This window comes from Micromonospora sp. WMMD558 (genome assembly GCF_049315255.1).
GTDB lineage: Bacteria > Actinomycetota > Actinomycetes > Mycobacteriales > Micromonosporaceae > Micromonospora.
This window is the reverse complement of the sequence record NZ_CP186061.1, coordinates 5,108,332-5,164,175: the sequence shown is the minus strand read 5'-3', so window position 1 is coordinate 5,164,175 and position 55,844 is coordinate 5,108,332. Positions and strand designations below refer to the sequence as shown.

Annotated in this window: 55 protein-coding genes; 34 read left to right on the top strand and 21 right to left on the bottom strand. The window is 73.6% G+C overall.

Going from position 1 to position 55,844, the window contains the following annotated elements; all coding sequences use genetic code 11:
* Positions 1-107: 107 nt before the first annotated feature.
* From ACN26Y_RS24595 to ACN26Y_RS24575, 5 genes are all read left to right on the top strand, one after another.
* Positions 108-908 (top strand): lytic polysaccharide monooxygenase, encoded by an 801-nt coding sequence (locus ACN26Y_RS24595; protein WP_155332558.1) that lies wholly within the window; start codon positions 108-110, stop codon positions 906-908.
* Entirely contained in the window at positions 905-1,504 is a 600-nt protein-coding gene (locus ACN26Y_RS24590) for a DUF305 domain-containing protein (protein ID WP_422733590.1), read from the top strand. The genes ACN26Y_RS24595 and ACN26Y_RS24590 overlap by 4 nt, the downstream gene beginning before the upstream one ends.
* Positions 1,505-1,861: 357 nt before the next feature.
* Positions 1,862-2,341, top strand: coding sequence for a hypothetical protein (locus ACN26Y_RS24585; RefSeq protein ID WP_422733589.1), 480 nt, complete (start codon positions 1,862-1,864; stop codon positions 2,339-2,341).
* A 204-nt stretch (positions 2,342-2,545) separates the two neighbouring features.
* On the top strand, positions 2,546-2,734 hold the full coding sequence (locus ACN26Y_RS24580) for a ribonuclease (protein WP_155332555.1): 189 nt from the start codon (positions 2,546-2,548) through the stop codon (positions 2,732-2,734).
* Positions 2,735-2,918: 184 nt separating this feature from the next.
* Complete coding sequence (locus tag ACN26Y_RS24575; RefSeq protein ID WP_255456049.1) at positions 2,919-3,047, top strand: hypothetical protein; 129 nt, start codon at positions 2,919-2,921, stop codon at positions 3,045-3,047.
* Positions 3,048-3,059: 12 nt separating this feature from the next.
* Here ACN26Y_RS24575 and ACN26Y_RS24570 read toward each other — a convergent pair whose 3' ends face one another.
* A complete protein-coding gene (locus tag ACN26Y_RS24570) occupies positions 3,060-4,148 on the bottom strand; it encodes a hypothetical protein (protein ID WP_422733588.1) in 1,089 nt (362 codons plus the stop codon).
* A 249-nt stretch (positions 4,149-4,397) separates the two neighbouring features.
* On the opposite strand from ACN26Y_RS24570, the gene ACN26Y_RS24565 reads away from it, so the two are divergent.
* A complete protein-coding gene (locus ACN26Y_RS24565; protein ID WP_422733587.1) occupies positions 4,398-6,326 on the top strand; it encodes an alpha/beta fold hydrolase in 1,929 nt (642 codons plus the stop codon).
* 194 nt (positions 6,327-6,520) lie between these two features.
* Positions 6,521-7,591 carry a MerR family transcriptional regulator gene (locus ACN26Y_RS24560; RefSeq protein WP_422733586.1) on the top strand — a complete coding sequence of 357 codons (1,071 nt, stop codon included), beginning with the start codon at positions 6,521-6,523 and terminating at the stop codon, positions 7,589-7,591.
* 162 nt (positions 7,592-7,753) lie between these two features.
* Here ACN26Y_RS24560 and ACN26Y_RS24555 read toward each other — a convergent pair whose 3' ends face one another.
* The gene (locus tag ACN26Y_RS24555; RefSeq protein ID WP_155332551.1) at positions 7,754-8,860 is read right to left on the bottom strand and encodes a LacI family DNA-binding transcriptional regulator; all 1,107 of its coding nucleotides are present in this window, start codon (positions 8,858-8,860) and stop codon (positions 7,754-7,756) included.
* A 116-nt stretch (positions 8,861-8,976) separates the two neighbouring features.
* On the opposite strand from ACN26Y_RS24555, the gene ACN26Y_RS24550 reads away from it, so the two are divergent.
* The 10 genes from ACN26Y_RS24550 to ACN26Y_RS24505 all read left to right on the top strand — a co-directional run bounded on the left by ACN26Y_RS24550 (position 8,977) and on the right by ACN26Y_RS24505 (position 20,145).
* Positions 8,977-10,203 (top strand): amino acid ABC transporter substrate-binding protein, encoded by a 1,227-nt coding sequence (locus ACN26Y_RS24550; RefSeq protein ID WP_422733585.1) that lies wholly within the window; start codon positions 8,977-8,979, stop codon positions 10,201-10,203.
* Positions 10,204-10,209: 6 nt separating this feature from the next.
* Positions 10,210-11,097, top strand: coding sequence for a branched-chain amino acid ABC transporter permease (locus ACN26Y_RS24545; protein ID WP_422733584.1), 888 nt, complete (start codon positions 10,210-10,212; stop codon positions 11,095-11,097).
* Positions 11,081-12,262, top strand: coding sequence for a branched-chain amino acid ABC transporter permease (locus ACN26Y_RS24540; protein ID WP_230688748.1), 1,182 nt, complete (start codon positions 11,081-11,083; stop codon positions 12,260-12,262). The genes ACN26Y_RS24545 and ACN26Y_RS24540 overlap by 17 nt, the downstream gene beginning before the upstream one ends.
* On the top strand, positions 12,259-12,999 hold the full coding sequence (locus ACN26Y_RS24535; RefSeq protein ID WP_155332549.1) for an ABC transporter ATP-binding protein: 741 nt from the start codon (positions 12,259-12,261) through the stop codon (positions 12,997-12,999). The genes ACN26Y_RS24540 and ACN26Y_RS24535 overlap by 4 nt, the downstream gene beginning before the upstream one ends.
* Positions 12,989-13,738: an ABC transporter ATP-binding protein gene (locus ACN26Y_RS24530; protein ID WP_155332548.1), complete on the top strand. Its 750-nt coding sequence runs from the start codon at positions 12,989-12,991 to the stop codon at positions 13,736-13,738. The genes ACN26Y_RS24535 and ACN26Y_RS24530 overlap by 11 nt, the downstream gene beginning before the upstream one ends.
* A 106-nt stretch (positions 13,739-13,844) precedes the next feature.
* On the top strand, positions 13,845-14,801 hold the full coding sequence (locus ACN26Y_RS24525) for a LamG-like jellyroll fold domain-containing protein (protein WP_155332547.1): 957 nt from the start codon (positions 13,845-13,847) through the stop codon (positions 14,799-14,801).
* Between the two features lie 38 nt (positions 14,802-14,839).
* Positions 14,840-16,927, top strand: a complete 2,088-nt coding sequence (locus ACN26Y_RS24520; protein ID WP_155332546.1) for a PQQ-dependent sugar dehydrogenase — start codon at positions 14,840-14,842, stop codon at positions 16,925-16,927.
* A 115-nt stretch (positions 16,928-17,042) separates the two neighbouring features.
* Positions 17,043-18,197 (top strand): Gfo/Idh/MocA family protein, encoded by a 1,155-nt coding sequence (locus ACN26Y_RS24515; protein WP_155332545.1) that lies wholly within the window; start codon positions 17,043-17,045, stop codon positions 18,195-18,197.
* Positions 18,194-19,345, top strand: coding sequence for a DUF993 family protein (locus tag ACN26Y_RS24510; RefSeq protein WP_155332544.1), 1,152 nt, complete (start codon positions 18,194-18,196; stop codon positions 19,343-19,345). The genes ACN26Y_RS24515 and ACN26Y_RS24510 overlap by 4 nt, the downstream gene beginning before the upstream one ends.
* Positions 19,342-20,145 (top strand): sugar phosphate isomerase/epimerase family protein, encoded by an 804-nt coding sequence (locus tag ACN26Y_RS24505; RefSeq protein WP_155332543.1) that lies wholly within the window; start codon positions 19,342-19,344, stop codon positions 20,143-20,145. The genes ACN26Y_RS24510 and ACN26Y_RS24505 overlap by 4 nt, the downstream gene beginning before the upstream one ends.
* Positions 20,146-20,207: 62 nt before the next feature.
* On the opposite strand, the gene ACN26Y_RS24500 is transcribed toward ACN26Y_RS24505, so the two are convergent.
* On the bottom strand, positions 20,208-21,836 hold the full coding sequence (locus tag ACN26Y_RS24500; protein WP_155332542.1) for an LLM class flavin-dependent oxidoreductase: 1,629 nt from the start codon (positions 21,834-21,836) through the stop codon (positions 20,208-20,210).
* A gap of 94 nt (positions 21,837-21,930) precedes the next feature.
* Here ACN26Y_RS24500 and ACN26Y_RS24495 point away from each other — a divergent pair, with 94 nt between their 5' ends.
* On the top strand, positions 21,931-22,482 hold the full coding sequence (locus ACN26Y_RS24495; RefSeq protein ID WP_155332541.1) for a MarR family winged helix-turn-helix transcriptional regulator: 552 nt from the start codon (positions 21,931-21,933) through the stop codon (positions 22,480-22,482).
* A gap of 27 nt (positions 22,483-22,509) precedes the next feature.
* Here the strand turns inward: ACN26Y_RS24495 and ACN26Y_RS24490 are convergent, their stop codons facing one another.
* Positions 22,510-23,748, bottom strand: coding sequence for a PucR family transcriptional regulator (locus tag ACN26Y_RS24490; protein WP_155332540.1), 1,239 nt, complete (start codon positions 23,746-23,748; stop codon positions 22,510-22,512).
* 84 nt (positions 23,749-23,832) lie between these two features.
* Between ACN26Y_RS24490 and ACN26Y_RS24485 the strand changes: the two genes are divergently transcribed.
* A complete protein-coding gene (locus ACN26Y_RS24485) occupies positions 23,833-24,924 on the top strand; it encodes a ferredoxin reductase (RefSeq protein ID WP_155332539.1) in 1,092 nt (363 codons plus the stop codon).
* A 13-nt stretch (positions 24,925-24,937) separates the two neighbouring features.
* The gene (locus ACN26Y_RS24480) at positions 24,938-26,080 is read left to right on the top strand and encodes a fatty acid desaturase family protein (protein ID WP_155332538.1); all 1,143 of its coding nucleotides are present in this window, start codon (positions 24,938-24,940) and stop codon (positions 26,078-26,080) included.
* A 5-nt stretch (positions 26,081-26,085) separates the two neighbouring features.
* On the opposite strand, the gene ACN26Y_RS24475 is transcribed toward ACN26Y_RS24480, so the two are convergent.
* Positions 26,086-26,280, bottom strand: coding sequence for a hypothetical protein (locus tag ACN26Y_RS24475; RefSeq protein ID WP_155332537.1), 195 nt, complete (start codon positions 26,278-26,280; stop codon positions 26,086-26,088).
* A gap of 116 nt (positions 26,281-26,396) precedes the next feature.
* Between ACN26Y_RS24475 and ACN26Y_RS24470 the strand changes: the two genes are divergently transcribed.
* Positions 26,397-26,606, top strand: a complete 210-nt coding sequence (locus ACN26Y_RS24470; RefSeq protein WP_155332536.1) for a helix-turn-helix transcriptional regulator — start codon at positions 26,397-26,399, stop codon at positions 26,604-26,606.
* 22 nt (positions 26,607-26,628) lie between these two features.
* Here ACN26Y_RS24470 and ACN26Y_RS24465 read toward each other — a convergent pair whose 3' ends face one another.
* Entirely contained in the window at positions 26,629-27,762 is a 1,134-nt protein-coding gene (locus ACN26Y_RS24465) for a glycosyltransferase (protein ID WP_230688747.1), read from the bottom strand.
* 21 nt (positions 27,763-27,783) lie between these two features.
* Positions 27,784-28,806 (bottom strand): glycosyltransferase family 2 protein, encoded by a 1,023-nt coding sequence (locus ACN26Y_RS24460; RefSeq protein WP_196255681.1) that lies wholly within the window; start codon positions 28,804-28,806, stop codon positions 27,784-27,786.
* A gap of 266 nt (positions 28,807-29,072) precedes the next feature.
* Between ACN26Y_RS24460 and ACN26Y_RS24455 the strand changes: the two genes are divergently transcribed.
* Genes ACN26Y_RS24455 through ACN26Y_RS24445 form a run of 3 tightly spaced genes read left to right on the top strand, consistent with a single transcriptional unit; the run spans position 29,073 to position 33,662 of the window.
* Complete coding sequence (locus tag ACN26Y_RS24455) at positions 29,073-30,437, top strand: glycosyltransferase family 4 protein (RefSeq protein ID WP_422733583.1); 1,365 nt, start codon at positions 29,073-29,075, stop codon at positions 30,435-30,437.
* Entirely contained in the window at positions 30,434-32,011 is a 1,578-nt protein-coding gene (locus ACN26Y_RS24450) for a glycosyltransferase family 2 protein (protein ID WP_155332532.1), read from the top strand. Before ACN26Y_RS24455 ends, ACN26Y_RS24450 begins: the two co-directional genes overlap by 4 nt.
* A gap of 34 nt (positions 32,012-32,045) precedes the next feature.
* Positions 32,046-33,662, top strand: a complete 1,617-nt coding sequence (locus ACN26Y_RS24445) for an ATP-binding protein (RefSeq protein ID WP_422733582.1) — start codon at positions 32,046-32,048, stop codon at positions 33,660-33,662.
* A gap of 10 nt (positions 33,663-33,672) precedes the next feature.
* On the opposite strand, the gene ACN26Y_RS24440 is transcribed toward ACN26Y_RS24445, so the two are convergent.
* The 7 genes from ACN26Y_RS24440 to ACN26Y_RS24410 form a co-directional block, all read right to left on the bottom strand.
* The gene (locus ACN26Y_RS24440) at positions 33,673-35,361 is read right to left on the bottom strand and encodes a long-chain-fatty-acid--CoA ligase (RefSeq protein ID WP_155332531.1); all 1,689 of its coding nucleotides are present in this window, start codon (positions 35,359-35,361) and stop codon (positions 33,673-33,675) included.
* Positions 35,362-35,557: 196 nt separating this feature from the next.
* Positions 35,558-36,277, bottom strand: coding sequence for a spermidine synthase (locus ACN26Y_RS24435; protein ID WP_155332530.1), 720 nt, complete (start codon positions 36,275-36,277; stop codon positions 35,558-35,560).
* Between the two features lie 81 nt (positions 36,278-36,358).
* Complete coding sequence (locus ACN26Y_RS24430) at positions 36,359-36,973, bottom strand: class I SAM-dependent methyltransferase (RefSeq protein WP_155332529.1); 615 nt, start codon at positions 36,971-36,973, stop codon at positions 36,359-36,361.
* Between the two features lie 27 nt (positions 36,974-37,000).
* Entirely contained in the window at positions 37,001-37,909 is a 909-nt protein-coding gene (locus tag ACN26Y_RS24425; RefSeq protein ID WP_155332528.1) for a sulfite exporter TauE/SafE family protein, read from the bottom strand.
* Positions 37,906-38,511 (bottom strand): rhodanese-like domain-containing protein, encoded by a 606-nt coding sequence (locus tag ACN26Y_RS24420; protein ID WP_155332527.1) that lies wholly within the window; start codon positions 38,509-38,511, stop codon positions 37,906-37,908. Before ACN26Y_RS24420 ends, ACN26Y_RS24425 begins: the two co-directional genes overlap by 4 nt.
* An 81-nt stretch (positions 38,512-38,592) precedes the next feature.
* Positions 38,593-40,002 carry an MBL fold metallo-hydrolase gene (locus ACN26Y_RS24415; protein WP_155332526.1) on the bottom strand — a complete coding sequence of 470 codons (1,410 nt, stop codon included), beginning with the start codon at positions 40,000-40,002 and terminating at the stop codon, positions 38,593-38,595.
* A gap of 133 nt (positions 40,003-40,135) precedes the next feature.
* Positions 40,136-40,405, bottom strand: a complete 270-nt coding sequence (locus ACN26Y_RS24410) for a metal-sensitive transcriptional regulator (protein ID WP_155332525.1) — start codon at positions 40,403-40,405, stop codon at positions 40,136-40,138.
* 125 nt (positions 40,406-40,530) lie between these two features.
* On the opposite strand from ACN26Y_RS24410, the gene eccB reads away from it, so the two are divergent.
* Entirely contained in the window at positions 40,531-41,919 is a 1,389-nt protein-coding gene (gene eccB / locus ACN26Y_RS24405; protein WP_155332524.1) for a type VII secretion protein EccB, read from the top strand.
* Positions 41,920-41,953: 34 nt separating this feature from the next.
* Here the strand turns inward: eccB and ACN26Y_RS24400 are convergent, their stop codons facing one another.
* The 4 genes from ACN26Y_RS24400 to ACN26Y_RS24385 are packed head-to-tail and all read right to left on the bottom strand — an operon-like array spanning position 41,954 to position 45,820.
* Positions 41,954-42,559, bottom strand: a complete 606-nt coding sequence (locus ACN26Y_RS24400) for a class I SAM-dependent methyltransferase (RefSeq protein WP_155332523.1) — start codon at positions 42,557-42,559, stop codon at positions 41,954-41,956.
* A gap of 41 nt (positions 42,560-42,600) precedes the next feature.
* Positions 42,601-43,467, bottom strand: coding sequence for a carbohydrate ABC transporter permease (locus ACN26Y_RS24395; RefSeq protein WP_155332522.1), 867 nt, complete (start codon positions 43,465-43,467; stop codon positions 42,601-42,603).
* Entirely contained in the window at positions 43,467-44,429 is a 963-nt protein-coding gene (locus ACN26Y_RS24390) for a carbohydrate ABC transporter permease (RefSeq protein ID WP_422733581.1), read from the bottom strand. The genes ACN26Y_RS24395 and ACN26Y_RS24390 overlap by 1 nt, the downstream gene beginning before the upstream one ends.
* Positions 44,426-45,820 carry an ABC transporter substrate-binding protein gene (locus ACN26Y_RS24385; protein WP_422733580.1) on the bottom strand — a complete coding sequence of 465 codons (1,395 nt, stop codon included), beginning with the start codon at positions 45,818-45,820 and terminating at the stop codon, positions 44,426-44,428. Before ACN26Y_RS24385 ends, ACN26Y_RS24390 begins: the two co-directional genes overlap by 4 nt.
* A 116-nt stretch (positions 45,821-45,936) precedes the next feature.
* On the opposite strand from ACN26Y_RS24385, the gene ACN26Y_RS24380 reads away from it, so the two are divergent.
* The 4 genes from ACN26Y_RS24380 to ACN26Y_RS24365 all read left to right on the top strand — a co-directional run bounded on the left by ACN26Y_RS24380 (position 45,937) and on the right by ACN26Y_RS24365 (position 49,693).
* Positions 45,937-46,980, top strand: a complete 1,044-nt coding sequence (locus ACN26Y_RS24380; protein WP_155332519.1) for a zinc-binding dehydrogenase — start codon at positions 45,937-45,939, stop codon at positions 46,978-46,980.
* Entirely contained in the window at positions 46,977-47,798 is an 822-nt protein-coding gene (locus tag ACN26Y_RS24375) for a sugar phosphate isomerase/epimerase family protein (protein ID WP_155332518.1), read from the top strand. Before ACN26Y_RS24380 ends, ACN26Y_RS24375 begins: the two co-directional genes overlap by 4 nt.
* Before the next feature lie 68 nt (positions 47,799-47,866).
* Complete coding sequence (locus ACN26Y_RS24370) at positions 47,867-49,204, top strand: MGH1-like glycoside hydrolase domain-containing protein (protein WP_155334273.1); 1,338 nt, start codon at positions 47,867-47,869, stop codon at positions 49,202-49,204.
* Positions 49,205-49,285: 81 nt separating this feature from the next.
* Entirely contained in the window at positions 49,286-49,693 is a 408-nt protein-coding gene (locus ACN26Y_RS24365) for a DUF2267 domain-containing protein (protein WP_155332517.1), read from the top strand.
* Between the two features lie 67 nt (positions 49,694-49,760).
* On the opposite strand, the gene ACN26Y_RS24360 is transcribed toward ACN26Y_RS24365, so the two are convergent.
* Both ACN26Y_RS24360 and ACN26Y_RS24355 read right to left on the bottom strand, forming a co-directional pair.
* On the bottom strand, positions 49,761-51,002 hold the full coding sequence (locus ACN26Y_RS24360) for a hypothetical protein (RefSeq protein WP_155332516.1): 1,242 nt from the start codon (positions 51,000-51,002) through the stop codon (positions 49,761-49,763).
* A gap of 32 nt (positions 51,003-51,034) precedes the next feature.
* Positions 51,035-51,550, bottom strand: a complete 516-nt coding sequence (locus tag ACN26Y_RS24355) for an NUDIX hydrolase (RefSeq protein ID WP_230688746.1) — start codon at positions 51,548-51,550, stop codon at positions 51,035-51,037.
* Positions 51,551-51,710: 160 nt separating this feature from the next.
* Between ACN26Y_RS24355 and ACN26Y_RS24350 the strand changes: the two genes are divergently transcribed.
* Positions 51,711-52,193, top strand: coding sequence for a type II toxin-antitoxin system PemK/MazF family toxin (locus tag ACN26Y_RS24350; protein ID WP_155332514.1), 483 nt, complete (start codon positions 51,711-51,713; stop codon positions 52,191-52,193).
* A gap of 58 nt (positions 52,194-52,251) precedes the next feature.
* Here ACN26Y_RS24350 and ACN26Y_RS24345 read toward each other — a convergent pair whose 3' ends face one another.
* The gene (locus ACN26Y_RS24345; RefSeq protein ID WP_155332513.1) at positions 52,252-52,899 is read right to left on the bottom strand and encodes a GGDEF domain-containing protein; all 648 of its coding nucleotides are present in this window, start codon (positions 52,897-52,899) and stop codon (positions 52,252-52,254) included.
* A 241-nt stretch (positions 52,900-53,140) separates the two neighbouring features.
* On the opposite strand from ACN26Y_RS24345, the gene ACN26Y_RS24340 reads away from it, so the two are divergent.
* From ACN26Y_RS24340 to ACN26Y_RS24325, 4 genes are all read left to right on the top strand, one after another.
* Positions 53,141-53,380, top strand: coding sequence for a DUF397 domain-containing protein (locus ACN26Y_RS24340; protein ID WP_155332512.1), 240 nt, complete (start codon positions 53,141-53,143; stop codon positions 53,378-53,380).
* Between the two features lie 128 nt (positions 53,381-53,508).
* Positions 53,509-54,396: a helix-turn-helix domain-containing protein gene (locus ACN26Y_RS24335; RefSeq protein WP_155332511.1), complete on the top strand. Its 888-nt coding sequence runs from the start codon at positions 53,509-53,511 to the stop codon at positions 54,394-54,396.
* 116 nt (positions 54,397-54,512) lie between these two features.
* Positions 54,513-55,562, top strand: coding sequence for a LacI family DNA-binding transcriptional regulator (locus ACN26Y_RS24330; protein ID WP_155332510.1), 1,050 nt, complete (start codon positions 54,513-54,515; stop codon positions 55,560-55,562).
* Positions 55,563-55,566: 4 nt separating this feature from the next.
* Positions 55,567-55,770, top strand: a complete 204-nt coding sequence (locus tag ACN26Y_RS24325; RefSeq protein ID WP_155332509.1) for a hypothetical protein — start codon at positions 55,567-55,569, stop codon at positions 55,768-55,770.
* Positions 55,771-55,844 lie beyond the last annotated feature (74 nt).

Below are 55,844 nucleotides of genomic sequence, written 5' to 3'. Positions count from 1 at the left end.
TTTCTGGAGTCTTTAAGGCTTCGTTATGGCGCCCGTGCCTAGCGTCCTCAGTCGTAACTCGGGGTGCCGGACGGTCCGGTGACCCACCGACAGCGGTTGACGAAACGATGGCCACTCGCAAGATCATCGCCTATCCCCTCGCGGCGGTCGCGGCCGCCGCCGGCTCGACGCTGGCGTTCCAGTCGCCCGCCTCGGCGCACGGGTACGTCTCCTCGCCGCCCAGCCGGCAGGCGCTGTGCGCGCAGCGCGCCGTACCGGACTGCGGCCCGATCCAGTTCGAGCCGCAGAGCGTGGAGGGGCCGAAGGGGCTCAAACGCTGCGACGGCGGGCTCTCCCAGTTCGCCGTGCTGAACGACGACAGCCGCAACTGGCCCGCCCGCGCGGTGGGCGACACCGTCAGCTTCAGCTGGACGTTGACCGCCCGGCACCGCACCAGCACCTGGGAGTACTTCATCGGCGACACCCGGGTCGCCGTGTTCGACGACGGCAACCGGCAGCCCGAGGCGGTCGTCACCCACCAGGTCGACCTGAGCAGGTTCCCGGGCCGGCAGACGGTCCTGGCGGTCTGGAACATCGGGGACACCCCGATGGCCTTCTACAACTGCATCGACCTCAACATCGGCGGCGGAGGCGGCACCCCGCCGGCCCAGACGCCGGCCCCCACCCCCACCGGCACCCCGACGCAGGCCCCGACCGGCCAGCCCACGCAGACCGCGACGGCAACCGCGCCGGCGAACCCGGGCCAGACCGGTGCGCCGACCGGTGCCGCCTGGGCGGCGGGTACCGCGTACCGGATCGGCGACGAGGTCACGTTCGACGGGAAGCGCTACCGCTGCCGGCAGCCCCACACCGCGATCCGCAGCTGGGAGCCGTCGCCGTTCACCCTCGCCCTCTGGCTGCCGGCATGAGGCGCGGCACCAGGATCGGTGCGGCCCTGCTGCTGGCCGTCGTGGTGCCGCTGTCGACGGCCGCCTGCGGCACCGCGCGCGACGAGCCGGCGCCGCCGGCGCCGGCCCCCGTGGCCGTGCAGGCCGGCAACACCCACAACGACGCCGACGTCATGTACCTGCAGATGATGGTCGCCCACCACGGGCAGGGCCTGCAGCTCGTCCGGCTGGCCAAGACGCGGGCGCAGCGGGAGGAGATCAAGACCCTCGCCGCGGCCGTCGAGGCCACCCAGGGCGACGAGGTGACGATGATGAAGTCGTGGCTGGACACCTGGTCCAAGCCCACGACGGTCGACCACGACCCGGGCTCGCACGCCGCGCACGGTGGGTTGCCGGCCACGGGGGCCGAGCAGATCGCCGCGCTGGAGAAGGCGGCCGGGGCCGACTTCGACCGGCAGTTCCTCAACCTCTTCGTCGGCCACCAGCACAACGCGGTGGAGATGTCCCAGCGGGAGGCGAAGGAGGGGGCGAACCCCGAGACCAAGGAGTTCGCCCGCCGGGTCCAGGAGTCCCGCACCGACCAGATCGCACAGATGCTGAGGTTCCTCAACGGCTGACGGAACCGCCCGAGATCCCGGGTCGCCGTACTCCGCAATGGGGGGTGCGGCGGCCCGGCCAGCTCTTGGCCGGGGCGATCACTGCACCGGAGGTGAGCACCGTCCTGCTCAATGATCGTGGCCTTCGGATCCGAGAACTCCTTGCACTCGGCGCCCGGGCCGGCGCACACCGTGAACTCCGTACCGTTGCGCGCCACCATCGCCGACAGCCACGGCAGCACGTCGCCCCCGGCCGGCGCTGAGTGGCTTCGCCGCGCTGGATGTGAACGAGACGCTGGTGCAGGGGACACCCTTGCCGGGCCGCACGGTCTACATTTCGTCGACGGGTCGTGTTCAAGGGCGGGAACAGGGGTACGGGTGGGCGACGAGACGGGCAACAGCGTAGGTCTGGAGAACGGGTTCGACCTGGTCGTCACCCCTGACGCCCGGTTCGCGCGGTTGCTGCGGCGAGACGTGCGCCGTACCAGTCAGATGTTCGCCATGGTCGGTCTCCTGCTGTCGGTCACGAGCCTCGGTACGTTCGCGGCCGACGGCTTGTGGTTCGTCGCCGGGCTGTTCGGTCTCCCGATCGGGGTGATCTGGTGCTTCGCCGGGGTGGTCAACGGCCCGCTGCACACGCGACGCAACCCGGACCTGCTGGTGCCGTTGCGGTACGTCTGCACCGCCGATGCCGTCGAGTGGCACACCGTCCACACCTCGCTGCGGGTGCCCTGGACAGCGATCGAGCATGCCACTCGCTCCCCGGCGGCGTACCACCTGAAATGCGTCGACCGGCAGGAGCGGTACCTGTGCCGGACCACCCTGACCGCTGCTGAGGACGCGCAGTTGGCCGGGTAACTCGACGAGCGGCTGGCCGCGCGGGTGGCCGCGAAGACGTCCGTGCGGTCGTCGCCTCCCGCGGGCGGCAGCGCGTAGTGCGTTTCAGGTCCGGGGGAAGAACCAGCCACTCCTGACCCTCGGGCCTCAGTCGGCGCGAAGCCCAACGTCGGGCGCTCGGGCATCAGCCGTTTGCAGGGGCGGGTGCAGGGTAGGTAGGTGGTCGTGACAGCACCGGGACAGAGCCATTCGCAGCAGGAACAGGCCCTTGAGCGCGGCGAGGTCTACGAGGACGCCGAGGGACGCCGCACCGTGGACCCGGCCGCCGGGGCTGCGCACGCCGACAGCGAAGCCGACCGCAACGCCGAGCACCTCCAGCGTGGCGAGGTCGGTCCGGGCGTCCCCGAGGAGTAGCTGCCAGGTGAGCAGCGGCCGCGGGCCCCGCCTGCCCCGACGATGCTTCGTCCACCGACCGAGCCGCTCTGGACGACGTGGGCGCGGCACCGCAGAGTGGTGTCGTCCGAAGGCGCGGCTGCGCGCGCCTCAGGGTCAGGACGAGAAGCGGAGTACGCATGGCGAAGCCGATGAGCGACGGGGAGTGGCAGCGGTTCGTCTCGTACGGCCGGACCTGGCCGAGGCGTACGGGACGCGCAACGCCGTGCCGGGCGAGCTGCTGGTGCGCCTGACCGTGGAGAAGGTCGTCGGGTACACCGGCATCTCCGACTGACGGCGGCGCCGGCTACGGCGAGATCCGCACCTCCACCGAGCTGATGAACCACCGGAAGTCGGATTCGCTGTGGATCGCGACGTCGTTGGTGCCGCTCTTGTCGAACGACCGGGTCCCCGCGCACACGATCACGGGCTGACCGGCGGGCACCGGTCCCGCGCTGAACAGGTGCGCGAAGTAGTGGGCGCCGCGGGTCAGGTTCTCCCGGTCGTGGGTCGCATCCTCGTCCTCCTCCTCCACGAAGACCGACATCTCGGCGTACGACGGCTCGGCGACGTCGGGGTGCAGGACGTCGAGCATCAGGGAGTTCTGCTGGCTCGTCCTGGACTCCGACCACCCCCACTCGTCCTCCGTCTCCAGGTGGTGCGTCGCCAGCACGGACTGGGCGTCGATGAGGACCTCCACCAGGCCCGATGTCGGCGGGGTGAAGGAGAATGCGACAGTGCTGAAGCCGTCGGCGGAGGCGTAGTCGAAGTCGTCCGCGTCGCTGTTGTCCATCGTGGTGGTGATACCGACGTCACCGAGCGACGGGTTCAGGGTGTGCACCCGGTCGACGACGAAGTTGTCACTGCGCACCGGGAGGAAGCCGAAGGTGAACCCGAAGAACGGCGGGCGGTGGACCGCCCACCGGTGTGGGCCCGGCTCGTCGTCCGGCTTGATGTCTCCCCAGGGGAGCGCGTGGTCGTGGAGCGGGGACAGCCGCAGCCACGCGTCGAGGTTGTCGGCGAGGTGGAAGCCGGGGCTGACGTGCGCGTCGCAGGGAGCGAGGACGTCGGCCAACGCCTCGTGGTAGTCCTCCCGGATCTCGGCGAGCTCGTCGCGCCTGATCTTCCGGGCGCGAAGGAACGCGTCGGCCTTCTGCTTCCGGGCCTGGTTGAGGTCGTCGAAGCGTGACGTCAGTCCGTGCGGCGGCTGGAGCAGGTCACGCAGTGCCAGTCGTTCCTGACGCATCAGCGTCGTCAGGTCCGACCAGTTGTCGTCTCCCAGCAGCCGGCGCAGCCGGTCGCCGGCGCCGGCTGTCACCTCGGCGGCTTTGCGGTTGCGGTCCTCGATGACCGTTCGGCGGCGCTCGGCGCGCTCGTCGACGGACGCGTCGGCCATTCGCTGGGCCGCGGCCGGGAAGTGACGAAGATTCCGGCTTGTTCGGTAGGGGTTGACCATCGTGTGCCCCCTGAGCTGGGCGACTGCTGTCCGGAGCATAGGCAGGTCTCCCCCGCGCGGAGGAGTCGCTGTCCGGCATGTGCCAAAATGCCCGCGGCTCGCCCTGACCGGGGTGTTCCGCGCGGTCGAGGACGTGTGAGATCCATCGCCGGAGGGATGGCGGGTGACGGCCGCGCTGTTGTCCGGGATGTGCCAGAGACGGATGTCGTGGTGATCGGAGCGGGGCAGGCGGGCCTGTCCAGCGCGTACCACCTGCGCGCTTCCGGCCTCGACTTCGTGGTCCTGGACGCCAACCCGGCGCCCGGCGGGGCCTGGCAGCACCGGTGGCCGACGCTCCGGATGGAGACGGTGCACGGGATCTTCGACCTGCCCGGCCTGCACTTCACGCCTCCGGCGCCCGAGGAGCAGGCCGCCGACGCGGTGCCCGCCTACTTCGCCTCCTTCGAGCAGGAGTTCGGGCTCGACGTACGCCGGCCGGTCGCCGTCACGGCCGTCCGCAACGGCGACGACGGGCGGCTGCTGGTGGAGTCCGACCAGGGCACCTGGGCCACCCGGGCGTTGATCAACGCCACCGGCACCTGGACCAGGCCGTTCGTACCGCGATATCCCGGGCAGGAGACGTTCCGCGGCCGGCAGTTGCACACCGTCGACTACCGCGCGCCGGAGGAGTTCGCCGGGAAACGCGTGGTGGTGGTCGGTGGCGGCGCGTCCGCCGCGCAGCTCCTCGTGGAGATCGCCGACGTCGCGACGGCGACGACCTGGGTGACCCGCCGACCGCCGGTGTTCCGTGACTCCGCGGAGTACACGGAGGAGTACCGGCTCGGCGTCATCGCCAAGGTGGAGGCGCGGGTGCGCGCCGGCCTGCCGCCGGGAAGCGTGGCCAGCGTCATCGACCTGCCGTGGACGCCGCAGATGGCGCGCGCCCGCGACCGCGGTGTCCTCGTACGCCGGCCGATGTTCGACCGGATCACCCCCGACGGCGTGGAGTGGCGCGACGGCGCGCGGGTGGACGCCGACGTGATCTTCTGGTGCACCGGCTGGCGGCCGGCGCTGGACCACCTGGCGCCGCTGCGGCTGCGCGGGCGCGGCGGCGGCATCGTCATGGACGGCACCCGGGTGGTCGCCGACCCGCGCATCCACCTGGTCGGCTACGGGCCGTCCGCGAGCACGGTCGGCGCGAACCGCGCCGGGCGCGCCGCGGTACGCGAGCTGCGGGCGCTCCTGGCGCGGCACCCGCCGCGTCGACCCGCTGACCCCGTCACCGGGGGGGCGCAGCCGCCCTGTGGTCGAGGGCCACGCCCTGCGTTTCACCCTCGACGGGTGGGTAATCAGCCGCGCCGGGTGCAGGCCGGGCGGTGTGCGTACGCGCCACCGCCCCGACGCAAGGGAGCGGACGTCGTGTCAGATCAGCAGCCCACGGTCGTCCTCGTCCACGGCGCGTTCGCCGACTCGGCGAGCTGGAACGGCGTGATCGAGCGGCTCGGTGCCGGATACTCGGCGGTCGCCGCCGCCAACCCGCTGCGCGGCCTGGCGGGGGACGCCGCGTACGTGCGGGACGTGATGCGGGGGATCGGCGGGCCGGTCGTGCTGGTCGGCCACTCGTACGGCGGCATGGTGGTCACGGCCGCCGCAACGGACGACCCGTCGGTGCGTGCCCTGGTCTACGTCAACGCGTTCTGCCCCGACAGCGGCGAGTCGGCGCTGACGCTGTCCCAGAAGTTCCCCGGCAGCACGCTCGCCGACACCCTGGTGTCCTATCCGGTGTCCACCGGCGGCAACGAGGTGGCGATCGGGCAGGACGCCTACCACCAGCAGTTCGCCGCGGACGTGCCCGGCGACCTGGCGGCGGTGATGGCCCGGACCCAACGGCCGGTGACGGAGCAGGCGCTCGGCGAGGACCTGAGCGCGGCCAGCCCGGCCTGGCGCTCCCTGCCCTCCTGGTTCATCTTCGGCGACGCCGACCGGAACATCCCGGTCGCCGCACACCGGTTCATGGCGGATCGGGCCGGCCCCCGGGGCTCCCGGGAGATCTCCGGCGCCTCGCACGCGATCGGGGTGTCCCAGCCCGCCGAGGTCGCCGAGACGATCATCGAGGCGGTCCGCGGGACGGGCGGCTGACGCCGGCGGTCACGGGTAGCCGAGACCGTCGGTGCCGATCCAGGTGGCGACGCAGGCCTCGTTGCCCTCGAGGAGGGCTGGCGGCGGTCCGGGCCGAGTCGGTACTCCGGGCATCCTCTCTTGACCTTGACCTTCGGGGAAGGCCGAGTCTGGGGCGTGCCGGCCGCGGTGGCCGGTACGAGGAGGATGGCGACGTGGAGCTGCTGACCATCGGATCGTTCGCCCGGGCGGCGGGTCTGACGCCGAAGGCGTTGCGCCTGTACGACGAGACGGGACTGCTCCCGCCCGCCGCGGTCGACCCGGAGTCCGGTTACCGGCTCTACAGCCCGGACCAACTGGAGCGGGCCCGGCTGATCGCCACGCTGCGCCGCATCGGCATGCCGCTGGCGGAGATCCGTCGGGTGTGCGAGCTGCCGGCCGCCGGGGCGGCCGACGCGGTGCGCGCCTGGTGGCGGCACGTCACGGCGGACACCGTGGCCCGCAGCCGGGTCGCCACCCACCTCGTGGACCTCCTCTCCGGAAGGGACACGACCATGTCCGATGCGAACCAGGCCCTCGGCTTCCGCTTCGCCGTCCGCTGCGAGACCGGAACGGCGCGGGACAGCAACGAGGACGCCGCGTACGCCAGCGAGCGCCTGCTCGCCGTCGCCGACGGCATGCGGGGACCCGGCGGCGCCGCCGCCAGCGCCGCCGCCATCGACGCCCTCACGTCGCTGGAGGCGGCCGACGGTCCCGCCGCCGCGCTGCTCCCCGTGCTGGCCGACGCGGTCGCCGACGCCGACCGCACCGTCCGCCGGGCGGCGGTCGACGACCACCAGCCGGTCACGACCCTGACGGCGCTGCTGCGGTCCGGCGGTCAGCTCGCGCTCGTGCACGTCGGCGACACCCGGGCGTACGTGCTGCGGAGCGGGGAGCTGTCCCAGCTGACCCGGGACCACACGTATGTGCAGTCGCTGGTCGACCGGGGCGCGCTCGCCGCCGACGAGGCCGCCACCCACCCGCGGCGGGCCCTGCTGGTCCGGGCGCTCGGCGCCGGCGGCACCCCGGTGGAGGCCGACCTGGCCTTGCGTACGGTGGTCGTCGGCGACCGCTACCTGCTCTGCTCGGACGGGCTCTCCGCCGTCGTCGACCGCGCCGACCTGGCCGCCACGCTCGGCGCGGCCGCCGGTCCGGAGGAGGTCGTGGACCGGCTCGTCGAGCTGGCGTACGAGCACGGCGCACCCGACAACGTCGCCTGCGTCGTCGCCGACGTCGTCACGGCCTGACGCCCACCCGCCGGCCCTCCGCGCAGCGGCGGGCCGGCGCCCGCCTGCTGTCCGTCGGGCAACAGCAGACGCCGTCCGGCGCGGGGGAGTCACCACCCGGCACCGGCCGTCGCGTGGAGCGTGGCCTCCCGGCGGGCCGAGCGAGCCGGTGGGGACCGGGCTCTAGGTAGCGGGCTGGGCCAGGGTGCCGGCGCGGTGGCCCTCGGCCTGGTCGGCCGCCGGCGCCACTGTCGGCGCAGTCGCCGGGGCGGGCCCGGTCGAGTCGCGGACCACGAGGAGATGCCCGGTGGGACGGCGTCGGGGGCGGGTCGGCCGGGGCTTCAGCGCCAGCGACAGCGCCATCCGGCCCATGTCGGTCATCGGCAGCCGGATGGTGGTGAGGCTGGGAGCCAGGTCGGCGGCGACGGAGACGTCGTCGAACCCGACGACCGACATCCGCTCGGGCACCGGGATACGGTGCGCGCGCAACGTCGACAGCACACCGATGGCCATCGCGTCGTTGAGCGCGACGATCGCGGTCGTGTCCGGGTGGTCGCGGAGGATCTGCTCGGCGGCCACCCGGCCACCGTCGCGGGTGAAGTCGGAGTGGACCACGGGAAGGTCGTCGAGGGAGAGCCCGTGCTGCCGCAGCGCCGAGGCGACCCCGGCGAGCCGGTCGGCGACGGTGGTGAGGCCCGCCGTGCCGGCGGCGACGGCGATGCGGCGGTGCCCCAGGTCCAGCAGGTGCCGGGCGAGCGCGCGGCCGCCGGCCTCGTTGTCCGGCAGGACCGCGTCGACGCCGAGGGCGTGCCGGCCGATGACGGCGACCCGCCCGCCCTGGCGCTGGAACTCCGCGAGCTCCGCCCGCGCCTCCGCCTCCACACGGGCGTCGTCGTAGCCGGAACCGGCGATGAGGATGATGCCCACCCGCTGGGCGATGAGGTGGCGCAGTTGCCGCAGCTCCGCGTCCGGGTCCCGGCCGGAGTGGCAGATCTGCACCAGCAGCCCCTCGTCGGCGGCGACCTGGATGACCCCGCCGGCGATCTCGGAGAAGTACGGGTCGTCGACCTGGTGCACGACGAGGCCCACAGTGGAACTGGCGCCACCGGCGAGGGTGCGGGCGTACGGGTTCGCGACGTACCCCAGTTCCTGGGAGACCTGCCGGACGCGCTGGGCCACCTCCTCGCTGACCCCGTCCCGCCCGGCGAGGGCGCGGGAGGCGGTCGCGAGCGAGACGCCGGCGCGCTCCGCCACGTCGATCAGGCGCAGCCTCGGGCCAGGCTTGGGCATCGGCAACTCCCCGGAAACTTCTCTGTCATCTGACTATTGCCAGTGACGCCGACCACAGCCTAGTCTACGAAAGCGCTTTCGTAAGCGCTTCCGTCCCGGCAAAGGAGCGTCTCGGGATGACAACCCGGATGAAGCGAATCCAGTGGATGACAGCACTCGGCGCCAGCCTCACCCTCGCGCTGACGGCCTGCGGTGGTGGTGATGACGGCGGGTCGGCCGGCGCCGACGACCCGATCGTGGTGGGGATCTCCCTGCCGCTGACCGGCGACTTCTCCGAGCCGGGCAAGGGTGTCCAGCGCGGTTACGAGGCCTGGGCCAAGATCACGAATGACAAGGGTGGCCTGCTCGGCCGCAAGGTCGAGCTGAAGATCCTCGACGACCAGTCCAACGCCGACCGGGTGGTCGCCGACTACGAGCAGCTCATCGGCAAGGACAACGTCGACCTCGTCGTGGGTCCGTTCTCGACCCGCCTCGTGGTGCCCGCGGCCCGCGTCGCGGAGGAGTACGGCATGCTCTTCGTCGAGCCCGCGGGCGCGGCGAAGGAGGTCTTCGAACAGGGCTTCAAGAACCTGTTCTACGCCGCCCCGGCGGTGGCCAACGACCACTACAACCACCTCGCCGAGTACATCCTCGCCCTGCCGCCGGACCAGCGGCCGAAGACCGCGGCGTACGCGGCCATGGACGACCCGTTCGCGCAGGGCACGGCGTACGGGCTCAAGGAGAAGCTCGAGGCGGGCGGTGTCCGCACCGTCGTCGACGAGGTCTACCCACCGAACACCACCGACTTCGGCAGCATCGCCGCGAAGATCGCGTCGTCGAAGGCCGACATGGTGGTGGGTGGTTCGCAGTACCAGGACGGGGTGAACCTCATCGTCGCCCTCCAGCAGCTCAGGTACCAGCCGAAGCTGGCCGCCTTCTCCACCGCCCCGACGAACCCCGAGTTCGCCGCGGCGATCGGCAACAAGACCGAGGGGATCCTCTCGCCGACCGGGTACACGCAGGACGCGAAGTACCCGAGCAACACGGAGTTCGTCGAGAAGTACACCGCCCAGTTCGGCTCGCCGCCGGAGGAGGACGAGGCCAACGCGTACACCACCGGCCAGGTCGTCGCTGCGGCGGTCACCGCGGTCGGGTGCGCCGAGCAGGGCGACTGCCAGAAGAAGCTGGTCGAGTGGGTCCGCACCAACACCGTGGAGACGGTCGTCGGTCCGCTCTCCTGGGACGAGACGGGCAAGCCCAAGGGCGCCCACATGATCCAGCAGTGGGTGGGCGGCAAGATCCAGATCGTGCTCCCGGCCGACGCCAAGGAGACGGACCTCGTCTACCCGAAGCCGGCCTGGTAGGACGTCATGCCCTCCGGTGCCCTGCTCTTCCAGAGCATCATCCTGGGTCTGCTGCTGGGAGGGCTCTACGCCCTCCTGGCGGCGGGCCTGACCCTCTACTTCGGAATCATGCGGGTCGTGATGATCGCCCACTCGGCGTTCCTCATCCTCGCCGCGTACCTCGCCTGGTGGTCACACACCCGGCTGGGCGTCGACCCGCTGCTGTCGATGATCGCCACCGTGCCGCTCTTCTTCGCCTGCGGCGTGCTGCTGCAGCGGGTGCTGCTGGCCCGGCTGCGGCCGGTCACCCTGACGATGATGTCGGTCCTGCTGACCTTCGCCATCGCGGTGCTCATCGAGGGCCTGCTGGGCTACGTCTTCACCGGCACCCAGCGGCGCATCCAGCTGGGCTACGGCTCGGCGAGCTTCGGGATCTTCGGCGCCCGCGTCGCGGTCGTCAAGCTGATCGCGTTCGGCCTCGCCGCCGTCGCCCTGCTCACCCTCTACCTGCTGATGAAGAAGACGACGTTCGGCTGGGCGCTGCGCGCGACCATCCAGCACCGTGACGCGGCGCGGCTCGTCGGCATCGAGACCGAGCGGGTGGCCGGGTACGGCTTCGGCCTCGGCCTCGCCACCGCGGCCATCGGCGGTACGGCCCTCGCCCTCGACACCACCATCTACCCGTCGCTGCACTGGCACTGGATCGGCCCGCTGATGGCGATCATCGTGGTGGGCGGTCTGGGCAGCGTACCCGGCGCGGCGATGGCCGCCATGGTGCTCGGCATGCTGCAGAGCCTGCTCCAGATCCCGCTGGGCACGACCTGGGCGCAGACGATCTTCTACCTCGCCCTGTTCGCGACCCTCGCGTTCCGGCCACAAGGTTTCTTCGGAGGTCGCCTTGCCCAGCGCTTCTGAGCCGACCACGGCACCGGCGACCACCTCGCCGGCGACCGTACCGCCCACCGGGGCGGCGACGACCGGGCGGCGCAGCGTCGACCGGGTGGTCAAGGTGGTCGCCGTCCTGCTGCTCGCCGCGGCGGTGCTCTCGTTCCCGTCCCTGGCGCCCAACCCGTACATCCTGTCGGCGGGTGTGGTGGTGCTCAACTTCGCGGTGCTCTCGACGTCGTGGAACTTCGTCGGCGGGTTCACCGGCTACATCTCCCTCGGTCACGGGGCGCTCGCCGGCCTCGGCGGCTACGGCACGGCGCTGCTGGTCACGAAGGCCGGGCTGCCGAGCTTCGTGGCCCTGGTCGTGGCGGCGCTGCTGGTGGCGGCCCTCGCCGTACCGATCGGTTTCGCCGCGCTGCGGGTCCGCGGGGCGTCGTTCGTCATCGTCTCGATCGCGCTGGTGCTGATCCTGCTGCTGGTCTTCCAGAGCTGGGCGTCGCTCACCGGCGGATCGCGGGGACTGGTCGTGCCGCGGCCCTTCCCGGACCTGCTCCGTCCCGAGCACCACCGGGTGTTCTACTACCTCTTCGCCGGCCTGCTCGCGCTCGCGCTGCTGGCCTGGTGGTCGATCGACCGCTCGCGGTTCGGGCTGGGGCTCAAGGCGATCCGGGAGGACGAGGACAAGGCGGAGGCGCTCGGCACCCCGACGTTCGCGTACAAGTTGGTGGTCTTCGTGGTCTCGGCGGCCTTCACCGCCCTGGGCGGCGGGCTGTACGCGCTGTGGTTCGGCGACCTCGACCCGGTCTTCCAGTTCTCCATCCTCACCGGCTCCTACCTGGTGCTGATGGCGCTGCTCGGCGGTGTCCGGAACCTGTTCGGCCCGCTGGTCGGCGCGCTCATCGTCGGCATCGGGCTGGAGTACTTCAAGGTGGAGTTCGGCGACACGCAGCTGCACCTGGTCGCGACCGGCCTGCTGCTCGCCCTGGTCGTGCTCTTCATGCCCGACGGTGTGCTGCCCGCGATCGGCTCGCTGCTGGGCCGGCTACGGCCGGCGCAGAGCTCGATCCGCGAGGTCACGGCCGCGGAACTGCGCGAGCAGCGGGCTGCGGCGGCCGGCGTGCCGGCCGCCCGGGAACCGGTGGACGCCGCAGCGGGTAGCCGCCCTGAGTCCACCAGGGAGGGGACGGCATGAGCGAGGTACGGAGTCTGGCGACCGACGGGCTGACCAAGGCGTTCGGCGGGGTGGTCGCGCTCGACGGCGCCACCGTCGAGTTCCGCCACGGCCAGGTCAACGCCCTGATCGGCCCGAACGGGTCGGGCAAGACCACCTTCTTCAACTGCGTGACCGGGATGATCCGGCCGGACGGCGGGCAGGTCACCTACCGCGGGCGGGACATCACCGGCGCGGCACCGCACTCCATTGTCCGCGCCGGTGTGGGGCGTACGTTCCAGCTGTGCCGGGTCTTCCCCCGGATGACGGCGCTGGACAACGTCCTCGCGGCGGTCCGGCCGGTCGGGCTGACCGGGCTGCTGCGGGGCGCCCGGGCCCGCGCGGAGGTCGACCGGGCGCGCGGCTGGCTCACCCGCCTCGGCATCGAGCACCTCGCCGACGTGGAGGCCCGCAACATGTCCTGGGGTCAGCAGAAGCTGCTGGAACTCGCCGGCGTGCTGATGAGCGACCCGGAGACCGTACTGCTCGACGAGCCGGCCGGCGGCGTCAACCCGGCGCTGCTGGACCGGATCGGCACCCTGGTCCGCGAGCTCAACGCCGAGGGGCGGACCTTCGTGATCGTCGAGCACAACATGGACCTCGTGATGAGCGTCAGTGACCACATCGTGGTGTTCGACCGCGGCCGCCCGATCGCCGAGGGGCCGCCGTCGCTCATCCGCTCCGACGAACGCGTGCTGGGGGCCTACCTTGGCGTCTGAGATCGAACTCGTCGACATCCAGGCCGGCTACGGGCGCGCGGCGCCGGTGCTGCGCGGCCTCACCGTCTCGGTGCCCGCCGGGCGGATCGTCTGCCTCGTCGGCCCCAACGGCGCCGGCAAGTCCACCGTCCTGAAGGTCGCCAGCGGGCTGCTCAAGCCCCGCTCCGGGAAGATCCTGGTCGGCGGCGTGGACGTGACCGGCCAGGGCCCGCAGCGGATGCTGGCCTCCGGGGTGGCGCACGTCCTCCAGGGCCACAGCGTGTTCCGTGAGATGACCGTGGCGGAGAACGTGCTGCTCGGTGGCTACACGCTGAGAGACAAGGCGCTCATCGCCGAGCGGACGGCCTTCGTCAAGGAGGTCTTCCCGGTCGTCGCGCAGCGGTGGAACTCCCTCGCCGGGCTGCTCTCCGGCGGCCAGCAGAAGCAGGTGGAGTTCGCCCGGTCCCTCATGGTCAGCCCCAAGGTCGTACTCCTCGACGAGCCGTCCATGGGACTGGACCCGAAGGCCACCACCACCGTCTTCGAGCAGGTCGTGCGGATGCGCGACGCCGGTACGGCGGTGCTGCTGGTGGAGCAGAACGCCCGGCGGGCGCTGGAGACCGCCGACCTCGGGTGCGTACTCGACCTCGGTCGGGTGCACATCTCCGGGCCGGCACCGCAACTCCTCGCCGACCCGCAGCTCGGCGAGCTCTACCTCGGCGGCCGGCCCGCCGAGCCCACGGCGACCCCGAAGCGGTAACCACCCCGACGTGACAGCGGCACACACGAGAGTTGGAGCGTGAGCGCGTAAGCGCTTCCGAAAGCGGTTGCAGTGCCCACGCAGGAGCTGAAACGAGGTGTACGCGATGACCAGAACGAGACGGTTCGCCGTCGCCACCGCCGCCGTACTGGCGACCGGTGTGCTGGCGGGCGCCGGGGCGCTCCCGGCGCACGCGGACCGGAACAACCCGCGCGATGTCCACCCGCACCTGCGATCGAGCCTGGTCGCCTTCTACGACTTCGACCACCCGGTGGAGGGCGATCCCGCCCTGGAGCGGGACCAGGGACGCTCGGGCACCGAGATCGAGCTCGTCAACGGCGGCGCCGCGATGCGGGTGCCGGACCGCGCCTACCGCGGCAGCGGTGACGCCCTGCAGACCCGGCAGGTGAATCCGGCCCAGGCCGGCAACGACGACTGGAAGGCCGGGATCTGGTCGGCGAGCGGCGTGCGGACCCTGCGCGCCTTCGCCGGCACCGAGGGCACCACCGTCATGGGCTGGTTCAAGTCGGAGATGGACGCGCCGGCGCTCAACTCCACCACCGCCAACCCGACCGACCGGTTCAACGCCATCGGCCTGGCCGGGGTGCTCACCGGCGACTCCGACGGCCACGGCGTCCGCGCCCTGCTGGAGCTGATCGACGTCAACGGCGAGCTGCGCCTGGTGGCGCTGGGCCGGCGCCTCGACGGGGGCAACTCGCAGACGTTCGCCGCGAGCGAGGACTGGCGCACCCTGCTGCCGAAGGGGGAGTGGGTCCACCTCGCCGCCACCTTCGACTTCAACACCGGTGCGATGGCGCTCTACCGCAACGGCACGCCGCTGGACGGCTTCTACACGCGCAGCGACGACCCGTGGCTCGTGTCCGGTCCCGGCCCGCACGTGACGACCGCCTCGGATCCGCGAGGCATCAAGATCGGCGGGAGCTTCCCGCAGGACACGCTGGAGCGGAACCCCTGCGACTGCCGCATGGACGCCCTGATGTTCCTCGACAGCGTGGTCTCGGCGAGCGACGTCGAGAAGCAGTACCGCTACATGGCCCGCTGACCACCCTCCGTACCGCCTCACCCGCGAAGGAGACCCGCGTGCGCAGTATCGGCAAGATCCGCAGATCCACGCTGACGGCTGGGCTCACCGCCGCCGCGCTCGTCCTGTCCATCCTGGTCGCCGGCCCCGCCCGGGCCGCCGAACCGGTCGACGACCCGATCGTCGAGATGCCCACCCAGTCCCGCCTGGGCCTGGTCCTCACCGAGTACGCCAGCTTCCCGCAGTCGTTCCCCACGCCGGCCCCGACCGACCAGCGGCTGATGCGGACCGCCCGGATCAACACCCTCATGGAGTTGCCCGACGGGTCCGGCCGCCGCGCCGTGCCGGACCTCAACGGCACGCTCTACCTGGTGCAGGACGGCGTGCCGCACGTCTACCTCGACGTGGCCGCCACCTTCGCGCCGCAGTTCTTCTCCGGCCGAGGCCTCGGCCAGGGCTTCGGCTACGTCACGTTCCACCCGGAGTTCGGTAGCAACGGCCGGTTCTACACCATCCACACCGAGCAGGCGTCGCTGGCGACCAGGACACCGGACTACGCGCAGGCCAACGCCATCTTCCATGGCGTGATCAACGAGTGGACGGCGACCGACCCGGCCGCCGACACGTTCGCCGGCAGCCGCCGTGAGGTACTGCGGATCGGCTTCGCCGGCCAGATCCACGGCGTCCAGGAAATCAACTTCAACCCCACCGCGCGGCCCGGCCAGGACGACTACGGGCTGCTGTACCTGGCCGTCGGCGACGGCGGCACCGGCGTGCGGAACACCGAGCCGCAGAACCTGGGCATGGTGCACGGCAAGCTGCTGCGCATCGACCCGAGCGGCACCAACTCCGCGAACGGGCGGTACGGCATCCCGGCGTCCAACCCGTTCGTCGGCCGGGACGGCGCTCTCGGCGAGGTCTACGCCCTCGGCTTCCGGGACCCGCACCGGTTCAGCTGGGACCGGGCCACCGGTCGCATGTACCTCGGGCACATCGGTGAGCACGCCATCGAGGCGATCTACGAGGTGCGTGCCGGGGACAACTTCGGCTGGAGCGAGCGGGAGGGCGCGTTCGTCTTCGACAAGGCGGGGAGCGCCTGCGACAAGCTGCTTCCGCTGCCGGCGAACGACGCCGAGTACGGCTACACGTACCCGGTCGCGGCGTACGACCACAACCCGGCGCCCAACTGGAACTGCACCTCCGACGTCGGCGTCGCCGTGGCCGGCGGGTTCGTCTACCGCGGCAAGGACGTGCCGAAGCTGAAGGGCAAGTACGTCTTCGGTGACCTCGTCGACGGTCAGGTCCTCTACACCGAGGCGCACCAGATGCGCCGCGGCGAGGGGCTGGCGCCGATCCACCGGCTCGCCCTGTTCGACGCCGCCGGCAGCCCGGTGCGGATGCAGGACCTGTCCGGCCCCGGGGCGCCGGGCAACCCGGAACGGGTCGACCTTCGCTTCGGCACCGACGCCGCCGGTGAGCTGTACATCCTCGCCAAGGCCAACGGCAAGATCTGGAAGGTCACCGACACCAGGGAGTTCGCCAGCGGCGACGTCGGCCGCACCCGGGTGCACAAGCCGTCCGGCCCGGACAGCTGGGCGCCGGTGACGCCGTCGAAGTGGCAGTTCGACAAGGACGAGATCATCCTCGCCGAGGCGGGCGTGAGCCGGCCGGGCCCGCGCCGCCCGTTCGAGTACGCCGTCCTGACCGAGGGCCCGGCGTGGTCGTCGGTGGAGATCGAGGCGCGGGTGCGCCTGGACACGCCGGTGGAGGTGACCAACCGCGACGTGATCATCGTCTTCGGGTGGCGCTCGGACACCGAGTTCTACTACGCGCACCTCTCGACCGACAACACGATCCTGCCGCACAACGGCATCTTCAAGGTGAACAACGCCGACCGGCAGCGCATCGACCACCAGTGGAACGGCCGGTCGCGGGGCGCCGACCCGGCGATCGTCGACGCCGACTGGCACAAGGTGCGTGTCGTCCACCTCCCGGCCACCGGGGAGATCGCGGTCTACCTGGACGGCCGCAAGGACCCGCTGATGACCGCGAAGGACACCACGTTCAGCTCCGGGCGGGTCGGCTTCGGCTCGTTCGACAACATCGGCCGGATGCGTCACCTGACGGTGACCGGAACGCCGGCCTGAACCGGCCGGCCGGGGACGGCGGCAGAGCCGCCGCTGTCCCCGCCGGTCAGCGGCAGTGTGCGGCACCCGGCGGACCGGGTGCCGGGGAATGACGCCTTACCTGGAGGGTGGGACGATGACGGCACGTGTCCCGATCGGAATCGTCATGAACGGCGTGACCGGGCGGATGGGCTACCGGCAGCACCTGGTCCGGTCGCTGTTGGCGATCCGCGAGCAGGGCGGCGTACCGCTGCGCGGCGGGGGCCGGCTCTGGCCGGAACTCGTCCTGGTCGGGCGCAACGAGGCCAAGCTGAGGGACGTCGCGACCCGGCACGGGCTGACCGCCTGGACGACGGACCTGGGTGCCGCGCTGGCCCGACCGGACGTCTCGATCTACTTCGACGCCCAGGTCACCAGCGAACGGGAGAAGGCCATCGGTCTCGCCGTCGAGGCGGGCAAGCACATCTACACCGAGAAACCCGTCGCCACCACCCTGCACGGTGCGGTCGAGCTGGCACGTGCCGCCGACGCGGCCGGCGTACGGCACGGCGTCGTGCAGGACAAGCTGTTCCTGCCCGGCCTGCGCAAGCTCGAACGGCTCGTACGCGGCGGCTTCTTCGGCCGCATCCTGTCGGTACGCGGAGAGTTCGGCTACTGGGTCTTCGAGGGCGACTGGCAGGAGGCGCAGCGCCCGAGCTGGAACTACCGGGCGGCCGACGGCGGCGGCATCGTGGTCGACATGTTCCCGCACTGGCACTACGTGCTGGAGCAGATCTTCGCCCCGGTCCGGGCCGTCACCGCCCACGTCACCACCCACGTACCGCGCCGGTGGGACGAGGACGGCCAGCCCTACGACGCGACCGCCGACGACGCCGCGTACGCCATCTTCGAACTCGACGGCGGCGTCGTCGCGCAGATCAACTCGTCGTGGGCGGTGCGGGTGAACCGCGACGAGCTGGTCGAGTTCCAGGTCGACGGCACCGAGGGCAGCGCCGTCGCCGGCCTGCGTCGTTGCCGCATCCAGCACCGGGCCACCACCCCGAAGCCGGTCTGGAACCCGGACCTGCCGTCCACCGACGACTTCCGCTCCCAGTGGCAGGAGGTGCCGGACAACGACGTGTTCGACAACGGTTTCAAGGCGCAGTGGGAGATGTTCCTGCGGCACGTCGCCGAGGACGCCCCGTACACCTGGGACCTGTGGGCCGGCGCGCGGGGCGTGCAACTGGCCGAGCTGGGCCTGCAGTCGGCGCGTGAGGGCCGGCGCGTCGAGGTGACGGAGCTGCGCTCGTGAGCGCGAAGGTGGTCCTGCCCGACGGGCCGCTCACGCTCTCCGGCGCCGGCCGCGAGCACCTCACACCCGGCGCCCGCTTCACCAGCCGCGTCGCGTACGCCGCCGCGCACGTGGTCGCCGACCCGCGGGCGGAGAACGTCCCGGGCACGCCGGCGGCCGTGGACTGGGACGCGACGCTGGCCTTCCGGCGGCACCTGTGGTCGTACGGGTTCGGCGTGGCCGAGGCGATGGACACCGCGCAGCGGGGCATGGGCCTGGACTACCCGACGGCCCGGGAACTTGTCCGCCGGTCGGCGCAGGCGGCCCGCGCGGACGGCGCCGCCATCTGCGCCGGTGTCGCCACCGACCAGCTGCCGTCCGGCCCGGCCACCCTCGACGACATCCGCAGGGCGTACGCGGAGCAGCTCGCCGACGTGCAGGACGCCGGCGCCCGGCCGGTGCTGATGTGCAGCCGGCACCTGGCGGCGGCGGCCCCGTCCGCCGAGGACTACCTCGACCTCTACGGCCGCCTGCTGGCCGAGGCGGACGGTCCGGTGGTGCTGCACTGGCTCGGCCCGGCCTTCGACCCGGCTCTGGCCGGCTACTGGGGCGCCGCCGACCCCGCGCGGGCCGCCGACACCGTGGTGGCGCTGATCAGCGCCCACCACACCAAGGTGGACGGCATCAAGCTGTCGCTGCTCGACGAGGACTTCGAGGTCGCCCTGCGCCGGCGCCTGCCACCGGGGGTACGCCTCTACACCGGCGACGACTTCAACTACCCGACCCTGATCCGGGGCGACGGCGACAGCCACTCCGACGCGCTGCTCGGCGTCCTGGCCGCCATCGCGCCACCGGCCGCGGCGGCGTTCCGGGCGCTCGACGCGGGCGACCCGACCACGTACGACGACCTGCTGGCACCGACGGTGCCGCTGGCGCGGCACCTGTTCGGCGCCCCGACCTTCTACTACAAGACCGGGATCGTGTTCCTCGCCTGGCTCGCCGGTCACCAGGACCACTTCACCATGGTCGGCGGCCTCCAGTCCGGACGGTCACCGGCGCACCTGGGCCGGCTGCTCCGGCTCGCCGACGCCGCCGGCCTGCTCCCGGACGCCGAGCTGGCGGCCCACCGGGCCCGGGCGTTCATGACCACGGCGGGGGTGGCGCAGTGAAGCGGTTCGCGCTCAACTCCGCCACCACCAAGCGGTGGCCGCTGCCGGAGCTCGTCGCCGGCTGCGTCGACGCCGGGGTCACCGGGGTGGGGCTGTGGCGCGAGGACCTGGCGGCCCACGGGGTCGAACCGGCGGCGGCGCTGGTGCGGGACGCCGGCCTTACCGTCACCTCCCTGTGCCGCGGCGGCTTCTTCGAGGTCCCCGGCTGGCTGGACGAGAACCGGCGGGCGATCGACGAGGCGGCGGCGGTGGGCGCACCCGTGCTGGTGCTGGTCTCCGGTGGCCTGCCGGCCGGTAGCCGCGACCTCGACGCCGCACGGGCGCACGTGCGGGACGCGATCGGCGAGCTGGTGCCGCACGCGGTCGCCGCGGGGGTCCGGCTGGCCGTGGAGCCGCTGCACCCGATGTTCTGCTCGGACCGGTGCGTGGTGGCCAGTCTCGGTCAGGCACTGGATCTGGTCGCGCCGTACCCGGCGGAGGCGGTGGGCGTCGTGGTCGACACGTACCACCTGTGGTGGGACGACCAGGTGTGGGCGCAGATCGACCGGGCCGGCCGGGAGGGACGGATCGCCTGCTTCCAGGTCGCCGACTGGGTGACGCCGCTGCCGGCGGGTGTGCTGCTCGGCCGGGGGCTGCCCGGCACCGGCTGTGTCGAGCTGCGGCGCTTCCGGGAGGCGGTGGACGCCGCCGGGTACACCGGCCCGGTCGAGGTGGAGGTCTTCGCCGAGGCGGAGTGGGCCCGGCCGGGCCGTGAGGTGCTCGACGAGGCCATCGCCGGCTACCGCACCCACGTGGCCTGACCGGGTCGGCGCGGTCAGGCCACGCCCACCGATCGGCGGCCCGGTGGCGGTACGGCGACGGCTCAGGACAGGCCGATGCGGGCGATGGGCTCGACCAGTTCCCGCTCCTCGTACGCCAGGTGCGACAGGAGGGTGTCGCTGAGCAGGTCGACGGCGGCGCGCAGGTCGGCCATCCCGTCCGGGACGGAGACGAACGCCACCAGGGCCCGGTCGACGCGTTCCAGCACGTCGTGGATGAGGTGGTGCTCCTGCTCGAGCCGGTCGATGACCGGGGCGAGCCGGGCGTCCCCGCGGCGCAGGTGCGGAAAGAGCGACCGGTCCTCGATGGTGTGGTGGGTGGTGACCAACCGGCAGTAGGACTCGCAGTAGGTGCCCAGGGTCCACTTGTTCTGCCGCATCGTCATGGTGTTGATGTGGGAGCGGGCGGTGCCGGCGTCGATCGTGCCGGCCGCCACCTGCTCGATCAGGTCGTGGATCTGCGCCAGCTCGGCGCGCAGCCCGTCGTGCACGTCGACGAGGTGCTGGCTGGTGGCCAGGTCGTGCGCCGCGTACGTACGGTCGGGGTCGCGGGCCGGGCCGGTCGGGCGGGCGGACTCGTCCCAGACCCGCTCGCCGCTGCGGCGGACGCCGTCGTCCGGCGTCGGTACGACGGAGAAGGCGCTGCGGCCCGCGGGCGCGGGCCGGCCGGCCCGGGGTCCGGCCGCCGCGACGGCCTCCGCCGGTCCCGGCCTGGCGGTGGCGTCCCGCTCGACCGGCCCGGCAGCGGAGTCGGCGGGCGCGGAGTCGGGCCGCGCGGCGGCGGAGGCGCGCTCGGCGGCGACCAGTTCGCGGACGGCGGGCGCCACCTCGGCGGCGAACCGGCGCAGGTCGTCGGGGTCGTCGCTGGCGAGGATGAAGGTGCTGATCCCGTCGGTGAGGGCGAGGTCCGCCAGTTCCTCGGCCCACTGCTCGGCGGGGCCGTGCAGGGGCCCGCGGCCGACGGTGGCGAACCGCCCGTTGACGTTGAGCAGTCGCCGGACGTCGCCCGGCGACCGGCCCGCCTCCCGGGCGGCGTCGTCGATGATCGCGTTGCCCCTGGCGAGGTCGCCGGGCTGCAGGTACGCCAGCGACGGTAGCCAGCCGTCGGCCCGGCGGCCGGTCAACGCCAGCATGCGCGGCTTGTAGGCGCCGAGCCAGATTCCCACGTCGTGTGCGGGGACGGGCCCGCGCTTCGCGCCGACCACGCGGTGGAACTCGCCGGCGACCCGGACGCCGCCGCGGGTGTCGGCGTCCCACGTCTGGCGGATGACCTCGATGGCCTCCTCGAGGGCCCGTACGCCCTCCGCCGGGGTGAGCCGTCGCCCGCCCATCGCCTCGATGGCGTCCCAGAACGCGCCCGCGCCCAGGCCGAGTTCGATCCGCCCGCCGCTGAGCAGGTCGAGGCTCGCCACGCTGCGGGCGAGGACGGCCGGTGGCCGCAGGGGGAGATTGGTGACGTTGGGGGAGAGCCGGACCCTGCTGGTGCGGGCGGCGACGAAGCTGAGCAGCGTCCAGGTGTCCAGGTACGCGGGCTGGTACGGGTGGTCCTGGAAGGTGACCAGGTCCAGCCCGACCTGCTCGGACAGGGCGGCGAGCGCCACCACCCGATCCGGGTCGGCGTTGGCCGGTGTCAGGAACGACCCGAAGGTCAGTGGGTGGCCGTGGTCGCTCATCGGAGTCCTCCCCTGAAGTGCTGTCAGACAGATGTTATGCCACACAGAACATCTGTTGCCAACAAGGTCTGTCCAGCTCAGCTATCCTGGGCGGATGACCGGTGCGACGGCGGCACACCCACGGCCGGACCCGCTCGACGACGACCTCGGCTGGATGCTCGGCGTCGTCTTCCGCGCCTACGTCCGGGCCGCCGACCGGGCACTGGAGGACATACCCGGTGGGCCCCGGGGCTACCAGGTGCTGTCGGCGGCGGTCCGGGAGCCGGTCCGCAACCAGGGCGCGATCGCCGAGGAACTCGGCATCGACCGGACCGTGCTCACGTACCTGATCGACGACCTGGAGCGGCGCGGGCTCGTGTTGCGCCGGGCCGATCCCGCCGACCGGCGCAGCCGCCTGGTCTGCGCCACCGACGAGGGCCGGGTCGCCTGGCGGGAACGCCAGCGGGCGCTGCGGCAGGTGGAGTCGCACGTGCTCGGCGCCCTCGATCCCGCCGACACCGCCGCCTTCCGGACCCTGCTGCGACGGGTCGCCTGTGCGGCGCAGCGCCGTGACCCGCTGACCGACCTCTGCGAGGCGGTGGCGGAGGCGCAGCCGACCGACGCCGGCCCGTCCCCGGCGCGCCCCCGAGCCCGGCGGAAACCCTGATGCGGACCGCCGCGCGGTCCGGGCCGCTCAGCCGGCCGGTTCGTCGGCCCGGTCGCGGGCCGGGAACGCCAGCGCGAGGGTGAGGTCGAGCACCGTGGCGGGGTCGTGCAGGCGGTCCCCGTACAGCTCGCGGAGCTTGCCCATCCGGTAGCGCACCGTCTGCGGGTGCACGAACAGGTCGGCGGCGACGTCGTCACGGCGGCCGTGGTGCAGCAGCCAGGAGCGCAGCGTCTCGGCGAGCCGCTCGGCGGTGGTCGGCGGCAGCGCCGCCAGCGGGGCCAGCACGCGGGCGCGCAGGTCAGCGAGGCCCTCCGGGTCCATGCCGAGCAGCAGTTCGGCGAGGTGCGCCTCGGTGTCCAGCGGCGGCCCGTCGTCGGCCGGGCGCAGCCCGAGCGCGAGGGCTCGGGTGGCCCGCTGCCACGAGTACGTCACCCGCGTCCACGGCCGCGCGGGGCCGAGCACGGCGCGGCGGCCGTGCAGCGTCCGGGTGAGCTGCCGCCGCCGGTCGCCGTGCGCGTCGGGGACGAGCAGCACGGCCAACTCCTCGCCGACCGCGGCGCCCGGCAGGTCGTCGCCGCTCTCCAGGGTCTGCGCCGGAAGCAGCGCGAGCGCCGCGCGCAGGTTGGCCCGGGGGAGGAGTACGACGGTGAGCGTCTGCGGCGGCGGCCAGTCGGCTCGTTCGGCGCTGCGCAGCAGCACGTCCTCGGCCGCGCCGGTGACCAGCTGCTGGGTAAGGCGCTCCAGGTTGCGCCGGCGGGCCCGGCCGGCGCTGGCCAGCTCGTCGGCGTGCCCGGCGACGCTGGCGGCGGACAGCTCGTCGATGTAGGCGAACATCAGCTCGGCGAAGTCGGCGACGGTCACCGCCGGGAGCCCGCCGCGCACCGCGATGGTGGACATTTCCCGCCAGGAGACCCGCGCTCCCACCCGGTACGCGGCCAGCAGCGCGTCCATGCTCCGCCCCGAACGGGCCTCACCGCTGCCGAGGGCGTACGCGGCCTCCAGCGCGGGGACCAGGGGGGTGCTCGGGTCCGTGGCGTGGGAGCGTTCGAGCAGTTGCAGGAAGTTGCCGAGCGCGATCTGCACCGCGGTCTCGATCTTGTCCCGCATCTGGCCGGTCAGGGTGCCGGAGTAGCTGGGCACCTCGGCGGTGATCGCGGTGACGGTCCGCTCGGCGAGCAGGGGCAACCGGTCGCGGAGGCCGCGGGCCACCCCCTCGTCGAGGGCGAGCCCGGCGGCGCGGCGCGTCGCCTCGGAGCGGTCCGCCATTGTTGTTCCTCCCGCACAAATCGACAGGCCCGGTTCACCTTCGCGGGCCAAGATTTTATGCCAGTGTGCCGCGACTATCGGGATATGACCACCACCGTTCCGCGCCCACCCGCGGCGGCGTCGCTGCGGCGCCGGTTCCTGCGGCTCGCCGCGGCGGTCACCACCCCGCTGCTGCCCGACGACTACCTCGACCTGGTCGCCCCGCTGCGCTCCGGCGCCGACCTGAGGGGCCGGATCCTCGCGGTGCGGCCGGAGACCCGGGACGCGGCCACGGTGATCGTGCAGCCGGGGCGGGACTGGCGGGGGCACGTCCCCGGGCAGTACGTCCGCCTCGGGGTGGACGTCGACGGCGTACGGCAGTGGCGGGCGTACTCGGTGACCTCGGCCCTCGGTGGCCGCCGCGACCCCATCGCGATCACCGTGAAGGCGATCCCGGACGGGGTGGTCAGCAACCATCTCGTCCGGCGGGTCCGCCCCGGCACGATCGTCCAGCTCGACCAGGCGACGGGTGACTTCGTCCTGCCCACGCCGACGCCGGCGGGCGTGCTGTTCGTGACCGCGGGCAGCGGGATCACGCCGGTCATGGGGATGCTGCGCAGCGGCGTCCTCGCCGGCGCCGACGTCACGCTCGTGCACTCCGCGCCGACACCGGCGGACGTGATCTTCGGTTCGGAGCTGCGGGGCCTCGCCGCGGCCGGCGCGCTGCGGCTGGTGGAGCGGCACACCGACCACGACGGCGTGCTCACCATCGCCGACCTGGCCGACCTGGTGCCGGACCACCTCGACCGGCAGACCTGGGCGTGCGGCCCGGTCGGGCTGCTCGACGCCCTGGAGGCCCACTGGTCCACCGCCGGTCGGGCGGAGCGGCTGCACACCGAGCGGTTCCGGCCGACCGTCATCTCACCCGGCGAGGGCGGCACGGTCACCTTCGGCCGGGCCGGTGTGACCGTGACCGCCGACGGCGCCACGCCGCTGCTCGACGCCGGTGAGGCGGCCGGAGTGCTCATGCCCTCGGGCTGCCGGATGGGCATCTGCTTCGGCTGCGTCCTGCCGCTGCGCCAGGGCGCGGTTCGCGACCTGCGCAACGGGGCGCTCACCACGGCGGTCCCCGGCGACGGCGTCCTCATCCAGACCTGCGTGTCGGCAGCGGCCGGCCCCTGCGACATCGACCACTGACCGGAGTGCCCACGTGACCGTCATCCAGCGCAAGCCCGTCAACCCGATCGCCCACCTCACCGCCGAGGACATCGAGGTCATCGGGAAGGAACTCGACGCGATCCGGGACCGGGTCCTGGCCGACCGGGGTGAGCGGGACGCCGCGTACATCCGCAAGGTCATCTCCACCCACCGCAAGCTCGAACTCGGCAGCCGGGTGGTGCTGCTCTTCTCGCTCTTCCCGCCGGCCTGGGTCGTCGGCACCGCCGGCCTCGCCGTGGCCAAGATCCTCGACAACATGGAGATCGGGCACAACGTCCTGCACGGCCAGTGGGACTGGATGCGCGATCCGAAGATCCACTCCACCACCTGGGACTGGGACCACGTCTCCCCGCCCGACCAGTGGCAGCACTCGCACAACCAGCTGCACCACCGGTACACCAACGTGGTCGGCAAGGACAACGACCTCGGGTACGGCATCATGCGGGTCGACGAGGACCAGCCCTGGCACCCGGTCTACCTTGGCCAGCCGCTGTGGAACTTCATCAACGCCTGCTTCTTCCAGTACGGCATCGCGGCGTACGACCTGGAGCTGGGCCACAACCTGAAGAACGGCCGGCACCGGGATCCGGAGTTCCGGGCCCGGGCCCGCGCGGTCGGTCGCAAGATCCGCCGCCAGGTGCTGAAGGACTACGTGCTGCACCCGCTGCTCTCCGGGCCGTCCTTCCTCAGCACGCTCGCCGCGACGTTCACCGCCAACCTGATCCGCAACCTGTGGAGCCACTCGGTGATCATGTGCGGGCACTTCCCGAACGGCGTGGAGACCTTCGAAAAGACCTCAATCGAGGGCGAGACGCGCGGCGAGTGGTACCTGCGGCAGATGCTCGGCTCCGCCAACATCAGCGGCAGCCGGCTGCTGCACCTCATGACCGGCAACCTGTCGTTCCAGATCGAGCACCACCTCTTCCCGGATCTCCCGAGCAACCGCTACCAGGAGATCGCCCCCGAGGTACGGGCGCTCTTCGACCGGTACGGCCTGAAGTACACCTCCGGCTCCCTGCCGAAGCAGGTCGCCTCCGCCTGGTGGAAGGTCATCCGGCTGTCGCTGCCGAACCGCAAGCCGCGTGGCCGGGTCGACGACCGTCCGACCCCGGCCCTCGCCGCGACGGGCGCCTGACCCTGTCAGTCGGTGACCGTGACCGAGACCTGCCGTCGCTTCGCGTAGACGAACCGGACCAGCATGACCTCCAGCAGCCCGTAGTCGACCTTCGTCAGCTCAGGAAAGCCGCGCTTGAGCAGCGCATCGCGTACGTCTCGGAGCAGCTCGTCGTCGAGCCGCTGGTCATCGTCCCGGTAGGGGATCGGGTAGTTCGACATGCCCTGCCTCCGTTCACGTGGCGACCACCTCGACCCTCACCTTTCCTGCCGCACACGACAGTGTCAAGTATGACAGCTGTCATATGCGCTAGTCTCGGGTTGCATAGCGTCGATCCATGGTTCGCAGGCTGTACGGCAGCGCCGAGTTGCAGGAGCGCCTCGGTGTCTCCCGGGCGCGCATCGTGCAGATCGTCTCCCGGCCCGACTTCCCGGAGCCCTTCGATCGGCTGGCCGGGGGAGCGGTATGGCTGGTGGAGGACGTGGAAGCGTGGATCACGGAGCACCGGCCGCACCAGGCTCGGGGCGCTGACCCGGACGAGTGCTGAGGGCTCGGACTCCCGTCCGGCCCTACGCGGTACCGCGACCGGACCCAGCCGCGTGCCCGGCGGCGACGGCGTCGTACAGCTTCTCCAGCCGGTGGGTCTGCTTGTGCAGGTCGAAGCGGTCCTCGACGTGCCGGCGGGCCTCGCGGCCGAGCCGCCGCCGCAGGGTGTCGTCGGCGAGCAGGCGGGTGATGTTGCCGGCGAGCGCGGCCCGGTCGCCTTCGGCGCCGAGCAGGCCGGTTTCGCCGTGCACGACCGCCTCCGGGATGCCGCTGTGGTGCGTCGCCACGACCGGCAGGCCGAGGCTCGCCGCCTCCAGGATGGTGGTGGGCAGCCCCTCGGAGTCGCCGTCCGCCGCGGTCCTCGACGGTGCGGCGAGCAGTGCCGACCGCGCCAGGTGATCGGCCACCACCTCCGGTGGCTGCGCGCCGAGGAAGGTGGCGTCGAGGCCGAGTTCGGCGGCGCGGGCGCGTAGCGGCCCCTCCAGCGGCCCGTCGCCGATGAACAGCGCCCGGGGCCGCCGGGGCCGCAGCGACCCGAGCGCCTCGACGAGGTCGTCGACGCCCTTCTTCTCGACGAACCGGCCGACGAACGCCACGTCCCACCCGGGCGGGGTGGGCGCCGGCAGGGGCGGGACGGGCACCCCGGTGTGGTGCACCCGGACCTTCGCCGGGTCCGCGCCGAGGGCGACCGCCCGGTCGCGGATGAACTCGCTGACGGCCACGACCAGCGCCGCCCGGTCGAACGCCACGCGCAGGTTGTGCCGCTGGCGGGCGCCGCGCAGGCCCGGGAGGGCCGGCTGGCGGGTGACATCCTGGCCGTGCACGGTGACGACCAGCGGGATGTCCAGGTCGGCGGCGGCGCGGCTGACCAGCCAACCGTCGTTGCCGAAGTGGGCGTGCACCAGTGCCGGCCGGAGCCGCCGCAGCAGCCGGGTGAGCCGGGGGGAGCGGCCGGTGGCCTTCAGCGCGAGCAGGGCCCGCCGGTCGCGGGCGGTGTCGCCGAACGCGACCACGTCGGTGTCGCGGGACAGTGTCGAGGCGACCCGCACCGCACCGAGGTAGGTGGCGCGCCAGGCCGCCAGCGCGTCGGCCTGGTTGCGGATGAACGTCTCGGAGCCGGCCAGCAGGTGGCTGCGCCAGATGACGACGTGGGGCACCTGTTCAGCGTGCGGCACGGGTCACGGGTTCCCGGAGTCGGCGGCGGCGAGGCCCGGTTCGGCGGGCCGGGCCGACCCGGCGGCGGCCGGTGGGGCGGGCGGGGCCGGGCGGCGACGGCGGTCCAGGATCCGGTCCCGCAGACTGTGCCGGAGTTGCGGCGGGATCAGCCAGATCTGCAGGTACGTCAGGTAGTCGATGGCACCCGGACGCCCGTGCCGGCGGGCGTCGGCGAGCACGGTCCGGAAGACCTTCGGGTCGCGGGTCGTGGCCGCCATCGAGCCGACGACGCTCAGCGCGATGGCCGCGTACGCCCGGGGGGTGAGCAGGGGACGGCTGGACCGCAGCCACTCCAGCTGAGCCGCCCACGGGGAGGAGAGGCTGATCCGCGGCCGGTCCTCGTCCTGGTGCCAGAGCACGAGCGGCTCGGGCGCCATCAGCAGCCGTACGTCGTCGTGCGCGAGTGCCCGCAGGGTCCAGTCCAGCTCCTGTTGGCGGCGCAGGCCGACGGTGAACGGCACGCGGCGCAGCAGCTCGGTCGGCGCCATGATCGTCGAGGTCTGGATGAAGCCGTCGCCGTGGAACAGGCCCCGGCGCACGGTGAGGTACTCGCAGATCGGCTCGCCCGGCTCCGGCAGCCGGCGGGGCAGCACGAACTCAGCGCGCGGGGTGCGGTTCACCAGGCGGCTGGCGACGATCGGGGACGCGACGGTCGCGGTGGCGGCGAGCGCGAGCTGCACCTCCAGCTTGCGGGGCAGCCACTCGTCGTCGTCGTCGAGGAACGCCGTCCAGCGGGCACGCGCGGCCTGGACGCCGACGTTGCGGGCGTTCGGCGCGCCACCGCGCTCGGGCAGCGGCAGGACCCGCAGGCGCGGGTCGGGGATCGCGGCGAGAGCGGCCTGCGTGTCGGGGTCCGCGCCGTCGACCACGACGACGACCTCGATCTCCGCCACCGTCTGGGCGAGGGCGGTGTGGACCGCGCGGGTCACCAGGTCCGGCCGGTCGCAGGTCGGGATGACCACGCTGACGTCAGGTGTACGCGACATGAATACCCGCTTACGCATTGATTGCGGTTTCCTCGTGCGCCGGCGAATGGGCGGCATCGGGCGCCGGACGAGGCTCTGCGAATGACCTAACCGGCCGAAGGAAAAACGGCGGTGAGGGGAAGATGACCAGAGCGTATACGGCGGGGAATCAGCTCGTGGCCGAACCGTCGGGTGGCGCGAAAGCGCGGCGGTGCAACGATTCCGGAGACCGGAACTGCCGTACACTCGCCGGGCATCCGCTGACGTCAGGAATCGGAGAACAATTCGTGCGGCTCGACGGTGTCACCGCGACCGGCGGTGGCCGGGTGGTCATGCTCGTGGACAACGGGGTGGACGGCGACTCCCGGGTGCAGAAGGCGGCCCGCTCGGCCGCCGACGCGGGCTGGGCGGTCACCCTGCTGGGCTGCGCCCGCGTCGAGCGGGAGTGGCGGCTCGGCGACGCGCACGTCCGCGTGCTGCCGATGGGCGGCGGGGCGCCCCCCGGCGGGCGGCGTACGCTGCGGCAGCGGCTGGTCGCCCGGGGCGGGCCGGTGCTGCGGGCGGCACGGCTGGCCCGGCGGCCGGTCGAGCACGCCCAGGTCCTCCTCTGGGGTGCGGTCTCCGGCGACCGGGCGTGGCGGCGGCTGGAACCGGGGCTGTGGACGTACGAGCGGGTGTTCGGGCCGGTCGTCGACGCCCTGGCGCCGGACCTGATCCACGCCCACGACTTCCGGATGCTCGGCGTGGCCGCGCGCGCGGTGGACCGGGCGCGGGCCGCCGGCCGGGACGTGAAGCTCGTGTGGGACGCGCACGAGTGGCTGCCCGGCGCGAAGCCCCGCCGCGACAACGTGCGGTGGCTGCCGGCCCACCTCGCGTACGTGCGGGAGTACGTGTCGCACGCCGACGCCGTGGTGACCGTGTCGGAGACCCTGGCCGACCTGCTGCAGGAGGAGCACCGGCTGGCGGAGCGTCCGACCGTGCTGCTCAACGCCCCGGCGTCGGTCGCCCCGACACCCGGGGGAGCGGAGGTGCCCGACCTGCGTGACCTCTGCGGGGTCGGCCCGCACACCCCGCTGCTCGTCTACAGCGGTGCGCTCGCCGAGCAGCGCGGGGTGGCCACCGCGGTCGAGGCGCTGCCCCGGTTGCCCGGCGCCCACCTCGCGCTGGTGATCGCCGACCCGTCCGCGACGTACGTCCAGCACCTGCGGGCCCTCGCCGACCGGCTCGGCGTCGCGGAGCGGCTGCATCCCGTGCCGTACGTGCCGCACGGGCAGGTGAGCGCCTTCCTCAGCGCCGCCGACGTGGGCCTGATCCCGATCCACCACTGGCCGAACCACGAGATCGCCCTGATCACGAAGTTCTTCGAGTACGCCCACGCAGGGCTGCCAATCGTGGTCAGCGACGTCCGTACGATGGCCGACACCGTCCGCGCCACGGGGCAGGGTGAGGTGTTCCGGGCCGGCGACAGCGCCGACCTGGCCCGCGCGGTGCGGGCCGTGCTCGCCGACCCGCGGCGGTACCGCCAGGTCTACGACGGCCCGGACTCGCCGCTGCCCGGGTGGACGTGGGAGGCGCAGGCGGACCGCCTCGACGCGCTCTACCGCCGGCTGCTGGCCGGTGCCGGCGCGCCCACCCCGGTGGAGGCGCCGTGAGCACGCCCGCCGTCAGCGTGGTGGTGCCGGTCTACAACACCATGCCGTACCTGACCGGCTGCCTCGACTCCCTCGTGGGCCAGACGATCGGGCTGGACCGGCTGCAGGTCGTGGCCGTGGACGACGGGTCGACCGACCGCAGCGGCGCCGAACTGGACCGGTTCGCCGCCCGGTACCCCGGCGTGTTCATCGTCATCCACCAGGCCAACTCCGGCGGCCCCGCCGGACCGTGCAACCGGGCGCTCGACGCCGCCACCGGCCGGTACGTCTTCTTCGTCGGCGCCGACGACCACCTCGGCCCCGAGGCGCTGGAACGGTTGGTCACCGCCGCCGACGAGTGGGACTCCGACGTCGTGCTCGGCAAGGTGGTCGGCGTCAACAGCCGACACATCTACCAGGACATCTTCGCGGCCAACCGGGTCGACGTGGACCTGTTCGACTCGCCGCTGCCGAGGTCGCTGGCCAACACCAAGCTGTTCCGGCGCGAGCTGCTGGAACGGCACCGGATCCGCTACCGGGAGGACCTGCCCCTCGGCAGTGACCTTCCGTTCACCCTGGAGGCCTGCTACCGGGCGCGGCGCATCTCGGTGCTGGCCGACTACGAGTTCTACTACGCCGTGCGGCGGTTCAACGCCACCAACATCACGTACCTGAGCCGCCACCTGGACCGGCTGCGCACCGTGGAGGCGACCACGGCGTTCGTGGCCGACCTGATCGGCCCCGGCAAGCAGCGGGACGCGGTCATGGCCCGACGCTTCGACCACGAGATCGCCAAACTGCTGGAGGACGACCTGCTGCGGCTGGACCGCGACACCCAGCAGCGGGTGCACGACGGCATCGGGCGGCTCGTGGCCGCGTACCTCACCGACGACATCGCGGGCGAACTGAACGCGGAGACCCGCATCCGGCTCGCCCTGACCCGCGACGGCAGCCTCGACGACCTGCTCGCCGTGATCCGCCGGGACGCCCGTACGGGGGTGCCGCCCACGGTCGTCGAGGACGGCCGCCGGTACGCCGCGTATCCCGGGTTCCGGGCCGGCGTGCCCGACTCGTGCTTCGACGTCACCACGGCACCGGACTGGGTCGCGAAGCTGGACGTCACCGGTCTCGGCTGGGAGACCGACCGGCGGGGGGAGCGGGTGCTCACCGTGACCGCGACGACGCCCGTGCCGGATCTCCCGCCGCTCAGCGTCAGCGCCGAGGAGATCCTCGCCGACACCGAGACAGTGACAGCCGGCCCGGACGGGACCACGCTGCGGATCCGGTTCCGCGCCGCCGACCTGCTCGCCGCGACCGGGCCCACCGGCCGGCGGCGGGCGGTGTCCGCCCAGGTCGGTGGGTTCGACCCGGGGCTCGCCCAAGGGCTGCACCGGGCCACCGGGGCGGCCGGCTCGACCGCCCTGCGGGCACCCCGACTGCGGGTGACCGCGCCGCTGGTGCGCCGGCGCGGGGCCCGCCTGTACGTCCTCACGCCGGTCATGGACGAGTCCGGCCGGCTGATGATCGCCGTGGTGCCGGTGACCCCGAACCGCGTCCTCGCCCAGGTCCGTCGCAGGGTGAGCCGCCGCCGCTGACCACCGCCTGCGCCGCTCCGCGCCGTTCGGGCCGGTGGGCCAGGAGCGGGCCGGTGGCGGCGGGGCGGATCCGCTGCCAGACTCGGTGTGGTCGCTGCCGCAGGAAGGGCGGAAGATCATGCCGGACCAGCACCGGCCGGGCGTGGACCGCGTGCAGCGGTTCGGCGCGCGGGTGAGCATCGACGACCCGGAAGGGCTCCTGGCCGCCGCCCGCTTCGGGCCGGTCCTGCTGCCGCTGGACGGGCCGCTGCCCCCACCGGTCACCGGCGTGCGCCTCACCCTGCACACAGTGGACGCCGCGTGCCGGCTGACCGCCGAGATCCGCGCGTCGGGCGGGCTTGCGGCCGGTGCCCTGCGCCTGCTGGCCCTCGGGGTCGCCGGCCCGGCCGGCTGGCTGCTCGCCCGGCACCTCACCGCCGATCCGGGCGGGCCGCTCGCCCGGCGCGCCGGACGGCTCGCGGCGCAGGCGTCACGGCGGCTCGGCCGCCCGGCCGGCACCGGGGGCGGCTCCGCCGGCACGGTCGTCTCGGACCGGCCGGGTCCCGTCGACCCGGCCGCCGCCGAGGTTCGCGGGGAGGCGGCCGCGCTGGGCCTGCGCCCCGAGCAGGACGTGACCGAGGTCGACGGTGAGCGGCTGGTGATCCTCCGCGCCACGGTGCCCGCCGAGGAGGTCACCGTCGCACACCTGCGCGCCCTCGTCGGGCTCGCTCTCCAGACCGTCCGCGACCTCGCCGGTGACGAGCCCGAGCCCCGGGTGCTGGACGGCCGGGCGTACGCGCTGCGCCGGACCGTCGCGCCGGCCCGGCCGGCACCGCGGGCCGCCCCACCGGCGCCCCCGGCGGGCAGTGAGTCGGTGACCCTCGACCAGGTCGGCGGCCTCGACGACGTGGTGGCGCGGTTCCGGGAGATCGCGATCTCGTTCCGCCACCCCGCCGTCATGGCCCGGTGGGGCGCCCGCCGGCCGCAGGGCATCCTCCTGTACGGGCCACCCGGCACCGGCAAGACGATGCTGGCCCGCGCGCTCGCCAACGAGATCGGAGCGGACTTCCGCGAGATCCGCACGCCGGAGATCCTCGACAAGTGGCTCGGCGGCTCGGAGCGCAACATCAAGCAGATCTTCCGCGAGGCGCGCCGCTACCGGCAGCCGACCGTGCTGCTCTTCGACGAGTTCGACAGCATCATCAGCTACGCGGGCGCCGGCGGCGACGCGGCCAGCCAGGCGGTCAACGCGGTGGCGGGCATCTTCAAGCAGGAGATGAACACCCTCTTCGAGGAGAACCCGCACGTCATCGTCGTGGCCACCACCAACTTCCCGCAGCGGGTGGACGCCTCGCTGGTCCGCTCCGGCCGGTTCGACGTGAAGCTGTCCATCCCGCCACCCGACGAGGCGGGCCGGGCCCAGATCATCGCCAGGATGATCCGTGACCTCGTCGTCCGGCACGACCACGCGGGTTTCCGGATGTTCGCCGACGACGTCGACCCCGCCGCCCTCGCCGCCGTCAGCGCGGGGTTGACCGGCGCGGACATCCGCGAGGTGCTGCGCCGGGTGCAACTCGCCAAGGCGATGCGTGAGGCCACCGGCGGGAGGCCGGCGGGCCCCATCGACCAGGCCGACCTGTACGCGGCGATCGAGGGCCTGCGGCGCGGCTGAGCGTACGCGGTCAGCCGGCGAGCAGCCGGTCGCGGACCTCCCGGCGCAGCACCTTGCCGATCTGCGACCGCGGCAGGTCCTCGACCACCATCACCCGCCGCGGCACCTTGTACGCGGTCAGGTGCTGCCGGCACGCCGCGCGGATGCCCGCCTCGTCCGTGGTGCAGTCGGCGTGCAGCACCACCGCGGCGACGACCTCCTCGCCCCCGCCGGACGCGGGCAGCCCCACCGCCGCGGCGTCGAGGACACCGGGCACCCGCCGCAGGGCCTCCTCCACCTCGGACGGGTAGACGTTGAAACCGCCGGTGATGATCAGCTCCTTGATCCGGTCGACCACCCGGACGAACCCGTCCGGGTCCATCTCGACGACGTCCCCGGTGCGCAGCCAGCCGTCGGGCAGCAGCACCGCCGCCGTCTCCTCCGGCCGTCGCCAGTAGCCGGCGAACACCTGCGGGCCGCGGACCAGCAGCTCGCCGGCCACGCCGGGGGCACGGTCGTGGGACGGGTCCTCCGGGTCGACGATGCGGATCTCGGTGGACGGGAACGGCACGCCGACGGTGCCGGGCCGCCGCTCCGGCGACACCGGGTTGCCCAGCGCCACCGGGGACGTCTCGGTCATCCCGTAGCCCTCGACCAGCAGCCCACCGGTCACCGACTCCCACAGCTCGACCGTGGCCGGGGGCAGCGCCATCGCGCCGGAGATCGCGTACCGGGCCGAGGTGAGGTCCACCCCGCGCTCCCGGGCCGCGGTGGCGAGCTTGTCGTAGATCGGTGGCACGGCGGGCAGGAACGTGGGGGGTCGGCGGCGCACCGCGTCGAGGGTCTGGTCCAGGTCGAAACGGGGGAAGAGCACGAGCGTCGCGCCGATGCTCACCGAGAAGGTGAGGCACAGCGTCAGCCCGTACGCGTGGAACAGAGGCAGCACGGCGTACACCGTCTCGGCGCCGTCCCGCAGGCCCGGCACCCACGCACGGCCCTGCGCGGCGTTGGCGCGCAGGTTGCGGTGCGTGAGGACGGCGCCCTTCGGCGTGCCGGTGGTGCCGCCGGTGTACTGGAGCAGCGCGGTGTCGTCCGGCCCGGGCGCGGGGTGGTCGGCGGCCAGCGGGCCGGCGGCGGCCACGATGCGTTCCCAGGACAGCGCGCCCGGCGCGGGCGCGGTCATCGCGGCCCGGGCGGCGCGGACCTTCGGCAGCGGCAGCCGCAGCGCCCAGCGCTTGAGCCGGGGCAGTGCCGCGCTGAGGTCCACCGCGACCACGGTCTGCACGTCGGTGGCGCCGGCCGTGCCGAGCACCAGCGGGGCGACCTTGTCCCAGACCACGGCGACCCGGGCACCGTGGTCGGCGAGCTGGTGGGCGAGCTCCTGCTCGGTGTAGAGCGGGTTGTGCTCGACCACCACCGCGCCGAGCCGGAGCACCGCGTAGAAGGCGACGACGTGCTGCGGGCAGTTCGGCAGCACCAGCGCCACCCGGTCGCCCCGGCCGACGCCGAGGCGGCGCAGCGCCTCGGCTGCCCGGGTCACCTGGGCGTCGAGTTCCGCGTACGTGGTGGTGGCGCCGAAGAAGTCCAGCGCGACCCGGGAGCCGAACCGGCGGGCGGCGGCGCGCAACAGGTCGACCAGTGATTCGTCCGACGGGGCGATGGTCGCCGGCACGCCCGGGGGGTAGCTGCGCAGCCAGGGTCGCTCGACGCTCAGGTCCATGTCTCTCCTCGCTGGTGACGCGCCGTCGAGCCGCGCTTCGGGAGACGTGGCCCGCCCCAGCCTAAACTACGCGCCGGTAACCTACGTCTCCGTAGGTTCACCGGTGTACGCGCTCCATGCCGCGTGAGCGACCCGCCGGTCGCCTGACGTGCCAGGACGGCGGCGGCCGATGCCCTGTCGACCTGCGACAACAACCTCAAACCGGAGTGTGCGCGACGTACACCGTGTTCGCGGACTCGCCGCCGGTCAGCGGGTTCGGGAAACGGACGACGTGCGGCTCCACCGCCGCGAACACCCGCGCGAGGACCTCGGTGAAGGCGGCGTCGGGCGGGTCGTCGGACCAGAGCGCGAACACACCGTCCGGCCGCAGGCAGGCGGCGAGCCGGCGCAACCCGTCCCACGTGTAGAAGGCGGCGTGGCTGGGGTGCAGGACGTTGCGCGGGGAGTGGTCGATGTCGAGGAGCACCGCGTCGAACCGCCGCCCCGGGTGCTCCGGGTCGAGGCCGGCGCCCCCGGCGACGGCGGCGAAGAAGTCCGCGCGGACGAAACGGGTGCGGGGGTCGCCGGCGAGCCCGGCCGCGAAGGGCAGCAGGCCACGCCGGTGCCAGTCGAGCACGTCCTCGACCGCCTCCACCACCAGCATCGAGGCGACCCGGTCGTCCTCCAGCACGGTACGGGCGGTGAAACCCAGCCCCAGGCCGCCGACGGCCACGTCGAGGTCGCCCCGGGCCAGCGGAGCCAGACCCAGCCGGGCCAGCTCGATCTCGGCGACCGGGAACAGGCTCGACATGAGGAAGTCGTCGTCGAGCTTCACCTCGTACACGTCGACGTCGAGGGCGGGGTCGCGGCGCCGGCGCAGGCTGATGGCGCCGATCGGCGTCTCCCGCCAGGCCAACTCCTCGAACCGTGCGCCCACGGGCCGGATGCTACCGGCGGCGGGAGGTGAGCGGCACCCGGGGCGCGGTGGGCACCGCGCGGCGCCCGGGCCGGTGCCGACTCAGCTATCGTCCGCCGGGCGGACGGCGACGACCACCGTGTCGAGGGCGTCGACCGTCGTGCCGTCGGGGCGGGCGACGGGCCGGCGGGCCGTCTCCGCCCGGACCACGCGCAGGCCGGCGAGCGCGGCGACCACCGCCTCCGGGGTGTGCAGGATCTCCGGGTCCTGCGGACCGCCGGTGCCGCCGGTCAGGTTGGCGCGGTCGTGACCGACGACCACGACCCGGCCGCCCGGGCGGAGCGCGGCTCCCGCGCCGGCCAGCACCCGGGCGAGGTCGTCCGGCGGCAGGTGCAGGTAGGCGACCAGGACGACGTCGTACGCCCCGAGCTCCGGCAGCCACGTCGTGACGTCGGCGACGTGCCAGTCCACCGTGACGTTCCGGCTCGCCGCCAACGTGCGGCCCCGGGCGACGGCGACCGGCGAGAAGTCCACCGCGGTGACCTGCCAGCCCTGCCGGGCCAGCCAGACCGCGTTGCGTCCCTCGCCGGCCGCGAGGTCCACCGCCCGGCCGGGCGGGAGGTCGGCCAACTCCTCGACGACGAACCGGTTCGGCTCGTCCGTCCAGACCAGATCCGGCGTGGATGCGTACCGCGCGTCCCACTCGTCGCTGTCCATGACCGCATCCTCTCCCGGGTCAGCTTCTCACCGTGGGGCGACCGCCCGCAGCACGCGGCACACCGGTGTCGGGATCCACCCGTGCCCGCCCCGGCACGCGGCGGCGAGCAGCGCGACGGCCGCGACCGTGGCGGCGAGGCCGCCGGCTGCGACCCAGAACAGCGGGTCGCCACGCAGCTGACCGGGCATCTGCTGGCCGAGGACGAGGACGCCCATCGCCACGACGAACCAGCCGAACGCCGTGCGCAGTACCTGCTCCGGGACGCGCCCGGCGATCCGGCCGCCGGCGAGGCTGCCGACCACCGCGGCGGCGGTCACCGCGGCGGCCAGCCCCCAGTCCACGCTGACGCTGGACAGGTAGCCGGCCAGGCCGGCGAACGACTTCATGGCGATGACCACCAGCGAGGTGCCGACCGCCGCCGGCATGGGCAGGCCACCGAGCAGGGCGAGGGCGGGCACCACGAGGAAGCCGCCGCCGGCGCCGACCAGCCCGGTGACCAGGCCGACGACGACGCCGTCCAGCACCACCCGCGACACCGGAAGCTCGTGCGGCACCGGCCTACCGCCGGTGTCGCGCCGGCCCCGGATCATCGCGGCCGCGGTGGCCAGCATCATCAGCGCGAAGCCGGTGAGCAGGACCGCCGCCGGCACGAACGCGGCGAGCCGGCCGCCGGCGTACGCGCCGGCCATGCCGGCGACGCCGAAGACCAGGCCGGTCCGCCACCGGACCCGGCCGGCACGCGCGTGCGGCAGCACACCCACCGCGCTGGTCACCCCGACGACGAGCAGCGAGGTGGCGATCGCCTCCTTCGCGGGCAGGCCGGCGACGTAGACCAGCAGCGGCACGGCCAGGATGGACCCGCCGCCGCCGAGCAGGCCGAGGCTGATCCCGATCAGCACGGCCAGCCCGACGGTCAGCGCGAGGCTTCCGGTCACGACCGCCGCCCGGCAGTCGCGCCGTCGCGCAGCTGCCCGACGATGGTGTCCAGGTCGCAGCTGGCGCCCCGGTTGTACGGCAGCTTGCCGAGCAGCATGCCCATCGCGCAGGTGTTGGTGACGGCAGCGAAGGTGAGGCCGGCGCCGATGAAGCCGGCGACCCACTTCAGGCCGGGCACGAACACCGAGGCGAGGACGCTGACCAGCACGATCGAGCCGGCAACCAGGCGGACCTGCCGCTCCAGGTCCCAGCGCGGGGTGCCCCGCGTGGTTGGGGCGTCGGCGGCCTGCCAGGCGAGCATGCCGCCGTCCAGCACCTTGAGGTTGGGCAGCCCGGCCCCGGCGAGCGCCTGCTCGGCCTGGGTGGCGCGGGCGCCCGAGCGGCAGATCAGCACCACGTCCTCGTCGAGGTGGTTGCGCAGTTCCTCGCGGTGCTCCTTGAGCAGGTCGAGCGGCACGTTGTAGGCGCCGGGGACGTGCGAGGTCTCGAACTCCGCCGGGGTTCGTACGTCGAGCAGGCGGGGGGCCCGACCGGAGTCGATCAGCTCGCGCAGGGTGGTGGCGTCGAGGGTGGCGGGGCGGATGTTTCCGGAGGTGCTCATGTTCTCCTCGTTCTGGGGTGGTCGGGGCGACGGGGGCAAGGCCCGGCCGCCGCCCGGTCGGCGGCGGCCGGGCGGTGGTCACTAGCGGGGAAAGCCCTGCTCGGCCATGGCGACGCCGGCCGCTTCGGCCTCGCCGAACCTGTCGTCGATGACGACGACGTCGCGGCCCGCGTTCGCCAGCAGCGAGGCGGCGGCGGTGGCCCGGTAGCCGGAGCCGCAGTGCACCCACACGGTGCCGGCGGGCACGTCGGAGAGGCGCTTCGGCAGGTCGGGCAGCGGGATGTGCACCGCCCCGTCGATGTGACCGGAGGTCCACTCGTTGGTCATCCGCACGTCGAGGACGACGTCCGGTGCGGGCAGCCCCGAGGGCGTGGTCCCGGCCCGCGCCGCGGCCAGCGCGGCGAAGTCGGTCATCCGCAGCTCCCGCAGGTGCTCGCGGTCGGCCGCCCACCGGGTGGTCTCGCCGGTGGCCTGGGCGGCGGGCCGGTCGATGCCGATGCGCACCAGTTCGCGCTGGGCGTCGGCGACCTGTTCGGGCGTCTCGGCCAGCAGGGTGATCGGCACATTCCAGTCGATGAGCCAACCGAGCCAGGTGGACATCGGGCCGTCGAGCCCGAGGCTGACCGTGCCGGCCAGGTGGGATGCGGCGTACGCCTTGCGGTGGCGCAGGTCGACCACCCACTCACCGGCGGCGATCCGCTCGCGCAGCTCAGCGGCGTCGGCGCGGGCGACCGGGGTGAGGTCGACCGGTGCCGGCCCGGCGGCGTTGGCCACACCCATGTGGGCGTAGTAGGCCGGGTAGGCGTCCAATCCGGCGAGGGTCCCGGTCACGAAGTCGTCGGCGGCCAGCCGGAGTACGGGGTTGGCCTGCCGCTCCCGCCCGATCGTCGACTCGGGGGCGTCGGCCTGGCTGGCCGAGCAGAAGCTGCCGAAGCCGTGGGTCGGCCAGACCTGAGCGCCGTCCGGCAGCAGGTCGGCGAGTCGCCGGGCGGAGGCGTGCTGCCGGTGGGCGAGGTCGTGGGCGTGCTGCTTGCCGAGCAGGTCGGTCCGCCCGGTGGTGCCGAACAGCAGCGAGCCACCGGTGAAGACGCCGGCCGGTCGCCAGCCGCCGTCTGCGGCTTCGTCCAGGACGTACGACAGGTGGTGGAAGGTGTGCCCCGGTGTGGCGACCACCCGCAGGCGCAGCGAGTCGGAGACGGGAACGGTGTCGCCGTCCGAGACCGCGACGCGCTCGAAGTCGACCTCGTCGGCCGCCGCCAGGAGGTAGTGGGCGCCGGTGATCCGGGCCAGCTGCAGCCCACCGGAGACGTAGTCGTTGTGGATGTGCGTCTCGACCACATGGGTGATCCGGACGCCCCGCCGGCCGGCGAGGTGGAGGACCCGGTCGATGTCGCGCTGCGGGTCGACCACGACGGCCACCTGGCCGTCGTCGGCCAGGTAGCTGCGGTCGCCGAGTGACGACGTCGCGATGACGGACACCTGCACGGTCATGGGGAGCTCCTTCGATCTCGGCTGATACCCCGGGGGGTATGTGGTGAACAGACGTCCGCCTGGGTCGGTGTCACGCGCGCGGACTACCCGTTCGCGGCGCGGTCACGCCACGAACGGTCGGGTCGTCACGGGGTCAGGACAGGGCGAGGAACAGCTTCTCCAGCTCGTCCTCGGTCATCTCCGGCTGCTCGCCGCGCTCGCGCGCCAGGTTGCAGTGCCGCATGCCGGAGGCGATCAGCTTGTAACCGGCCCGGTCCACCGCCTTCGAGACGGCGGCCAGCTGGGTCAGGGTCTCCCGGCAGTCCTGCCCGGTCTCGATCATCTCGATCACGGCGTTCAACTGGCCGCGCGCCCGCTTCAACCGGGTCAGCGCGTCCGCCGTCATCTCGGGTCGCAACTTCACCTCGTCACCTCCACGACCGAGCATACCCCCTGGGGTATCAACATGCCACCTCGGCGACGCAGGGTCCTCGGGACATCGACGCAACGCTTATCCTGTGCGCCGAGCCCGCCACCGGAGGGGATTCCATGCCGTCGCGGCAGGACCAGCTGCACTCGTACCAGTTCACCGTCCAACGGGCGGTCGCCGCCCTGGTGATGCGGGAGACCGACCCCGCGCAGTCGCCGTTCCGGCGGTTGGCGGGGGCGGGGCTGGCCAGCGTGCTGGTGGCGGTGATCGCCCTGGGCGGTTTCGCCCTGTACGGGTTGTTCGCCGGGGGCGGAAGCAAGTGGCGTGACGAGGCCGCGGTGATCGTGGAGAAGGAGTCCGGCGCCCGGTTCGTCTACCGCGACCAGCGGCTGCACCCGGTCCTCAACTACGCGTCGGCCCTGCTCATCATCGGGGCCGAACGGCCCAAGACGGTGCTGGTCTCCCGCCGGTCCATCGCCGGGGTGCCGCGCGGCCTCCCGCTGGGCATCGCCGACGCACCCGACTCCCTGCCCGGCCCGAACGGGCTGTCGACCGCGCCGTGGACGGTCTGTTCCGTGACCGGCGCCGACGGCGACCGGCCGGAACCCCGCTCCGCGCTCCTGATCGGCGTGGACGCCCCGGGTGGCCGGCCGCTGGGCGACGAGGGCCTGCTCCTGCGCCACCCCGACGGCGGGCTGCATCTGGTCTGGCAGCAGCGGCGGCACGCGATCCGCGACCCCGACCGGGTGCTCGCCGCGCTCGCGGCCACCCGGGCCCGGGCGGTCCCGGTGGCGCCGGCCCTGCTGCACTCGCTGACCGCCGGCGTCGACCTGACCCCACCGGCCCTGCCCGGTGAGGGGCGGCCCTCGGCGCGGGTCCCCGGCGCCCGCATCGGCGACGTCTACCTGGTCCGCAACTCCGGCGGTGGCCGGCAGTACGCGGTCGCGCTCCGCGACGGGCTCGCCGGCATCACCGAGTTGCAGGCCAGCCTGCTGCTGGCGAGCACCGGCCAGGGCGAGCCGGAGCCGATCACGCTGGGGCGGTTCGCCGCCCTGCCCAAGGTGCCCGACCTGACCCCGGCCGGGCCGACGGCCCCGCCGGCCGTACCGCCCCGGTTGGCCGCTCCCGACGGCGGGCTCTGCACGCGTGTCGGCGAGGACGGCGCGGTGTCCGACGTCCGGTACGGGGTCCGGCTGCCGGACCTGGGCACCGCCCTCCGCTCCGGGCCCGCCCCGGCGGAGGGCGGCGTGGTCGCCGACCACGTCGTCGTGGACCCCGGCCGGGGCGCGGTGGTCGAGGCGGTCGCCGCGCCCGGGGCGTCCGGGGGCGCGATCTGCGTGGTCACCGACCTCGGCCGGCGGTACGTGCTGGCCGGCGCCGAGGTGCTCGGGATGCTCGGCTACCGCAACGTGCGTCCGCTCCGCCTGCCGGCGAGCCTGGTCAGCCTGGTGCCCCCGGGTGCCACGCTGGACCCGGCCGCCGCCCGGGTGGTCGCCGCCCCGGCGTGACGGGCCGGGGCGGAGCCGGATCTCCGGGGCGTTCTCAGCCGGCCGGGCGGCGGAGGATGGTGACGGCGAAGTCGCTCTCCTCCCGCCAGGGGCGCAGGTCCCAGGTGGCGAAGCGGTGCTCGCGGCGCAGCCCGGCGGCGGTCGCGTCGTCGTCGAAGTCGGCCAGCCGGTAGCCCCGGTCGAGGCCGAAGCCGACCGCCACCACACCGTCCGGTCGCAGGTGCGCCGCGATCCGCCGGAGCACCGCCGGCTCGGTGCCGGGCGCGACGAAGGCCATCACGTTGCCGGCGACCACGGCCGCGTCGAACGGCTCCGGCTCCCCGGCGGCGGTCAGGTCGAGGTCGGCCAGGTCGGCGACGAGCCAGCGGGGGCCGGGGTGGTCCGCCCGGGCCGCCTCGACCAGGGCCGGGTCGGCGTCGACGCCGATCACGGTGTGGCCGCGCGCGGCCAGCGCGGCGCCCACCCGGCCGGTGCCGCAGCCGGCGTCGAGGATCCGGGAGCCGGGCGGCACCAGGGTGTCGACCAGTCGGGCCTCACCGGCGAGGTCCACGCCCTCCGCGGCGAGTCGGCGGAACCGGTCGATGTACCACTGCGAGTGCTCCGGGCCGGTCTCGGTCATCCAGCGCGTCGGCTTCCCCATGCCGCCACGTTAACGGCTCCCCGGCGGCACCCACCCTGCGGTCAGCCCTTCTCCGCGCCGCTGGTCAGGCCCTCGGTGAGCAGCCGTTCGCTGGCGAAGAAGAGAATCACGATGGGCAGGGTGAGGATGACCGAGCCTGCCATGAGCACGGTCTTGGGGACCTCCACCCCGTCGGCGAGCTGCGCCAGCCCGAGCGACACCGTCCACCGGTCGGGCTTGTCGACGAGGAAGAGCAGGGCGAAGAGGAACTCGTTCCAGGCGATCATGAAGTCGTAGAGCGCGACCGCCATGATCGACGGGGCGGCGAGGGGAAGGCTGACCCGCCGGATGATGCCGAGCCGTCCCGCACCGTCGAGGGCGGCGGACTCCTCCAGGCTCACCGGGATGGTCTCGAAGTAGTTCTTCAGCATGTAGACCGAGACCGGCAGCGTCTGCGAGATGTAGACCAGGATCAGCCCGAGCAGCGAGCCGCGCAGCCCGGCCCGGGTGAAGACCACGAACAGCGGGATGGCGATGACGATCGACGGGAACAGGTAGACCGCCAGGAACAGGAAGTGGACCTGCCGGCGGCCGAAGAACCGCAGCCGGGAGACGGCGTACGCGCCCGGGATCGCCACCAGCAGGGTGAGCAGGGTCGCCGCGACGGCGACCAGCCCGCTGTTGCGCATGAACGTGAGGAAGCCCTGCCCGCCGTCCTCGGCGGCCTTCAACACCTCGGTGTACGTGGTGACGGTCAGCTCGCCCAGCCCCACCACCAGCGAGCCGGGGTCGAGCAGGAGGCGCTCGATGGGGCGTACCGAGAGCACCAGCATGTAGTAGAAGGGGAAGGCGGTGACCAGCAGGAACAGCGCGATCACGAGCCGGCGCAGCCAGCGCAGGCTCACCGTCTCGATCCGGTCCCGGTCCATCAGTCTGCCCTCCGTCCGCCGAAGAAGCGCAGGTAGACGACGACGAACAGGATGAGCACGACGGCCAGCACCACCGCCTGCGCGGCGGCGGCGCCGATGTCGGTACGCGCGGTCAGGAACTCGTAGACCCGGACGCTGACCACCTCGGTGCCGGCCGCGCCCCCGGTGAGCAGGTAGACGTCGTCGAACTTGTTGAACGTCATGATGAAGCGCAGCACACCCAGCAGGGCGATCACCGGGAGCAGTTGCGGCAGCAGGATGTGCCGGAACCGCTGGGTCGGCGTGGCCCCGTCGACGAGAGCCGCCTCCTCCAGCTCACCGGGCACCGCCTGGAGCCGGGCGAGCAGGAACAGGAACGCGAAGGGGAAGTACCGCCACGCCTCGAACGCGATGACGGTGGCCAGCGCGGTCGACTCCTGGGACAGGAACGGAACCGGCGCGTCCCAGCCGAGGAACCGCTGCCCCCAGTTGTTGACGATGCCGAGCTGCGGGTCGAGCATCACCTGCCAGACGAAGGTCACCGCGACCACCGGTGCCACGTACGGCAGCAGCATCGAGGCGCGGACCAGGGTGCGACCCCGGAACGGCCGGCGCACCACCAGCGCCGCGACGAGGCCGAGCACGATGGAGCCGGCTGTGCTGCCCAGGCTGTAGACCAGCGTGGTCCAGAGCGTGTCGGCGAACCCGGGGGTGTTGAGCACGCGTTCGACGTTGGCGAGGGTGAACTCGCCGAACAGGCCGGTGCGGCGCAGCGTGGCCAGGCGTACCCGCTGGAAGGCCAGGACCACCGTCCAGACGATCGGGATGCCGATCACCGCGACCACGACGAGCACGGTGGGCGCGACCAGCGCGAGCCCGGCGCGGGACTCGCGCTGCCGGAGCGTGACCGGCCCCCGGCGGCGGGCCGGGACCGGCCGCTCCCGGGTGGGGGAGCGGCCGGTGTCCGGTGCCGCGGTCGTCAATTGACGCCCGCCTTGATGGCCTCCACGTCCTGCTGCGCCCGCCCGGCCGCCGCGGCGGCGTCGGACTTCCCGGAGACGACGTCGGCGAGCGCCTTCGGCACGGGCAGTTCCCCGAGGATCGCGCCGACCAGCTTGCCCTGGCCCTGGGTGAGGCCCCACCGCTGGAACGTGTCCGGGCTGCGGCGCAGGGTGGCGAGCACCTCATCGCCGTAGACCTCGGCGAGCGGCTTCTTCGCGTCGACCCCGGCCTGGCTGGTGTTCCAGGCGGTGAGGAACTTCTCCGGCTCCGCCGCGGTGCCCTTGCGTACCGGGAAGCGCCCCTCCGGGGACATCCCGAACCAGCGGGGGTAGGCGTCGTCCAGCATGTGCTCCACGAAGGACTTCGCCGGGTCGTCGGCGGCGCCGTCGAGCACCGCCCAGGAGGTGATCTCGCCGTACTGCGCCGGCTCGGCGCCGTTCGGGCCCTTGATGGCGGTGACGAAGCCGCTGTTCTTCGCGAGGAACGTCGGATCGGAGGCGCACTGCGGGCAGGTCGGCCTGGCGTCGTTTCGCAGCCCGGCCAGTTCGTCGAGGATGAACGGCGACCAGATCAGCATGGCCGCCTTGCCGGCGAAGTACGTGGCGCGGGTGGTGTCCACGTCCTGCGCGCCCTTGACCGAGTGGTTCCGCATCAGGTCGCCGTAGAAGCGGAACGCCTCCACGCACTCCGGGGTGTCCAGCTTCACCGCACCGGAGTCGTCGGTGAGTTGGCAGTTGTTGGCCAGTGCGAGGTGCTCGAAGGTCTGCTGGGTGAAGACGTCGCCGGGGGCGGTCGCGGCGGTGATGCCGGCGACTCCGCCGGTGTTCAGCTTCGCCGCCGCGGCGGCGATCTTCTCGTACGTGTCGGGGACGGGCAGGCCGGCGGCGTCGAAGAGGTCCTTGCGGTAGACCAGCAACTGGCCCCAGCCGTCGCTGGGCACGGCGAGCTGCCGGCCGTCCTCGGAGGTCAGTTCCAGGGCGCGGGGCGAGAAGGTGTCCCGCCCGAGCTTGTCGACGACCTCCTTGTTCGCGTCCGCGTGCAGCAGTTCGTTGCCGGCGAGGGTCCGTACGCCGGCCAGCGACACCGACCCGACCACGTCGGGCAGCTCCCCGGCGGCGGCGCTGGAGGCGATCAGTGCGGGGAACTGGTCCTCGTTGACGGTGACGAGCTCGACGGTGATCCCGGTCTGCTCGGTGAAGTCGGCGATGATCGCCTTGGTGGCGGTGACCCGGTCGGCCACGTCCTCCAGGCTCCACACGGTGATCTTCCTGCTGTCCGTTTCGGACTCGTTGTCGCCGCAGGACAGCAGGCTGGCCCCGGCGAGTGCCATGATCAGGGTGGCGGCGAGTGTCCGCATCGGAGGTGCTGGCATCGGTGGCACTCCTCTCGAAGGGTACATGACGGATTCAACCCCTTCGATTGATCAATGACAAGACATATAACGAAATTTTGCCTACGATGGAACCCAGTGCTACCGGGATGTGACTCATGGTCAACTGGGTTGTCTCTCTGGCCGGGCCGCGACAGATCAGCCTCCAGCCCTGCCCCCCGGATCCGCTCGGTCCCGGTCAGGTGCGCGTCCGCACCTGCTACTCCGGCATCTCCGCCGGCACCGAGCTCACCCTCTACCGCGGCAGCAATCCGCGCCTGAGCAAGGACTGGGACGACGTCACGCGGATGTTCGTCCCCCGGCAGGCCGTCGTGCCGTACCCGCTGGTGGGCTTCGGCTACGAGGAGGTCGGCGAGATCGTCGAGGTGGCCGCCGACGTGGCCGGCCGGCAGCCCGGACAGGTGGTCTGGGGCATCTGGGGACACCGGGCGGAGGCGGTCGTGCCCGCCGACACCGTGCAGCCGCTGCCGGCCGGGCTCGACCCCCTCGCCGCCGTCTTCGCCCGCCCCGGCGCGATCGCGCTCACCGCCGTCCTGGCCGGCGACCTGCACCTGGGGGACTGGGTGGGCGTCTTCGGGCAGGGCGTCATCGGCCTGCTCGCCACCCGGCTCGCCGTGCTCTCCGGTGCCCGGGTGGTGGCGGTGGACCGGATGCCGTCCCGCCTGGCGCACGCCACCCGTCTCGGTGCCCGGCTCGCCGTGGACGCCACCGCCGACTCCGCCGCCGCCGTCCTCCGGCGGGCCACCGGCGGGCGCGGCGCGGACGTCTGCCTCGAACTGTCCGGGGCGTACCCGGCGCTGCACGAGGCCATCCGCGCCACCACCCACGCCGGCCGCGTCGTGGCCGCCGGCTTCTACCAGGGGCAGGCCGACGCGCTCGGCCTGGGGGAGGAGTTCCACCACAACCGCATCCAGTTGGTGGCGGCCCAGGTCTCCGGGCCGACCCCGGCGCCCGGCATGGCCGGCCGGTGGACCGGTGCGCGGGTCACCCAGACGTTCATGGACCTGGTGGCCGAGGGCAGCGTCGATCCGCTGCCGCTGGTGAGCCACGTCGTCGACGCGAGCGCGGTGGCCGACGCGCTCGCGCTGCTCGACCGCGGTGACGGTGACGTCCTCCAAGTAGTTCTGAGGTTCCGACCATGACGACGATCCCACTGGCCTGCCAGGAGCAGCTCCTGCCGGGCGACGACCTGATCCGCAAGTACGCGCTCGCCACCGCACTCGGCTACCACGGCATCGAGCTGCGCGGGCGCGGCGACCTCGCCTTCGTCCGGCGGCTGCCCGAGCTACGTCGGGCCCGCGCGGCCGGCGTGGTCATGCCCACCGTGTGCGTGGAGATGGACCACTTCATCGGCGACTTCGACCCCGGGCGGTCCCGCGACGCCGTCCGCAACCTCCGGTCGCAGCTGTCGGTGATCGCTGAACTGGGCGGCGTCGGGGCGATGACGCCGGCCGCGTGGGGGATGTTCTCCCGCCGGCTGCCGCCGTTCGAGCCGCCCCGGTCCCCGGCCGGCGACCGGCGGGTGCTCCTCGACGCTCTGGGCGAGCTGGGCGAGCACGCCCGCACCGAAGGCGTCACCCTCTTCCTGGAGCCGCTCAACCGGTACGAGGACCACATGGTCAACCGGCTCGACGAGGCCGTCGCCCTCTGCGCCGCCGTCGGGCTGCCCTCGGTGCGCGTGGTCGCCGACACCTTCCACATGAACATCGAGGAGGACGACGTCCACGCGGCGCTGCGCGCCGCCGCGCCGTACCTGGGGCACGTGCAGGTCAGCGACTCCAACCGGTGCCAGCCCGGCGCGGGCCACCTGGACTGGCCGGCGCTGCTGCGGACCCTGCTCGAGATCGGCTACCCCGGCTGGCTGGCGCTGGAGTGCCGGCTGCGCGGCGACCCGGTCCGCGCGCTGCAACACGCCGCGACGGTGCTGCGGCTGGCCCAGCCGAAACGAGCGGCGGCGTGAGCGCCGGCACGCCGGGCGGCGGTGTGAGCGCCGGCACGCCGGGCGGTGTGGTCGCGGGGCCCGGCGCGGTGCGCAACGACGCCCCGGCGGGACCCGTCACCGCCGACCCGGCCGGCCTTCGGGCGCTGGCCGTGGCGACCCTCGACGGCAACTGGGAGCACGACCACACCGTGCCGTCACGCACCCTCTACCCGCACCAGTGGAGCTGGGACTCGGCGTTCATCGCGATCGGCTGGGCCCACGTCCGCCCGGCCCGCGCCTGGCGGGAGCTGGCCAGCCTGTTCCGGGCCCAGTGGGCCGACGGCCGGGTGCCGCACATCGTGTTCAACCCGTCCGTGCGGGTCGGGGCGTACTTCCCCGGGCCGGACCACTGGGCCTCGGCGCTCGCCGAGGGCGCGCCGGCCGCCGCCACCTCCGGCCTGATCCAGCCGCCGGTGCACGCGCTCGCCGCCTGGCTCGCGTACCGGCGGGACCGGTCCGAGGCGGCGCGGGCGGCGCTGGCGCGGCTCTACCCGCGGCTGGTGGCGCAGCAGCGGTACCTGGCCGCGCGCCGGGACGTCGGAGGCGGGGGTCTGGCCTGCATCGTGCACCCGTGGGAGTCCGGTCTGGACAACAGCCCGGCCTGGGACGCCCCGATGGCGGCGGTACGCGCCGACGCGGCCGTCATGCGCGCGTACCGCCGGCACGACACCACACACGCCGACGCCGCGCACCGCCCCACGGACCTGGACTACGCGCGCTACATCGCGATCGTCGCGTCCTACCGGGCGCTGCGGTACCGCGACGACGACCTCGCCGACCGGCATCCGTTCCTGGTGGAGTGTCCGCTGCTCAACGCGGCGATGGGCGGCGCGGAGCAGGCCCTGGCCCGGATCGCGGCGGTCGTCGGCGCCGACCCCGGCCCCCACCGGGACCGCGCGACCGCGATCACCGAAGCCCTCGTCCGCCGGCTGTACGACCCGACCACCGGCCTGTTCCACCCCCGTGACCTGCGCACGGGCCGCCTGGTCCCGGCCCGGACGGCGCTCGGCCTGATGCCGCTGGGGCTGCCCGACCTGCCGGCCCGGGCGGCGGCGAGCGTCATCGCCGAGGCGTGCTCGGCCCGGTTCGGGCTCGCGCCCCGCATGGAGCGGCCGCTGCCCAGCCACGACCGCACCGCGCCGGACTTCGAGCCGTTGCGGTACTGGCGCGGCCCGAGCTGGTTGAACCTCGCCTGGCTGCTGCGCCGGGGGCTGCGCGCGCACGGACGGCCCGACCTGGCCGCCGGCCTGCGCCGGTCGATGATCGGGCTGGTGGCGCGGTCGGGCTGCCACGAGTACTTCCATCCGGACACCGGCGCGGGCCTCGGCTCGCCGGCGTTCGGCTGGACCGCCGCCCTGCTGCTCGACGTCCTGGCCGACGGGTAGGGCCCGCCGGCCCCGCTGCCGGGAACACCGGCGGGCGCGGTCCCGTCGGTTTGTGCGGTCGCGCGGCGGGTAAGCGCGGCCGTGCGGTTTCCCCTCTTCGTCGACGCGGTGTCCCGCCGCGCGGGCCTGCCCACCGAGCAGGCCGCCACCGTCGCCCGCGCGGTGCTCCAGACGATGGTGGAACGGATGACCGGTGGGGAGGCCGCCGACCTGGCGGGACACCTGCCGGACGACGCGGGCGACTACCTCGCCGAGCCGGGCACGACTCCCGCCGGCGGTCGGCCGCCGGCCATCGGCCCGGTGGAGTTCCTGCGCCGGGTGGGGGAGCGGGCCGGGGTGGACGACGAGACCGCCCGGACCGGCACGGCGGCCGTCTTCGCCACCCTGCGCGAAGCCGTGACGGTCGACGAGTTCCGGGCCATGGTGGCCCAGCTTCCCCGCGACTTCGACGGCATGACGCAGCCGATCCCGCGCCCGCCGGACTGGTGACCCCGGGGCCCCGCACGGCCACCCCCGCACGCCGTCCCGGCCCCGTCGCCACCACGCTGACCAGCGGCTACCAGGTGTCCGGCGGGTCGGCCGCATCGGCCTCGGGCAGGTCCTCCGGCTCGGCGACCCAGGCGGAGAAGACCGGCAGGCCGTGCCACGGGCCGGGCGTGCCGAACCGCTCGTCGGTCGCGACGGCGACCGCCGCGTACGGGTGGCCGAAGCGCAGCTCGGCGGTGCGCCGTACCGCCTCCGGCGGCAGGGCGACCGTCATGGCGAACCCGGTGACCGCGGCGGCCTCGAACCCGTAGCGGCCGTACCGGGCGGCGGCTGCCTGGGCCGCCTCGAAGCCGAGGTCGGGCCGGGCCAGGAGCGCGCGGAAGGCCTCCGCGGCCGCCGGGAAACCGAGCGCCGACGCGGAAAGGTCGTGGTGGCTCTCGGCCGACCAGCAGGGCAGCACCGCGGCGACCCGCTCCTCCCGGACCGCGAACGTGCGCACCGTCTCCTCCCGCAACGTCCACAGCGGAGCCTCGCCCAGCGGCAGGTCGTACAGCGAACGCCGGCCGGCCGGCTCGTCGCCGTCGAGCGCGTGGGCGGCCTGCTCGTGGGCTGCGGCGAGGACGTCACCGGGCGGTACGTCGGCCGCCGCGGCCACCGAGACCACCAGCAGTCCCGGTCCGTCCTCGGCGGTAGGGCGTGCGGGTGCGGCGTGCACGATCACGTCCCCGGCCCGGTCGGTGGCCGCGACCCACGCGCGGTGGCCGTGCGCGGGAGTGCGCAGGACCCGCCGCAGCCGGCCGGCCCAGGCGCTGCCCCGGCCGAGCGCCTCCGCTCCGGTCACCTGGAACGGCTCCGCCCAGGACACCCGGGTGGCGAGCGCGCTGGCCAGCACGAGCAGCACCTCCGGCCGGACCTTCAGCGGGAAGCGCTCGATCAGGCCGAGGCTGTGCTCGCGCGCCCAGGCGTCGAGGGTGGCCTGGTCGGGCAGGGGGCCGGTCTGCGTCGACGGTGGCAGGCCGGCCCGCCAGGAGGCCAGGCCGGGGGAGTCGACCCCGCCGGCCTGCCAGAGGCCGGTCGCGGCGCCGACCAGCGGGTGCGGGTCGGCCAGCAGCGTACGGGCGGCGTCGGCGGCGGCCTCCGCGCCCGTGCCGAGCACCTCCTCCAGGTCGGCCCGGGCGGTGCCGGAGGCGGCGGGTGCGATCAGGGCGAGCAGGAGCCAGGCGCCCAGCGGGGAGGCGACGTGGTGGCCGTCGCCGAGGGCGCTGTGCAGCCGTTCGGCGTACCGGGCCACGCAGGCGGGAATGTCGGTCATCGCTCCACTGTGCCCGTGGTCGGCCGTTTCCGTCACGACCAGAGCTCGAACGGCTCGTCGACGCGCTCGCCGGCCAGGAAGCGGGGAAGCAGGTCGGGCAGCCGTCCCGGGTAGAAGCGCGCGTCGCCGGCCGTCACCTCGGCCACCGGCCACCACCGGAAGCCGAAGTAGTCCTCCCGCTCGTACGCGAGCCGGTGCGTCTCGTCGACGTCCGGGCCCGGCACGGCGAGCCGGACCGGGACGACCACCTCGTCCTGGAGGTGCCGGCGGTGGCGGTGCAGGAAGCTGGCCCGCCGACGCCAGGTCGGCGCCCCGACCAGGGCGGGGGCGACGGCGATGCCGGTCTCCTCGTGCAGTTCCCGGACGGCCGTGTCGAGGTACGTCTCGCCGGGGTCCATCCCGCCGCCCGGCAGCTCCCACCACGTGCCGAGCCGCGGGTGCGCCGGGTCGCGGGTGTGGAACAGCAGCACCCGTCCGTCGACGTCGAGCACCACGAGCCGTACCGCCCGCCGCTCGACGACCGGGTAGTCGTCCGGCAGCCCGGTCACCACGGGGTTCCGAACGGGGAGGGCGGGCGCACGGGGACGGGCATGGCCCCGATCCTGGCCGGTGCCGGCGTGCCCGTCCAGTTCGGTGCGCCGGTGTTTCCTCAGCCGGGCGGTGTCCCTCAGCCGTGGGACGGGAGGGGCAGGCGTTAGGCTGCCGGCCGTGGCAGGTCTTCTCCGGAGTGTGGCCGCGCGCCTCGGCACCGTCATCCCGTCCCCGCGGCGACCGGGCCCCGCCCCGGCCCAGGTCGCGCGTCGGCGCCAGGTCGCCGCGCTGCAACGTCGCCAGCTCGCGTACGCCCCGGAGCTGGACGGGCATGCCGACCCGGGGGAGATCGTCTGGACCTGGGTGCCGTACGAGGACGACCCCCGCCAGGGCAAGGACCGTCCGGTGCTGGTGGTGGGCCGGCACAGCCGGACGTTGTTCGGGCTGATGCTCTCCAGCCAGGACGACCGCGACGGACAGCGGCACTGGCTGGCCCTCGGGGCGGGTGGTTGGGACCGGTCCGGCCGTCCGAGCTGGCTGCGGCTGGACCGGGTGCTGACCATGCGCGAGGACTGCATCCGTCGCGAGGGGGCGGTGCTCGACCGGGAACGCTTCGACCGGGTGGCCCGGGCGCTGCGCGCCGGCTACGGCTGGCGGTAGGGCATCTCCCAGGCGCGTCGGCGCCCCCGGCGGCCGGGCAGGTGACGGAGCGGGCGGGTCAGCGGTCGGTCGCGCCCGCGCTGTCGAGCTGGCGGCGCGGGCGGGCGGACGCGACGCCCTTCGCCCGGTACATCGCCGCGTCGGCCTGGTCCAGCGCCTCGGTCAGCTGGCCCGGGCCGGTGACCGGCGCCAGGCCGACCGAGGCCGTCACCTGGATGGTCAGCCCGCGCAGGGGGATCGGCGCGGCGAGGATGTCGCAGAGTCGCCGGGTGGCGTGCTCGATCCACCGCCGGTCCACCCGCGGCGTGGTCAGCAGCCCGGCGAACTCGTCGCCGCCGAGCCGGGCGACCGGATCGCCACCGGCGAAGGCGGCGAACCGCTGGGCGACGCTGACCAGCACCTGGTCTCCGACGGCGTGCCCGTACCGGTCGTTGATCTGCTTGAAGTCGTCGAGGTCGAGGACGACGGCGATGACAGGCCGGCCGGCCGCCCCGGTCAGCACCGCGGCGGCGAGCCGGTGGAAGGCGCGCCGGTTGGGCAGGCCGGTCAGCGGGTCGTGGCTCGCCGCGTGGCGCTCGGCCGCGAGTTCGGCCTGCAGCACGGCGAGCTCGGCTTCGGCTCGGATAGCCCGGCGGTGCAACTGCCAGGACGAGACGAGGGCTCCCGCGGCGCAGATGCCGGACGCGATGGTCAACGGATCCGGCACGAGCCCTCCCGTCACGCCGACGCCCCGGCCCCGCCGGCGGTCACCGACACCCCGTGTTTCCCTGGTGGCAGCCCAGGGTGAGATGACTGTCCGTGAGCGGTTCGGTACCGCACACGTCGGTTATCATGCTCGCTGTCCAATGCGGATGCAATAGCAGATGCACGTGCAGGAAACCCCTCCGTCCATTCGCGACGCCTCCACCGGCCCCGGTGCGAGCGGGTGCGTGAAGAGAAAGACGTACATGCAGCAGCCACCGAACGGCCTCCCCACCAACCAGCTGCCGCCGTTGCGGTGGCAGAAGAGTCGCCGCAGCAACCCCAGCGGCAACTGCGTCGAGTTGGCCGAGCTGCCCGGCGGGGCGGGCATCGCGGTCCGCAACTCCCGGCACCCCGACGGGCCCGCCCTCATCTACACGGTGGACGAGATCGCGGCCTTCGTGCTCGGCGCCCGCGACGGCGACTTCGACCACCTGATCCGCTGACCCGCCGTCCCGCTGCCGGGCCCGATTCGCCTCGCCGGAGCCATTCACCTCACTGACCGTCCATGGCATGCTTACACCCCGGTCGGGTTCGATCGCCCGACGGCATGGTGGCGTGCGGAGGGTCGGCAGTGGCGATGGTTCCCGCCGAGGGCGGTCCGGCGACCGGCCCCACCGTCCTGCGCATGCTGCTCGGCGCGCAGTTGCGCCGGCTGCGCGAGTCCAGCGGAGTGACCCGCGAGGGCGCCGGCTGGGAGATCCGCGCCTCGGAGTCGAAGATCAGCCGGATGGAGCTCGGGCGGGTCGGCTTCAAGGAGCGGGACGTCGCCGACCTGCTCACCCTCTACGGGGTCGCCGAGCCGCAGGAGCGGGAGGCGCTGCTCAAGCTCGCCCGGGACGCGAACAGCCCCGGCTGGTGGCACCGGTACGGCGACGTGCTGCCGTCGTGGTTCCAGGCGTACCTGGGGTTGGAGGCCGCCGCGTCCCTGATCCGGACGTACGAGGTCCAGTTCGTGCCCGGCCTGTTGCAGACGCCGGCGTACGCGCGGGCCGTCGTGCTCCTCGGCCACGGCCGCGCCACGCCGGCGGAGATCGACCGGCGGGTCGCCCTGCGCATGCAGCGGCAGCGCGTGCTGCGCCGGGAGGACCCGCCCCAGTTGTGGGCGGTCGTGGACGAGGCGGCGTTGCGCCGGCCGATCGGCGGCCCGGGGGTGATGCGCGACCAGGTGACGGCACTGATCGAGGCGACCAAGGCGCCGAACGTCCGGCTCCAGATCCTTCCGTTCGCCGCGGGCGGGCACGCCGCCGCCGGAGGCGCGTTCACGATCCTGCGGTTCGGTGCGGACGACCTGCCGGACGTCGTGTACCTCGAACAACTCACCACCGCGCTCTACCTGGACAAACGGGACGACCTCGAGAACTACGCGGCGGCGATGGAACGGCTCCGCGGGGAGGCGGAGCCGCCGGAGCGCACGCCGGAGATCCTCGGCCGGATCCTGGACGACCTGCACGGGCGGTAACTCCCGGGACCGCGCGCGGCCGTGGCGCGCCGGTTCGCCCGCATCCCATTGACCGACGCCGACACTTCCGGCTACGCTCTGGATCGATCCAGTCTGAATCGATCCAGAGGTGACCGGTGAAGCCGACTCTGCAAGCCGTGGCCGACGCGGTGGGGGTGTCCCGCAGCACGGTCTCCAACGCGTACTGCCGGCCCGACCAGCTCTCCTCGGCGCTGCGGGAGCGGATCCTGGCCACCGCCCGGCAGATGGGCTACCCAGGGCCCAACCCCACCGCCCGCTCGCTTCGACGGGGGTACGTGGGCGCGATCGGCGTCCTCTTCACGTCCCGGCTGTCGTACGCGTTCACCGACCCGTTCGCCGTCCGCTTCCTCGCCGGTCTCGCCGAGGCTGCCGAGCAGGGCGGCACCAGCCTGCTGCTCGTGCCGTTGCCCGACGACCCGGCCGGCGCGCGAGTGGCGGTGGAGAACGCCGCCGTGGACGGGTTCTGCGTCTACTGCGCCGGCCACGAGGGCTGGGCCATCGACGCGATCCGGGGCCGCGGCGTGCCGTACGTGACCACCGCGCCCCCCGACACCGCCGGCCCCGACGACCGCTTCGTCGGCATCGACGAGCGCGCCGCCGCCCGGGAGATCGCCCGGCACGTGGCCCGCCTCGGGCACCGGCGGGTGGCCCTGCTCGGCGACTCGGTGCTGCCCGGTGCACCCGCCGGGCCGCTGCGGCTCGCCGCTGCGACCGAGGTCCCGCATCCGACCACACGGGGACGGCTCGCCGGCTTCGCCGACGCCTTCGCCGAGGTGGGTGTGGCCTGGCCGGAGCTGACCGTGCTCACCGCCCCCGCCAACGACCGCGCCGCCGCCGCGGCCGCCGTCGCCGCCCTGCGTACCGCCGACCGGTCGCCCACGGCGGTGCTGGCCTGCTCCGACGTCCTCGCCCTCGGCGCGCGCGACGCGCTGGCCGGCGGCCCGCCGGTCTCGGTCACGGGGTTCGACGACGTCCCCGAGGCGGCCGCCGCCGGGCTGACCACCGTGCGGCAGCCCGCCGAGGAGAAGGGCCGCATCGCCGCCCGCCTGCTGCTCGACCCGCCCGCGGAACCCGGGGCCCGGCAGGTTCTGCTGCCCACCACACTCGTCGTCCGGTCGTCCACCGGACCCGTCCCGAGGAGTTGACCCCATGGACCAGCCCACCGGTTTCGTTCTCGCCGTCGACGCGGTGACGCGGCACGTCACCTCCGCCCGACCGGACGCGCCGATCCGCCCCGAGCCGCCGCGCACCCCACGGCTCGCCGCCACCCGACGGGCCTCCGCAGCCACCCTGCGCCGGCTCGCCGACCGCATCCAGCCCGCCCCGGTGCCCGCTCCGCCCCGTTGCTCCTGAACCGGTGTTTTGCGGCCAGCGGAAGTTGGTGCTTCGGGCATGATCCGGTCACCGCGGCCGGTACCGGACGTGGC

Excerpts from the sequence above, each read along its gene's own strand:
- ACN26Y_RS24595 (WP_155332558.1), top strand. The coding sequence starts at position 108 with ATGGCCACTCGCAAGATCATCGCCTATCCCCTCGCGGCGGTCGCGGCC.
- ACN26Y_RS24590 (WP_422733590.1), top strand. The coding sequence starts at position 905 with ATGAGGCGCGGCACCAGGATCGGTGCGGCCCTGCTGCTGGCCGTCGTG.
- ACN26Y_RS24570 (WP_422733588.1), bottom strand. The coding sequence starts at position 4,148 with ATGGCCGACGCGTCCGTCGACGAGCGCGCCGAGCGCCGCCGAACGGTC.
- ACN26Y_RS24555 (WP_155332551.1), bottom strand. The coding sequence starts at position 8,860 with ATGCCCAAGCCTGGCCCGAGGCTGCGCCTGATCGACGTGGCGGAGCGC.
- ACN26Y_RS24550 (WP_422733585.1), top strand. The coding sequence starts at position 8,977 with ATGACAACCCGGATGAAGCGAATCCAGTGGATGACAGCACTCGGCGCC.
- ACN26Y_RS24545 (WP_422733584.1), top strand. The coding sequence starts at position 10,210 with ATGCCCTCCGGTGCCCTGCTCTTCCAGAGCATCATCCTGGGTCTGCTG.
- ACN26Y_RS24535 (WP_155332549.1), top strand. The coding sequence starts at position 12,259 with ATGAGCGAGGTACGGAGTCTGGCGACCGACGGGCTGACCAAGGCGTTC.
- ACN26Y_RS24525 (WP_155332547.1), top strand. The coding sequence starts at position 13,845 with ATGACCAGAACGAGACGGTTCGCCGTCGCCACCGCCGCCGTACTGGCG.
- ACN26Y_RS24515 (WP_155332545.1), top strand. The coding sequence starts at position 17,043 with ATGACGGCACGTGTCCCGATCGGAATCGTCATGAACGGCGTGACCGGG.
- ACN26Y_RS24500 (WP_155332542.1), bottom strand. The coding sequence starts at position 21,836 with ATGAGCGACCACGGCCACCCACTGACCTTCGGGTCGTTCCTGACACCG.
- ACN26Y_RS24495 (WP_155332541.1), top strand. The coding sequence starts at position 21,931 with ATGACCGGTGCGACGGCGGCACACCCACGGCCGGACCCGCTCGACGAC.
- ACN26Y_RS24490 (WP_155332540.1), bottom strand. The coding sequence starts at position 23,748 with ATGGCGGACCGCTCCGAGGCGACGCGCCGCGCCGCCGGGCTCGCCCTC.
- ACN26Y_RS24485 (WP_155332539.1), top strand. The coding sequence starts at position 23,833 with ATGACCACCACCGTTCCGCGCCCACCCGCGGCGGCGTCGCTGCGGCGC.
- ACN26Y_RS24475 (WP_155332537.1), bottom strand. The coding sequence starts at position 26,280 with ATGTCGAACTACCCGATCCCCTACCGGGACGATGACCAGCGGCTCGAC.
- ACN26Y_RS24470 (WP_155332536.1), top strand. The coding sequence starts at position 26,397 with ATGGTTCGCAGGCTGTACGGCAGCGCCGAGTTGCAGGAGCGCCTCGGT.
- ACN26Y_RS24460 (WP_196255681.1), bottom strand. The coding sequence starts at position 28,806 with ATGTCGCGTACACCTGACGTCAGCGTGGTCATCCCGACCTGCGACCGG.
- ACN26Y_RS24440 (WP_155332531.1), bottom strand. The coding sequence starts at position 35,361 with ATGGACCTGAGCGTCGAGCGACCCTGGCTGCGCAGCTACCCCCCGGGC.
- ACN26Y_RS24430 (WP_155332529.1), bottom strand. The coding sequence starts at position 36,973 with ATGGACAGCGACGAGTGGGACGCGCGGTACGCATCCACGCCGGATCTG.
- ACN26Y_RS24420 (WP_155332527.1), bottom strand. The coding sequence starts at position 38,511 with ATGAGCACCTCCGGAAACATCCGCCCCGCCACCCTCGACGCCACCACC.
- ACN26Y_RS24415 (WP_155332526.1), bottom strand. The coding sequence starts at position 40,002 with ATGACCGTGCAGGTGTCCGTCATCGCGACGTCGTCACTCGGCGACCGC.
- eccB (WP_155332524.1), top strand. The coding sequence starts at position 40,531 with ATGCCGTCGCGGCAGGACCAGCTGCACTCGTACCAGTTCACCGTCCAA.
- ACN26Y_RS24400 (WP_155332523.1), bottom strand. The coding sequence starts at position 42,559 with ATGGGGAAGCCGACGCGCTGGATGACCGAGACCGGCCCGGAGCACTCG.
- ACN26Y_RS24395 (WP_155332522.1), bottom strand. The coding sequence starts at position 43,467 with ATGGACCGGGACCGGATCGAGACGGTGAGCCTGCGCTGGCTGCGCCGG.
- ACN26Y_RS24385 (WP_422733580.1), bottom strand. The coding sequence starts at position 45,820 with ATGCCAGCACCTCCGATGCGGACACTCGCCGCCACCCTGATCATGGCA.
- ACN26Y_RS24380 (WP_155332519.1), top strand. The coding sequence starts at position 45,937 with ATGGTCAACTGGGTTGTCTCTCTGGCCGGGCCGCGACAGATCAGCCTC.
- ACN26Y_RS24375 (WP_155332518.1), top strand. The coding sequence starts at position 46,977 with ATGACGACGATCCCACTGGCCTGCCAGGAGCAGCTCCTGCCGGGCGAC.
- ACN26Y_RS24360 (WP_155332516.1), bottom strand. The coding sequence starts at position 51,002 with ATGACCGACATTCCCGCCTGCGTGGCCCGGTACGCCGAACGGCTGCAC.
- ACN26Y_RS24340 (WP_155332512.1), top strand. The coding sequence starts at position 53,141 with ATGCAGCAGCCACCGAACGGCCTCCCCACCAACCAGCTGCCGCCGTTG.
- ACN26Y_RS24325 (WP_155332509.1), top strand. The coding sequence starts at position 55,567 with ATGGACCAGCCCACCGGTTTCGTTCTCGCCGTCGACGCGGTGACGCGG.